This is a genomic window from Saccharothrix tamanrassetensis (assembly GCF_014203665.1).
Lineage (GTDB): Bacteria > Actinomycetota > Actinomycetes > Mycobacteriales > Pseudonocardiaceae > Actinosynnema > Actinosynnema tamanrassetense.
In genome coordinates, this window is sequence record NZ_JACHJN010000016.1 from 56,298 (window position 1) to 113,968 (window position 57,671).

Below are 57,671 nucleotides of genomic sequence, written 5' to 3' on the forward strand. Positions count from 1 at the left end.
ACCAACTGCGCTACATCCGCATACCCCGCGGATTCCGGGAACTTTCGCCCTTTTGGAGCTGTCGTTCCGGTCTTCCCCGGTGCAGGAGGAACTTTATTACATCCCCCGCCGCGGGATCAAATCGGGGGTCTCCTCAACCCCTCGCAGGCCTGCTACCTGCACGTTCAGGTCAAATCGTTGGAGATCAGGTGGGTCAGGGCCTCGTCCACGTCGACCCACAGGTGCTCGTTGCCGGGCACCACCACGTCGTAGGTGCGGTCCAGGAAGTCGGCCAGTTCCTGTGCCGACGCCTCGAACATCGCGTGACCGGACGGCGAGCTCAGCTCGATCACCACCACCTCGGGGTCGTCCGCGGCCGGGCGGATCCGGACGTCGCCGTCGCCGGCGTCGGCGATCAGGCCGTCGGCGAGCAGATCGCGGGCGAACACCCATTCGACCCAACCGGCTCGGCCGGTGCGGAACGCAGCCACTACGGCGTACGGGTCTTTCGTGTCATAACGAAGCTCCACCTGAACCGGAACCGCAGGTGTCCTCGGTGCCAGCAAGTCGAAGACCGCTGTTGAGCGGAGCGTCACGTGATCATTGCGCATTGTCGTTAACCTCGTCTCCCTTCCCGGTCCAGGAAACGACCGAGTTCTCTACTTGTGACGTGTATGTGGCGAGGAACGCTCGACATCGGGGGGTTTATCACCCGTTCGGGCTCATCGGACTCCACTGGGCTACCACCTCGCTGCGTTCCGTGTCCACGCAACCCGCGCCGCTCCACATCTTGCTGGGTTTAACCTGAACCCGGTACCGGCTGTTGCGCGAATGTTGGACGTGAGGACATCTCTGGTGGCTGACGCACCTGCCCCGGCGCCCCGGCCCGGGCCCGACGGGCGTCCCTCCGACGTGTCGCTGGTCGAGCGGGTTTCCGCTGGTGACCGCGCGGCCTTCGGGGAGCTGTACGACCGCTACGCGCGGCCCGCCTACTCACTCGCGCGGCGCATCTGCGTCGACCCCGGCCTGGCGGAGGACGTCGTGCAGGAGGCCTTCCTGGCCCTCTGGCGCAACCCTCGCGGGTACGACCGGGCGCGGGGCGGTTTCGGCACGTGGCTGATGACCGTCGTGCACCACCGGGCGGTCGACGCGGTGCGCCGGGAGAACACCCAGCGGCGGCGCAACGTGCCGTTGACCGACGAGGTGTCCGAGCGCAACGTGACGCCCGCCGAGGGCGCGGAGCACGCCGCGTTGAGCGGTGTCGTCGGTGCGGAGGTCCGGGAGGCGCTCAAACGGCTGCCGGAAGACCAGCGGCAGGTCATCGCACTGGCGTACCTGGGCGGTTACACACAGATAGAGGTCGCGGCGTTGACCGGGATCCCGCTGGGAACGGTCAAGTCACGAACGTTCGCGGCGATCCGGAGACTGCGGACGTCGCTGCGGTCGGTATGGGCCGGCGAGACCGGCGGCGAGACGACGGGAGCACATCGGTGACCGGGGAGCAGAGGGACGACTGGTGCCCTCAGGAGGAGCTCGCGGTCGGGTGGGCGATGCACTCGCTCGAACCGGACGAGGAGGCGCAGCTGCGTGCCCACCTGCCCGGCTGCGCGCGGTGCAGTCAGGCGGTTCGGGCTACCGAAGAGGTGACCGCGGCGCTGGGCGGCTCGGTGCGGCAGTACGACCCGCCCGCGCGGCTCAAGTCCCGACTGATGGAAGCCATCGAACAGACCCCGCAGGAAGTCGCACCGGAGCACGCGGCGCAGGAGCAGGCGACGCCGCCGGCGATCCCGATTGAGCGCCACCGTGGGCACAAGAGCGGCAGTACGGGACGCCGACTCCTCGCGGCGGCGGCCATCGTCGTGGTGTTGGCCGGCGTCGGTGTGGCGGGTGTGCGGTTCAGCCGGCTCAGCGACCAGGTGGCGGCGCAGCAGCAGCGGAACGACGAACTGAGCAAGGCCTTGGTGCTCGCGGCGAGCCCGGACACCAACCGGGCCGTGCTGCGGTCACCGTCCGGTGACGAGCTGGCGATCGTGCTGTCCGCGGAGAAGGGGGCAGCCGTGATGGAGATGGACCTGAAGCCCAACCAATCGGACCACACGTACGTGGTGTGGGGGACCAGTACTCCGAAGGCCGTGCCGTTGGCGACGTTCAACGTGTCGAGCGAAGACGACGGGGTGCGGCTGCTGTCGCGGTGGTCGGCGGACGCGCACAAGCACACCGGCTTCGCGATCTCGCTGGAGCCCGGCCAGGAGGCGCCCCCCTCACCCACGGAGGCGAATATCCTGGCTGCCGGCCAGGTGAGGGCATCGTGAGCGATGATGGGCGAATGACGACCGAGCAGCGCGACGAGACCACCGAGTCGAGCGGCCACCGCCACCGGTTCCGCCGCAACCCGGCGCTGAACCTGACCTACCGCATCGGTGTGGGCGTGGTGGGTGGCCTCGTGCTGCTCGGTGGGATCCTGATGATCCCGTACCCAGGTCCCGGCTGGCTGGTCGTGTTCGCGGGTCTGGCGATCCTGGCGACGGAGTTCGAGTGGGCCGGACGCGTGCTGCGGTTCGCCAAGCGGTACTACGACGCGTGGGTCGCGTGGCTCAAGCGGCAGAACCTGTTGGTCAAGGCCCTAGTCCTCACCGCCACCGGCTTGGTGGTGGCCGTGACCTGTTGGCTGCTCGGGGCGTTTGCACTGGTCGGCGGGTGGTTCGGACTGGACTGGCCGTGGTTGGAGAGCCCGATTTTTGGTTCGAAGGGATGATGTTGTAAGCTATCCCCACACCGCGAGAGCGGGGTGGCAAACCGAATACGGGCGTTTAGCTCAGCGGGAGAGCGCTTCGTTCACACCGAAGAGGTCACTGGTTCGATCCCAGTATCGCCCACAGTGTGTATTACCTGGTCAACGGCTCGTAGACGGTCTTCGTCTGCGGGCCGTTGATCGTTCGTGGGAGCAAATGGGAGCAAAAGATCTTGACCACATTCGCTGCTCCGAAGAGGTCACAGGAGTTTGCTCCCATACTGCTCCCACCGGGCCTGGAGTCCGATGAGCATGGCGTCGATCATCGGGCGGGTGACGTGGGAGTAGACGCCCATGACGCCGCGGAACTTGTGCCCGATCCTCTTGTGCTGCAGGACCTCCGGCACGCCGTCTTCGATCATCCAGGTCTTGTGGGTGTGGCGCAGGTCGTGGAAGTGCATGTGCGGCTTGATCGGGGATCGTCCCAGGGTCGAGTCGCCCCGCACGGCCGGTAGCCAGACCCGGCGGCGGAAGTTGGACCGCCGGTGCAGCCCGCCGTCCTGCCCGGTGAACACGAACCGTGCTGTCGGCTTCTCGCAGCGCAGCTCCGCCAGCAGCTCGGTGAGGAACTTCGGCAGGTGCACGGTGCGGACGCTGGCCGGTGTCTTGGGCGGGCCGAGGTGGAGCTTGCCGTGCAGTTCGTGCAGCGCACCGTCGCGGGCGTCGACGTGGATCTCCTGCTTGTCCAGGTCGACCCGTGACCACTGCAGCCCGGCCAGTTCACCCCAGCGCATGCCGGTGTACGCCGCTGTGACGATCAGGGTGGCGTTACCGGCCGATGCGCGTTCGGCCAGCGCGGTCACTTCGTCGGGGTCGGCGTGCGGTCGTTCGGGTTGGTCGCCGGATTTGAGCCGCAGCCTGCGGCACGGGTTCGATCCGATTAGACCCTCGTCGACGGCCTCGCCGAGGATCATCGACAGCAACCCGACCACGTCGGCGACGCTGCGCTCGCTCAACGACCGCCGCAACGTCTTCGCCCACGCCTTGATCACCAACCGGGACAGCTCACCCAGCTCCGTCGTGGCGAACCGGGGCAGGATGTGGTTGCGCAGATGCGAGTCGTACGTGGCGGCGGTGACACCGCTGACGTCGTGTGCCTCGACCCAACGCGCCACCCACTCCCCGATCGGGAGCTGAGCCAATCGCGGGTCCACGACCCGGCCCCGCCGGTGGTCGGACTCCACGTCCGCCGCCCGGTCGTCGGCCTCACGCTTGGTCGCGAACCCCTTCTCGGAGACCAAAGCGCCGTCGGGCAGCCGGTAGCGCACCCGGAACCCCTCACCGTGCTTCTCCACCCATGCCATCGAAACCCTGCCTTTCACCACATCCGTGCGCCCGCCCGGGATCGGACGGACGCACAGTGACGCTCCATACCGGCCAGAGAGCAACACATCTGTGTTCAGCGCCGCCGAACACCATCCGACCACGACGCCGACCTGCCCGCGGCGCCCGCGTCACCGCGCGCGGCACGGGCGCCGCCCCGGACGATCGCCAACAGGTCGGCGTCGGAGAACCGCAGATGCTTGCCCAGGAAGGTGCACGGGATCTCTTGTCGCCCGGCCATACGACGCAACCACGACTCGCGCACCGACAACGCCCGCGCCGCCTGCGCCGGGGTGTGCAACAGCCGCAGACCATCCCCTGCTCCACGACATCCGGAGCGATCCCGTTAAGGTCGACCACCGCTTGCCCGCCGGCATGGTCGTCGGCGGATCCGTCCGCACGGCCGTGAAATTCGTTCACCATGAGAGCCTCCGGTAGAACCGTGATGCCGCGGCGCGACACCTTCAGCACCCCTGAACTCCGCGAAAAGGCACCCAAAGGGACATGCCCGGCCCGAATTTCTTCGACTTGACCGATCTGGAGATGCTCGCGGAGGGTCTCGACGGCGACCCCTCTACTGGGGGTCAAGGGGTCGCAGGTTCAAATCCTGTCGTCCCGACGGTCTGAAGAAGCCCGCTCGATCTGGATGAAAGCCCAGGTCGACGGGCTTTTCCGTGCGGTCGTACCGATCTTGGAAGTGGTCACGGGACGGTAGCGAAACGATCTTCGAGGGCGCTGTGAAGGAGTGGATCAGGAGCGATTCGCTCCTGATTTTTTGACAAGACCAAGTGGGGTCGCCAACGGAACGGGTAATTTCGTCGAACCTGCCCTGACGTGGCCCGATGTGCGCGGACCGACGTCAACCGACCCGAGCCGGAAGGCCCGTGGAGGGGTGCTGGTCGTGGGGTGGTCGAGGGCGGTGGGGTGCGGCGTCGGTTCACGGTGACCGTCGAGGTACTGGTCGAGGTCGTCGGCGAGGCGGCGTTCGACGAGTTTCCCCGGATCACCTGGCGGCAGGACGCGGTGTGGCGGCGCCGGGCGGTCCGCTCGTTCGACGACCTGGTCGCCGACCTCGCGGCGGGGGAGTGCCCGCGACCCCGGTGCGCTGCCGAGGAGATGGCTCTGCGCCTGATCCTGCGGTGCGCGGAGTCGGTGGTGGGCGACGGCTGGTCCGGTGTGGACACCCGCTTCGCCGGGCTGCTCGAACACGACGACGACCACAACCGCCACCTGAACATGGGCGACTACCGTCCCCACGCGTGGTTCGCCACCTTCGGCCAAGCACAGCCACGCGATCCCATACGACCGTTCCGTCGCTGAAGCCCACTCGGCGATGCGGAGGCCAAGGCGGACACCGGCATCCCGCGAGGACTCCTGAGACGACCGGGGCATGAGGTGTGCGTTCGTGTCCCCGGTGCGGCACGCATTCATACGGATTCACGATCCGCTGACCTCGTGCTTCGTGTCCGCGCCCCGCTTCCACAGCCCAACAGGGGGCGACAAACCTGATCCGCGCAGGTTCGTCTCCTGGGCATGAGCACCAAAGGACGAGAACAGGGCTGACCAGCGGTTCCGCACAGGCAGCTTGGTCGTGGAGGCGCGCTTCGCGCTGGCGCGGCTGGATGTGTCAGGAGGCGGCGGAGGGTAGGTGCTGACCCGCTCGGCAGGACCAGTCGTTACGGACCGGCATTGGCTCCGCGTGCCGTGAACGTCCGCTTCTGCCGATGAGCGGGCATCGATCACAGCTGTGCCACCGCCCGAACCGCAGTGGCGTGCTTGATCTTCACGCGGCCGGACTGCGGTGAAGTCGTCCGGTGAGGCGAGTTTCGGCTTCCTGGGCTGGGGTCGGCGGCGGGTCGACCGCACCTGCGTCGGGGGATCATCGTTGCCCGGCAATGACGCCGCGGCCGGCGCGGGTCTCCATCTCGGCCCACGTGGAGACAGGGGGCGACGGTCGCGCCGGCCATGACGTTTTCGATGACACCGCGCATCTTGCGCTCATGCGCCGCCACGTCGGTGGCATCGAGGTCGCTCGGCAGCATGTCGCCGCCTCGCTCGCGGATACGGGTCAGAACGCCCGGTCCGGCCGGATGTGGTGCTGCACCTGGTCGAGGAACGCGTGGACGGCGCGGGGCGGCGGGCGCACTGCGGAGAGGACGATGCCCAGCGTCCAGGTCGGTGCCTCGTCGGCGATCGGGATCGCCGTGAGCGGAGTCGCGGCCGAGGTTGCGAGCTCGGCCGGTAGCACGGCCACTCCCAACCCCTGTGCGACGTAGGCGGGAATAGTCGTGAGGTCGGTGACTTCCACCAGGACGGTGCGGGTCTGGGCGTGGCGTGCGAAAGCTTCGTCCACGACTGCCCGTTGGCCGAATCCGGGGGGCATGTCTATGAAGGTCTCTTCGGCGATGTCCCGCATGGTCACCGCGTCGCGGTCGGCGAGGGGATGCTCGGGCGGCACGACCAAGTGCAGGGTGTAGGAGCGGAGGGGCACCACCCGCAGTCGGGCGTCCTCGATGCTCGTGCCGGCGAACGCCACGTCGATCCGACCGTGCCGGATGTCTTCGACCAGCCCCGCGGTGCCGCGTCGCGAGGTCTCCAGGTGCAGCCGGACCTGGGGGTGGCGCCGGTGGAAATCGCCGGCGAGGGCGGGGAGGTCGACCATGGTCAAGCCTTGCAGCATGCCCACCACGAGCTGGCCCCGCAGCTCGCCGCCGGGCTCCACAGCTGCTCTGGCAGCGTCGATCGCCTCGATCGCATCGCGTGCGCGCGGCAGGAACGCCCAGCCCGCCTCCGTGAGATTGACCGAACGGGTCGAGCGCGCGAACAGTTCCACGCCAAGCTCGGCCTCCAAGGCCTTCATCGCCGCCGAGAGCGTCGACTGGGTCATGTGCAGCCGCCGGGCGGCACGGGTGAAGTTGAGTTCCTGCGCCAGCACCACGAAGGAGGCGAGCCGACGTTCGTCCATTCGCCCAACATATCGCAATCATCGATAGGTCTACAAAAACCTTTCGTTGGACACGATCACTTACGTGGTTCACCTTGGAGTCGAGGCATCCGGATGATCCAAGGAGGAAGGATGCGCGTTCTGCTCACCGGGGCGACCGGCTACATCGGCTCGGCGACCCTTGACGCTCTGGTCGTCGCCGGCCACGAGGTGACGTGTCTGGTTCGCGACCCGAGCCGAGCGGAAGAGATCGAAGAGCGAGGCGGCCGTGCGGTCCCGGGCGACATCACCGATGCCGCGGCCGTGCGTGAGCTCGCCGCCGTCAGCGACGGAGTGGTCCACCTCGCCTCACCGGGTGGTGATACCAGCGCCTGGGCCGACGACGTGCTGACCACCGCGGTGCTCGGTGCACTGGCGGGCACGGGCAAGGCTTTCGTGACCACCGCTGGCGTGTGGGATCACGGCAGCGGCGGCGACATCACCGAGACCAGCCCGCTGCGCCCGCCCAGGCTGACGGCCTGGCGCCCGGCCATCACCGGCCGGGTGCGCGCTGCGACCGGCATCCGCACCGCGGTGGTCGCCCCGGCCCTGACCTATGGACGTGGAGACAACCTGCTGCACGTAGTCTCCGGTAGCCCGCGCACGGGCACCGGCGATTCGCGAGCGCTGGTGGTCGTGGGCGGCGGGAACAGCACTGGCCGACAGTGCACGTCGACGACCTCGCCGCGCTCTACGTCCGCACTCTCGAGCACGCCCCGGCCGGGGCCTGTCTCATCGGGGCCGCCGGGGTGAACCCGACCGCTCTGGAAATCACCCGAGCGGTCAGCCGGGCGCAGGGCCTCGACGGCAGGGGCGAGCCCGAAGGTCTCGCCGCGACCGTGGAACGGCTCGGTGCACTCGGCGAAGCTCTCCTACTCGACCAGCAGGCGTCCGGGGACGGCGCCCGCCGCATCGTGGGCCGGCGCCCCGAGCGCCCGACCCTGCTCGAACACCTCGCCAACACAGCTGCCGCCCTCTGAGCCACGCCGAGAAAGGGTAATTTTCGTGAGCAGTCCGACCGACGCACCGAACGAACGCGTGCTCATTCGCGGGGCACACGTCCTGACCGGCGACGACCGCCTCGGCGACTTCGCCGGCGACGTCCTCGTGTCCGACGGAAAGATCGTCGACGTCGGCACCGGCCTGGTGGACGAGCGGGCCCGCGTCATCGACGGTATCGGGCACGCCGTCCTACCCGGGTTCATCGACACCCACCGCCACGCCTGGCAGGGAGCGCTCCGCAGCCTAGGCCCGACGTGGACCTACCCCGAGTACCGCGAGCACGTCCAGATCAGGCTGGGCCCGCACCTCACGCCCGACGACGTCCGCATCGGCAACCTCGCGGCCGACGCCATGTCGCTCGATGCCGGAGTGACCACGGTGCGGGACGAGTCGCACATCATGAACTCGCCCGCGCACGCCGACGCGGCGATCCAGGCCCACTGGGACTCGGGCATCCGCGCCGTGTTCGCCCACGGCTGGCCCTCCACCGAAGCGGAGTCCTGGCAGTTCGGCAGCGATCGGCTGCACCCCGAGGACATCCGCAGGGTGCGCGAGGACCTGCTTGCCGACGATTCGGCCCGGGTCACCCTCAACGCCATGCTGCGCGGCCCCGAGCTGTCCACCGCCGACATCGCCGCGCGGGACATCGCGCTGGCCCGCGATCTCGGTCTACGCATCAGCATGCATGTCGGCCTCGGTGACTGGGGGGCCGAGCAGCACGCGATCGCCCAGCTCGCCGAGAGCGGCGCACTCGGGCCGGACATGACATTCATCCACTGCTGCACCTCCACCGACGAGGAGTTGCGCATGCTCGCCGGCAGCGGCGCGAGCGCTTCGGTCGCCGCAGCCCTCGAGGTCTTCATGCCCGGTCTCGGCCAGCCCGCCACCAACCGCCTGCTGGCGGCCGGAATCCGGCCGAGCTTGAGCGTCGATGTCGAGTCCGCGGTCAGCGGCGACATGTTCGGGGTGATGCGCGCCGCGCTGGCCTACCAGCAGCTGGTGCGAGCCGGCGCGGGCGGCGCCATGGACGTCGGCGACACCCCGACGTTCGACGCCCGGGATCTCATCGGCTTCGCGACCATCGAAGGAGCTCGCGCCTGCGGCATCGACGACCGGACCGGCAGCATCACACCGGGCAAGGACGCCGACCTGATGATGGTCCGGCTCCGCGATCCCAACCTGCTGCCGGCGAGCGATGTCCCGGCCGCCATCGTCACCGGTGGCCACGCCGGCAACGTAGTGCTCGTCATGGTGGCCGGCCGCACGGTCAAGGCCGGCGGTGTCCTGATCGGGCACGAATCCATCGCCGAGGAAGCCGCGCGCTCGCGCGACCGCATCTACCGCGCCGCGGGCCTGTCCGCGCCGTCCCGTCCAGCCGGCGTGAGCGCGGTCGGTTCCCCCGCGTCCCACGAGGAGACCTTCTGACATGACCAGCCAAGCCGCCCTGACTTCCCCGATCCCGGCCAGCGCCCCGCTGCGGACCGACCAGCCGCACCAAGAGGCGTCAGCCCGCACCCCCGTCCCGCCGGGAGTCAAGATCACGCGCCTCTTCGAGGAGAACATGGAGAAGCCGTTCGTCCTGCAGCGCCTGACCGAGCGCACATGGTGGGTCTCGGTGAAGAACTACACCACCGTGTTCGTAGTCGGCAGCGACTCGGTCCTGCTGTTCGACGCCCCCCTCGGACGCACCAGTGCTTTCCGCGAGGCGATCGCGAGCGTCACCGAAAAACACGTGAGCACCCTCGTCTACAGCCACTTCCACACCGATCACATCGACGATGTCCAGCACTGGATCGACGCCGCGTCCGAAGACGGGATCAACCTGCGTCTCATCGCCAGTGCGCGCACCGCCGCCAAACTGGAAGCGGCTCGCAGCATCCTGCCTCGCCCGACCGAGACGGTGGCCTGGCCCTCGAGCTCGTTCACCTTCGAGGGCATTGAAGTCCGCCTGCACGGCTTCGAATGGGCGGCGCACACCGAGGACCACGGGGCGTGGCTGTTGCCCACGGAACGGGTCGCGCACGTCCCGGACCTGATCAGTCCCGACCAGCCGCCCTTCTGGCGCTTCGCGGCCAACGAGCGCTTCCTGTTCACCGAGGACAACCTGCGCGCGGTGAACGAGCTGGAATGGGACTACCTCAGCGGTGGCCACGGCAACATCGGCGACCACGGCGACATCGAAGCCGAGCTCGAGTTCATCGCCGATCTGCGCGGTGTCGTTGCCGAGAAGCTGGCCCGACGACCGCTGGAGAGCTACGTCGACGCTACGTTGGGCTCGCACACCACTTGGTTCACGCAGTTCCTCGAAGAGACCGGTCGCGAGGTAGCTGATCGGCTGCGCACCAAGTACGGGCACATGTACGGCTACGAAGCCGCCGCGGCGGCGAACGGTGAGATGGTCGCGCTCCACATGGTTCAGTACCACTGAGTCCCTGCCGAGCCGGCTGGGCCGCGTCCGGCGGGCGAGTGCGCGGATGGCGTCGACGGAAGCCGCCGAGTCTCAGCCCGGCTGCGGATGAGCAGGCAAGGGCGTGCTCGCCGTCAACGCGGGCCAGCCGGCTCGGGTGAGTGCGTCCCGACCGGGACACCCGCACTCCGTTCGTTCTGCGCTGCGTCGCGGTGAGGTCGCGGGGTGCGGGGTTCGTGGCCGGTCACCAGATCTTCTCCGGTGGCCTGTTCGTTCCGGTACGGGACGCCTCGATCATGAAGCTCTTCCCCGAGTCAGCGCCAAGCCCTGCTCGGGGGTCTGCTGCACGGATTGGTGACATCTGAGTTGGCTTGCCGTGATGGTGAGCTGGGAGGATGTCACTGTGCCCAAGCCCTACCCTCGGGAGTTCCGCGACGATGTCGTGCGGGTCGCCCGTGATCGCGAGCCCGGCGTGACCGTCGAGCAGATCGCCAAGGACTTCGGTGTCCACCCGATGACCTTGTTCAAGTGGCTGCGCCAGGCCGACACCGACGAGGGCGTCAAACCCGGTGTGAGCAGGAACGACTCGGCCGAGCTGCGCGAGGCGCGCAAGCGGATCAAGCTGCTGGAGCAGGAGAACGAGGTCCTGCGGAGGGCGACCGCATATTTGTCGCAGGCGAACCTGCCGGGAAAAGGCTCTACCCGCTCGTGAACGAGCTCGCCGCCGACGGGATCCCCGTCTCGGTGACGTGTCGGGTACTCGACATCGCTCGACAGCCGTACTACCGGTGGCGTGCCCGGCCGGTGACCGGGACGGAACTCGATCAGGCGTATCGGGCGAACGCGTTGTTCGACGCGCACCGCGACGATCCGGAGTTCGGATACCGGTTCCTGGCCGACGAGGCCCGCGACGCCGGCCTGTCGATGGCGGATCGGACCGCGTGGCGGATCTGCTCGTCGATGGGCTGGTTGAGCGCGTTCGGCGGGAAACGCGGCCGCAACGGCAGGAAGGCCGGTCCGCCGGTTCACGACGACCTGGTCCGCCGCGATTTCACCGCCACCGCACCGAACCGGCTGTGGCCGGCCGACATCACCGAACACCCCACTACGGAAGGAAAACTGTATCTGTGCGCGGTCAAGGACGTCTGCTCCAACCGGATCGTGGGCTACTCCATCGACTCCCGGATGAAGTCGCGCCTCGCCGTCGCCGCGCTCACCAACGCCGTCGCCCGCCGCGATGAGGCCGTCGGCTGCGTGGTGCACACCGACCGCGGATCGCAATTTCGATCAAAAAAATTCGTCCGTGCGCTCGCACGCCACGGGCTGGCCGGCTCGATGGGCAGGGTCGGCGCCGCAGGAGACAACGCCGCCATGGAGAGCTTCTTCGCGTTGCTGCAGAACAACGTTCTCGACCGGCGTACCTGGCACACCCGCGACGAGCTCCGGATCGCGATCGTCACCTGGATTGAACGCACCTACCACCGCCGCAGACGCCAAGCCGCCCTCGGCAGGTTGACCCCCATCGAATACGAAGCAATCATGACCACGTCAGCCAGTCAGGCTGCGTGACTACCACTGTCACCTACTCGTGCAGCAGACCCGAACAACATCACGACTCCCACCTTCAAGCCGGAACCCATCACGAACTCGCGGTGGCATGGGAACAGCAAGGGAACGATCGCGCGGCCCTGAAACACGCCCGATTGGCTTTAGACCTCCGCCGCACCATCGATAATACGGCGGCGAAAGCCGAGGCGCTCAACCAGGTAGGCTGGTATACCGCGCGACTAGGCGACCTCGATATCGCCCGTGCACACTGCCAGGCCGCCCTCACCCTGCACCGCCGGCATCAGGATTCCGCCGGAGAAGCGAACACCCAGGACAGCCTGGAATACATCGCCCACCACACAGGTCAGCATCACAGAGCCATTAATTACTACGGGCGAGCCCTCGATCTCCGTCGGGTCCTAGGGCACACGTACAATGTCGCCGACACGCTCGACCGCCTTGGTCACCCGCACGCCGCCCTCGGAGAACACACCAACGCCCGCGCGGTCTGGCAGGAAGCGCTTGAGCTGTACCGCGAACAAGGCCGTTGCATTGAAGTCGGCCGCCTTCAACACCAACTTGACAACCTCGGTGGCCACACGGACACCAACCCGGCCAGAAGGTTTTAGGTCCTCAGAGTCGTTGTCTGCCGATCGTTTGTCAATGCCACCGAGCCTGACAGAGGTGGAGTGAAACTCAAGTGCGATCGACCCCTGGGTGGAGTCATGGCACCGGTGTCGCTCGGGAGTCATCGCTGCTGGTCAGGCGCGCGTCTAGTAGTCGTTGATGAGCCCGTCGAGGACTCGGGTGCGCAACAGCCCGGGAGTGTCGAGGTCATGTAGTGCTGCTGGGGCTGCTGGACTCGGCGCCGGACCCGTGCGGCGACGGGTCGTCCAGCGCCGCTCCAACGCATGAAGTATCCGTGCCTAACCCCCATTAAACAATCCTGGATTGGTGAACCCGCCTTTGTGCGGAGACGGTCCGTACGGGCGGGTGAAGGCTGATACACCCATGTCGACCGAGAGCGGGGGTGTGCCCCAGTGGTGGTAACCGGGCCGGAAGAGCCCGACGATTTCAACTCCGGGTCTCTCGGCGCGGACTTCCCCGGTGTTCGCAACACGACGTCCGGCGTCGTGAGCGGGGTGGCGCAGTTTGGTGTGGTGCAGGGTGACATACACCTGCACGCGGCACTGCGGCCTGTACCGGCGGTGCCGCTTCAGTTGCCTGCTGCACCAGGGCTTCTCGTGGGGCGGACGGCGGAGCTGGACATGATGGACCGTGCGCTTGCCGCCGCAGCGGGCGGGGAGGGACCGGTTTCCGTCGACCGGCCTGCCCGCCGGCCGTTCGGGGATGCGACGGTGATGGTGTCGGCGATGTGCGGGGCCGGAGGCGTCGGCAAGACCTGGCTGGCGCTGGCGTGGGCTCACCGCCATCTGGACAGGTTTCCCGACGGGCAGCTGTTCGTGGATTTGCGCGGGTTCAGTCCGGAGGGCGAGCCGATGGCGTCCGGGGTGGCAGTGCGCGGCTTTCTAGATGCCTTGGGCGTCAGACTGCACCGCACTCGTCTCCAGGCCACCACGCACCCCAGCCACGCTGACGTGCGCCTGGCGCCAGCGACCATTCGGGCGCAGGCACTGTGGCTGCGACCGACCCCAACCGGATGGTGGAACGTGGGATTGGCGGGGCACGCTACCGGAGCAGTTGGCGGTGGTGACGGCGTAGGCCATGCTCGGTCGGTCCACAGTGCACACGAACGACCCTGACCGCGATGGAGGTCGGACGGCTCCGTGCCGCGCTGCGGGACGTCCTGCTCACCTTCGACCGCGTGGCCGGCACAACCCCACCGACAACCCCGGCCGCACGACACCACACGCCGCCCGGTCGACGACAGCGGACCGCAGTCGCGCTCAGCAGCTCCGCAGGCCACGGGCACCGTCCTGCGATAGCCGCTCCACCGCCGGCGACCAGGGTGGCCCGACGTCGGCCCCCGAACCCACCGGCGCGATACCGGAATCAGCGCGGCGAAGGCGGGGTCGGTTGGATCGATTTGGTTAGCGATTTCTTTTGGCCGTCGTCGGCTCTCGGCGACGTCGTCGGCCAGATGATGGAGTGTTGCATAGAGATCGCCAAGGCGCCGTGGCTATCGGCGAATGCATCGCGGTGGGAGGACATCTCGACGAGTATGTCAACCCGGTCTTCGACAAGGCGTCCGGCTCTGCGAGCGATCTCCATTTGTCCGGAGGGCCCTCGTTTGCGGAACCGCACGACGGATCTTTTTCCGTTTCCAGATAAGTCGCGCTCAGGATTCCAGGCGCTCCGCGGTGTCGGCGAGCAGGGTGAGGAGCCAGCGCCAGGTGTCCGGGTCGGTGGTGGAAAGCGGCTTGGGGGAGAAGAAGTACAGGCGGTTCTCGACGACCTCGATGTGGACGGGGCGTTCGGCGTACCGGGCCAGGAGGTCGGAAGAGAAGAGGGTGCGGTCCAGCAGGGTCTGGATTTCCCGGGCCCTGCCGAATGGCCCGGAGACGCTGAAGGCTTTGGTGCCGGGGCCGCGCAGGTCGGGGTGCCCGAGGGTGACTTTGCCGGACTCGTGCACGGTGCCCATGCCCTTCGCCCGCGAGTTCAGCCGCAGGTGGGGGAGGTTGGCGTCGAGAGGGACGGTTGCGTAGCCCCAGTGGAACGTTTCCGCGTTGTGGTAGCCGGCCGTGTAGCTGTACTGGCCGATCTCCATCGGGCGTGGGGCTTCGATGCTGACGACGTCGACGGCGCAGCGGTTGACGCCGATGTCGAAGACCCCGGCGGGGTGTTCCGGGTCCTTGACCTTCATCCGGTAGCCCATGCCGTTGCGGGCGGCGAACTGCATGATGCGGTAGTGGTCGATCCGTTCCTGCCGGCCGCTCTTGCGGCTCAGGACGACGACCAGGACGACCAGCCCGAGACCGATCGCCAGCGGCAGCAGCCCGAGGAGCCGGACGCCCACGCCGCCGTCCGGATAGGTGCCGGCGAGGTACATGTTGAGCGGGACGCTCAAGAATCCGAAGAAGGCGGCGGAGATCAGGGCGAGGAGGAACGCGCAGCAGGCCAGGTCGCGGGTCGGGCGGTCGCCGTTCGCTTTCGCGTGCGCCAATGCAGCGGCCGGGTCGACCGGGGCGGTGAGCGGGGAGTAGTCCAGGTCGGCGGGCACGGCTTACGCTACCCCGTCGAATGGGCGGAACGTCCCTGGTTGGACGGTTTCGGGTACTGCCGAGGCGGCTGTCACACCCGGTGATCGTGCGCCGCGGACGGCGTAGGGACGTCCACTGGCCCAATGATCACCTGGGCTACCGCGGTCCGCCGGTGCGGCTGCGGGCGGCGTCGAGGCCGTTGCGGGTCTTGCGGGCGATGACGCGGCGGCGGTCCTCGGCCAGGGCGAGCGCGAGTCGAGGATGAAGTTGCGCTCGGTGTGCTCGCCGGCGGCGATGCCCTCGAGGACCTTGACCGCGATGCCCCGGCCGATCATGAGGTGCGCGAAGGGCTCGGGCTTCACCGCCACCGTCCGTTCCTCGCATCCTTGCGCTGGTCCCTCGCCTGCCACGAGCGGGCGAGGTCACGGCCCGGCGTGGATGTGCGCGGTCCACAACGACGGGGTGAGGGGCAACTTGTCGCGGGCTGTTCGCACGGCGTGGTGAAGCGCGAACGCCGACCGGGAAGGATTTGGGAGGCCGTCCGTTGACGGCACGGACACAACTTGGCGTAGGCCGACTCTATAGTTTCAGTGTCAACTGAACCAGTCTATCACCTGCGGCACTGTCGACCGCCACCCCTAACTCTTCCTATAGTGCGGTGGTCAGCCGAGGTCTTCGAGCCAGAGGACGCGTTCGACGACGATGCGTTTCTGTTGTTCGAGGATGAGGTAGACGATGAGGCCGTTGCCGTACCCGTAGACGAGTTGGCGCAGGGCGCCGGTGGGGTTGGCGCGGTGGTAGGGCTCGCCGTGCCAGGGTTCGTGGGTCAGCAGGGTCATGGCCTCGGACAGTGGTTCGTCGGCCTCCGCCGGCAGTGCGTGGATCTGGTCCCAGACCTCGTCGGGGAGTTGGATCTGGTAGGTCACCTATCGGCCGCCGCGCTCCGTCTGCAGTTCGTCCCAGGTGCGCAGCCGCCCTGGTGTCTGGCCGGCGCTCTGGGTCTGGTCGATGCGCCTGAGCATCCGCCGGTGGGCGGCGGGGTCGTGCCGGGTGACGGTGGCGATGCGCCACCACTGCTCGATCACGCTGTGGACCGGTTCCAGGCTGGACTCGGCTGCGGCCTTGCCCAGGGCGTGGCGGCAGTCGGCGTCGAAGGCGTCGCGTTCCTCGGGCAACAGTGCGGCGCGGATCGCCTCGGGGGTCTTCTCGACCTCCGGCGATGGCGGGTGCGCGGCTGCTGCGGTCACACCGACACGATAGCGGGTCGGCGTCGACGGTGGCCCGGCGACAACGACACGATGGTGCGTGTCGTTGTCGCCGGATCGGCGGGCATGACCCTCGTGCTCCGCGGCGACCGACGCATCCGCTGCCGGGCCGGAATGAGGGTCGGATTCGCGACCATCACGGTCGGCGGTCCGCAGATCGCCTGGGAGCGGGGGAGTGCGTGGGAGCGGACGCTGGTAGCAGAATGGGAGCCGTCGGACGCATTCAACAGCGTCAAACCGCGTTTAACGGCTTCCAGCGGCCACATTTTTCCTGCGGTGATTCTGTTTGTGCTAATAGAAGCGTTGTTCTGGCTTCATTCACACCGAAGAGGTCACTGGTTCGATCCCAGTATCGCCCACAGTGTGTTTTACCTGGTCAATGGCCTGCAGACGATCCATGTCTGTGGGTCATTGGTCGTTGGTGGGAGCAGAATGGGAACAACTGATCTTGACCACAGTTGGTGCTCCGAAGTGGTCGCCGCAGTTCGCTCCATAGTGCTCCCATCGGGCCTGCAGTCCGGCCAGCATCGCGTCGATCATCGGCCGGGTGACGTGTGAGTAGACGCCCATGACGCCGCGGAACTTGTGTCCCATCCTTTTGTGCTGCAGGACTTCGGGGACGCCGTCCTCGATCATCCAGGTCTTGTGGGTGTGGCGCAGGTCGTGGAGGTGCATGTGCGGCTTGATCGGCGACCATCCCAGGGTCGTGCCGCCGCGCAACGCGGGCAGCCAGACCCTCCGGCGGAAGTTGGACCGGCGGTGCAGTCCGCCGTCCTGGCCGGTGAACACGAACCGTGCGGTGGGCTTCTCGCGGCGCAGTTGCGTCAGCAGTTCGGCGAGGAACTCCGGCAGGTGCACGGTGCGGACGCTGGCCGGTGTCTTGGGCGGGCCGAGCTCGAGCTTGCCGTGCAGTTCGTGCAGTGCGCCGTCGCGGGCGTCGACGTGGATCTCCTGCTTGTCCGGGTCGACCCGTGACCACTGCAGCCCGGCCAGTTCACCCCAGCGCATGCCGGTGTAGGCCGCTGTGACGATCAGGGTGGCGTTGTCGACCGACGACACCCGGCCGGCCAGCGTGGTCACCTCGTCGGGGTCGGCGTGCGGCCGCTCGGGCTGGTCTCCGGAGTTGAGTCGCAGCCTGCGGCACGGGTTCGATCCGATCAGTCCCTCGTCGACCGCCTCGCCCAGGATCATCGACAACAACCCGACGATGTCGGCGACGCTGCGTTCGCTCAACGACCGCCGCAACTCTTGGCCCACGCCTTGATCACCATCCGCGACAACTCGCCCAACTCCGTGCCGGCGAAGCGGGGCAGGATGTGGTTGCGCAGGTGCGAGTCGTAGGTCGCCTGGGTGACACCGCTGACGTCGTGCGCCTGGACCCACCGGGCGACCCAGTCGCCCACGGACGTCTTCGCCAGCCGCGGATGCAGAACTCCAGCCCCCAACGGCCGACGACTTCTGTTGCGTGTCCGACGAAGCCTTGGTCTGGATGCGCAAGCACACGGCATGTTCGCCGCCATCACGAGTTGATCAGCAGGCGAATCCTGACCGGGGATCTCGTCAGGCGGGTGGTCTTGGGGTGTGGGCGGTTCGGCCGATCACCTGGTTGCGGCCGGTGTCTTTCGCTCCGAGGAGTGCGATGCTGGCTTCCTCGATCACGTCGGTGACGGTGGCGCCGGGTTCGGCCTCGACCACGCCCACGGAGACCGTCAGCACTCCTCCGGGATTTCCCCGGTGTTCGATCCCGGATTGTTCGACGGCCAGCCGGACTCGTTCGCCGACCGCCGTCGCCTCGGGCAGGCGGGCGTCGGGCAGCAGCACGGTGAACTCCTCGCCGCCGTAGCGGTAGGTCCGGTCGGTCGTGCGCACCGCGCGTCTGATCGCCTGGCCCACCTTGCGAAGTGCTTCGTGGCCGGCGAGGTAGCGGTAGAGGGTGTTGTAGTCGTGGAAGTGGTCGATGTCGACCAGCAGCAGGCTGTAGGGCCGCCCGCGACGGTTCTGGAGGTCGTGGTCGGCGTCGAAGGCGGCCGGGTTGGGCAGTCCGGTCCGCTGGTCGATGGTCGCCGCTTCCACGAGCGCCTCCTTCTCCAGGCGCATGTGCTCCAGCCGCTCGGCGAGCCGGTCGACTTCCAGTTTTCGCGCCAGCACCCAGTCCTGGAGGTCGTCGCGGTAGACCACGGCATGGGCACGGCCTGTCGCCTTGGCCCGGTACATGGCCAGGTCCGCGCGGTGCAGCAGGGATTCCGCCCGGTATCCCCGGCGCACGACCATGATCCCGGCCGACGCGGTCACCCGGACCACGTCCCCGGCCACGGTGAACTCCAGGTTCACGGCCTCCTGGGCGAACGCGACCGCCTCCTGCTCGTCGGACCGGTCGAGGAGCACCACGAACTCGTCACCCCCGACCCGCGCCACCGTTCCCCGTCCGGTCACGACCGCGTCGAGGTGTGCCGCGACCCCACGCAGCACCCGGTCGCCGGCGGCGTGCCCGTAGCGGTCGTTGACCGTCTTGAATCCGTCGAGGTCCAGGAACATCAGCACGGGGCCTGGCCCGGAGTCCGGCGCGCCGCGGGCCGCCTGCTCCAGCCGCGGCAGCAGACCCGCCCGGTTCGCCACGCCGGTCAGGCCGTCGGTGCCGAGCCGTCTGCCCAGTTCCTCCGACCGCTCCGCCCAGCCGGTCACGTCCAAGGCGACGACCACGAGGCCGCCCACCACCGGGTCTGCGCTCAGGTCGCGTGCGACCAGGTCGACCCGCCGCGCGGTCGAGCCCTCGACCGGGACCGCGCACGTGCCGCGCGAGGCGCTGTCCCGACCGATCGCGGCCTGGAGGAACGAGGCCACCGCGGCCGCGTCCGCAGGGTCCACAAGATCGGGAAACACCCCCGACGCGGTGCCGAACAGACGTAGCGCCGCCGGCGAAGCCCATCGGACGGCCAGCTCGTCGGCGTCGACGACCAACACGGCGGAGTCACCGCGCTCCATCACTGCCTGGTGGAATTGGATCTCCTCGCTCACCGCAACCCCCTGAGAACCTCGGCGTGGCCCGCTCCCGACGGCCACAGCCCCCTGCCGACGCTAGCGAAACGATCACGTTCGTGAGGTGCCGACGCGAGAACATCGGTGGAAGCGGACCTTCGTCGGGACGCGACCAGCGGCATGAACACGCCTTCTCGCAGCGTCAGATCAGTGGCATGGCAGCGTGTTGCGAACCTGTTCGCCAGTGACGTGCGGCTCTGTTTCACCCGAAGGCAGAGTCGACCGAGCATGCGCCGAAGGGGCGCCTAGCTCTCAGCGGACAGCGTCCTGTTTGGCATGTATCTCGCCACAAAGGCTCTGCAGAGCGAACGACCGGTGAACCGGTTGCTCCGCTCCACCATCGCCGTATTCTGACCTGTTCCACACCGGGCGGACCCGCGATCGCGGCGATCCGACTGGAGTATGGAAGTGAACCCACGATCCCGAGACATCCTGCACGGCCTCGAGGAGAACCCGGCTTTGCCCGACCGCCTGCGCACATGCCTTCGCCCGGTCGACGGTCCCACGCGATCCGCCACGTCCGGCAGCGTTTGAGGGTGGGCGCTGGGGGAGGGAGCGTCGAGTTCCAAGCGCGGGCGGTTGGGCCAGATGAGGTTGAAGGCCGCATAGGCGGTGTGGGCGTAGAAGTCGACCACCCGCCGAAGCGCACTCTCTCGAGCGGGTTCGTCCAACTCGTGGGCGGCGGTGGTGGCGTAGGCGCCGATCAGGTCGTGCATCCGCCAGCGGCCGTGTCCGTCGTGATCGAGCAGCGATGCCTCATCCAGCGCATCCAACACCCGCTTGGTCCGCGCCGGGGGGCAGTCCGGCGAGATTTGCGGCGGCAGGGAGGCCGATGTCGGGACCGGGCGCGAGGCTGAGCAGCCGAACACCTCCTGCTGTTCCGAGGTGAGCAACTGCTGGGACCACGACAGGACGGCAGGCAGGCTGGCGGCTGGATCATCGCTGTCCAGGACGTCCAGGCGGATGGCCGCGTCGCGCAGCTCGGCCGCCAGAACAGCAAGCGGAAGGCAGGGAGCCGCACGGGCGCGTCCGGCCACGATTACCGGGCGAGGGGGAAGCCTCCGCAGGAGACGAGGAGATCGGCCACAGCGGCGGGTTCGGTCTCGATCCGGCGCCGGCCGAGGCGGGTGGTGAGAAGCTGGCAGGCCTCGGTGTCGGTTAAGGTGTCGAGGCGGACCGGGTGGGCGCCGTACGCCGTGAGCAGCCTGTCGAGGCGTCGTCGGCTGGTCACCAACACCGTGCAGGATGGTTCGCCTGGTAACAACGGGGTGATTCGGTCGGCGGTGGCGGCGTTGTCCAGCACGACCAGCATCCGCTTGCCCGCGACGAGGCTGCGGTAGAGCGCGGACTGAGCGTGCAGGGCCGTCGGGATGCGAGCGGGATCGACGTCGAGGGCATCAAGAAAGCCGCGGTCCGCCAGGGTCGGCTCCATCGGCTTTCCCTCCGGGGAGAAACCGCACAAGTCGACGAACAGCTGCCCGTCGGGAACCGGTCACGATGCCGGTGAGCCCAGTGCAGAGCCAGCCAGGTCTTGCCGATGCCTCCGGTGCCGGCCAGCGCCGAGATCACCACCGTCCCGCCCGCGACCGAGCCTTGGTTCACAGCAGCGGTGAGTGTGGCCAACTCGTCGGCGCGGCCGACGAAGGCGGGCGGAGCGGCGGGCAACTGCTCCGGCACCGGTCGCCCAGGCGAAGCCGTGTGGTGGTGAACGCCACCGCTGATCGTGTGGGCCTGCACCACCCCACCCGCTACCACCCCGGTCACCGCGTTCTGTGTCGCCGGGGCCCACACCTCGACACCGGGCGAAGGCTCGCCCGGTGGGACGATCTGAGCGTCCGCATCATCGTCCCGCTGGTCTCGGGCCATCATCACTGCTTCCTGCCTCAGTCCGTGGCAGCCGTTGCATCTTGCCGTCGAGCACATGACCGAACTCGACGGCCCTCCGAGGCCACGCAAGCACGTTACGCATCAGGTCGGCCGGACTGTCCGTTCTCAGTCATCGTGTCGCAACGGCGAAGCGCTGGCCTGCGGGGTGAAAGATCCGCTGAGATGCGTTGGTGTGGTGGTCGTTGGTCGGTTCATGTGGTGAAGCCTTGCGGTGTCGCGGTCCGATTGATCATGGCGGGGTCGTCTGTCGCTCGTCTGGCGATATCGCAAAGATGCGAGGAATCTCCGATTCCTTCCCACCAATGCGACCGTAGCGTCTGCCATGGGTTTATTCTGCAGAAGAGAACCGCGATGGCCGGGAGAACCTCGTCATCGGTCCATCGTGGCGGTGGACATCGCGGATTCCACGGCGAGAGCGGACGCGACCAAGATCCGCCTTCGCCGCGTGCTGTACGAGGCGTTCGAGAACTCCCTGTACGCGGCCGGTGCCGAAGAGCGTCTCCGCGATCCGCTGGTAGACCGAGGGGACGGGATACTGGCGGTCATCCACCCGATCGTGCCGAAGACGCTGCTGCTGAATGCCTTCGTGCCCGCGCTTTGCGAAGAGCTGTCCAGGCAACAGGAGTTGCGGCTTCGTGTGGTCGTGCACGCGGGCGAGGTGCTCTACGACCGCAGGGGGTGTTGCGGCGAGGCCCTGGATCTCAGCTTCCGGTTGCTGGACGCACCCGCGCTCAAGGGCGCGCTCGCGAAGTCGGCGGCACCGCTCGTTCTCGTCGTGTCCGAGGAGATGTACCGAACCATCGTGCGACACGGTTACCGGGGCATTGACGACGACGCCTTCGCACCCCTTGTCCAGACTCATATTGCGGGCCGAACACACTGGGGATGGGTGCGGGTGTCAGGTGGTGTCACGCACGTGGCGGACAAGCTCGGTGCGTGAGCGCACCCCGAGCTTGGCGTAGACATGGGTGAGATGGGCCGCGACGGTCTTGACGCTGAGGAACAACAAGCCGGCGACCTCAGCGTTGGTGTGACCTTGCGAGACGAGTGCGGCAACGCGCCGTTCGGTCGCGGTCAAATCGCCGGTATTCGGGGTCCGGCCACCGGTCCGGGCAAGTTCGCTCTCCGCCTTGGCCGCCCAGAGCCGGGCGCCGAGCCGGGAGAACACAGCCATGGCGTCGCCAAGAGCATCTCGGGCGGCACGTTTTCGCTTGGCCCGGCGTCGTACGGCACCGACAGCCAGGAGCGTTCGAGCGCGCTCGAACGGCCAGTCGAACCTCTCGTGCTGGGCCATCGCGGCGTCGAAATCGGCCGTCGCGGTGTCGAAGTCACCGCGGGCGGCGGCGATCCTTCCCCGGCACCTGGCTGCGGTGGCCAGGGCGAACGGGCGGTCCATGCGGATCCCGAATCGGTGCAAATCCTCAGTCACAACCGCCGCCTGGGTCAGCTCGCCGACCTCGACGAGTGCGTCGAGTTCGCACCAGGCCAGCGGGCACCACATGGGTTCGCGAAACCCGAGCTGGCTCATCCGGTCCAGGAGCGGGCCCAACTCGGCGTGTACCGCCGCCGCGTCGCCGTGGGACAGCGCGACGAATCCGATGAGGGATCGCACCGCGAACTCGGCCGGCACCAGGCCCAGTTTTCGCACAGCGACGGCAAGTTCAGCCAGGGCCGGATCGTCGGCCTGGAGTTCACCCAGGTACGCCTTGACCTGGCAGGCCGACCACAACGCCGGATTTATCGCACCCCGCCAGGCCAACCGGCAAGCACCACGCAACGCGTCGTCGGCCAGCCGCTCCGCCCGGGGCCAGTCACCGGCGATCACATGGTTCCGGCGCATCGGCCACGTGTCGACCGTGCGGGTCACGTGCAGCAGGACGACAGCGGTCGCAACTGCTTCAGCGTTTCCTCGCTGGTCGTCGGGGTCGGATTCGCGTCCGCATGGTGTTGTTGATCCTTGCCGGCTGCCGCGTCGCGATTACGCTCGGGGTGACTGTTGGCACGGTGAGCGGAGGAACGATGGTGGACGAATCGGTCCCGGGCCGGCGGGTGCGGCTTTCGGTGCGTGCAGTTGGGGAGGCGATGTCCGCCGTACCGCCGCTTGAAGGTCTGGCCGACGCGAAGGAGTTCGGCGGGGCGTTGACGGCGCTTGCCTTCACCGGACGCGAGGTCGTGCGACATGTTCGCGCCGGGATGGCGGAGGTCGAGAACGATCACCAGGATGCGGTACGACTTCTGGCCGAGTTCGAGGACCTAATTACCCGTGCCGGCGCCTTGGCGCAGGAGTTCAGCGTAACGATGACCCGGACGGAGCAGTTGTAATCGCTACCCGACCGGCGGTATGACCGCAGAGGACCCCTGAATAGCGTCGTGATGTATCGAAACAGCCGCGTAGCGCTGTTGGACAGCAGGGGGAATTTTGTCCAAGAAAACAGTCTCGGTCACAGCTGCCGTCTTGTTGGCGCTGTCAACTTTGTTGGTGTTCGGCCCGTCGGCAGTCGCAGACGGGCGGTACGCGCAGGCTTTGTTCCCACCGCCACCGGACTGCGGTGACAGGATCCAGGTGTACGCCCGTACGCAACAGCCGGTCAATGCCTGGGTGTTGCGGGTCACCGGAGCCGGTCTCACCGACATCCTTCCGGGTCGGGCCGGGCGGGTCTTCTTAACGTTCGACGACGACGATGCCAGCGAGAACCGCGACGTCTTCATCGATGCGAGCCACCCGCTCAACGTGTCCGCGACGGTCAACGGGGCGGTGGTCCACATTTACGTCAGCGTGACAGACGTGGACAACAGGGTTACGATCTGCGCCACGACCAAACGGGTCGACCATCCTTGACCGCTCAGGCTTGATGAGTGAGAAGAATCCCGAGTGCGGCACCACAAGGTGTGGTGAGACCGGAATCTATGGGGTGTTCGGATCGACATTCGCGGTCGATCCGAACACCCCTCTGGCTGTCAGGACTCGGAGACGGCGGATATAGAAGCAGTGCGGGACTCCGGCCGTTCGAACGGTGCGGGTTCGCCCTTGGGATCGGTGAGGAAGAAGATCGGCGTGTTGCCTGCCGACTACCTTGATATCTCGACCACCCGCCACATCCTTTGTCACACCGACCCTCCGCTGACCCTCGCCAGCGCCAGTCGGCGGAAGAGCGTGCTCATGTCGCCCGCATCGCGGCATGAGCGGACGCGCGGATGATCTCGAATTGGTGGTGTTTGCAGTTGTGCGTTGTGGCGGGTGGTGCGGGTGGAGGCGGGCCGTGACCTCACGGTGCAGCCTCCTCCGGGTGGTGCACGTTGCCAATCTTGCGCGGGCTGGCGGAGGACGAGTTCACGGACGTGCGGCGGAGCGTGGCCCACAACCCGCCCGTCCCGCTGCACGTACTGAACGCCTGGCCCGATCGGTCCGGATCGGACCGGTCCGGCTGCCTCGCGTCATGGCGGCGACCGACGAGGAACTGCGCCAACTCGCCGCGTCACCGTCCCCGCGGGTCCGCATGCTGGTCGCCCAGCGCACCGCGCTCCCCGCCGACGTCTTCGGACTGCTCGTTTCGGACGACGACATCCACGTCGTCAAAGGAATCGCCCCGCACCCCGGGCTGGCCGCGGATCGGCTACGAACGCTCGCCGCCCGGCACGGGCCGAGCCTGTTCCGCCAGTTGGCGAGCAACCCCACTGAGACCGCGACCTGCTGGACCACATGGCACGCCACGCCACTGCACGCCGGACCTTCCGCGCGGTCGCCGAACACTCGAACACCCGCGCGCAGACCCGCCTTGTCTGCCTCCAAGACCACACCGCGCGACGCTGGGCCGCCAGGCGCCCGAACCTGCCGGTCGACATTCTGATCGACTTCCTGCAAGACCCGGACCTGGCCGGAGACGGGGCCGCCAACCCGTCACTGCCCGTCGAGGTCATGGAACGGATGATCGCCTCTTGCCACTGAGGTCACCCGGATGACCGACTACGTTGCATGACCAGCGGTGCCTCACGCCTACGCGACAGCACCCTCCGCTGCGGCGAGGGCGGTCAGGGCACCCGTCTAGCTCCCCGCAGCCGGTTCTCCCGCCGGGAACCGGCTCCGGGCCGTCTCGGCGGCCCGCGTGCCCGCTGCCCGCTCGTGCCAACCCCGTTGGTCTTGGCGGAAGGCCGGCACGACGAGCGTGCCCAGGAAGACCACCGCCACGACCAGGAGGTCCAGCCACAGGCCCCACGGCTCGCCGGAGTCGGGTGACAGCAGTGCCGCGTAGGCGAGCAACCCCGTCACGCCAAGCAGCTCGCGCAGCGCCAGGCGTCCCACGTGGGCGGGCGTGCCGTCCTCGCGCACGTGCCGGTAGCGCAGCAGCCAGCCGCCCAGGGTTCGGCCGCCGGTCACGGCGGGCAGCACCACGCGGAGCAGGACGGCCGCGCCGAGCACCCAGGGCACGCCGTCCACCAGGCGGCCGACCACCAGCAACGCCATGAGGTCCACGACCGTGCCCGCCACGCGCCGGGGCACCGTCACGGTGTGGGGCGGGGCGCTCGACTCGTCCGCGCCCGGCACCACCGGTACCACGAACGCCATCGGCGCGAGCAGCCAACCCAGCAGCGCCCCGGAGGTGTTGGAGATCAGGTCGTCCACGTCGGCGATCCGGTACGGGCACGGGTAGATGCCGAGGTTGCCGGTGTACTGCGCCACTTCGACCGCCAGCGACAGCCCCAGCCCGATCGCCACCGCCGCCAGCGGGCCGCGGCCGTACGACCGGCGCAGCACCACACCCAGCGGCAGGAACAGCGCCACGTTGAACGCCTGCTGGAGGAACGCCGTGGAAGTGACCATCGCGACGAGGCCGGACCGCCCGTACGCCGCCATGTTGTTGCGCATGTCGCTGACCCACTGGAACGGCGTGGTCGACAGCATCCGCTCGCCCCGGCACACCTCGCCCGGGTCGGGGAACGGCAGGAAGATCAGCGCCAGCGCCACCAGCCCGTAGGCCAGCAGCCCGTAGAGCACGAACGCCCGGCGCGGCTCCACCCGCCCGAAGCGGTGGTAGTGCAGCGCGACCAGGGGCAGCAGCACCAGCGCTCCGACACCCACGAACGCCAGGAAGCCCGCTCGGATCGACTCGACGTACGAAGCCAGCATGTCCACCCGATCACCGACGACTGTTTAGCGGCTCTTTATCACCGGACGGGAAAGCTCAAACCCGATGCGGGAACGCGACCCTCGGGACGGGCGGACCCCGGCTCGTACGGCCCGGACCGTGGCGTCACTCGATCGGGTGAGGTTGGTAACCCCGGAGTGGTCGGGTTCGACGTAGCGGTCACAGCCTCCGGCCGAAGGGGTGGCTGATGGACGGCCCCTGCGTCGCGAGCTGCACCATCGGCGAGTCTCACCCGGAGGGCGCCTGCGGTGCCCTGGGCGGACACTCCGAGCAACGCCGATCCGAGTCCCGGCTGCCTCCGAGAGGAAGGCGACATGGCAAACAACGAGGTCCCGTTCCAGAACAACATGAAATTCGGCAAGGGGTTCAACCGCCTGACCGGTGAGGTGTTGGCGTCGCCGGCCGTCAAGGGTTCGGTCTCCGTGCTGGGGCAAGCCGGCGGCCAGGTGGTCAAGTCCGACTGCGTCACGATCCAGGACGTGACCACCCTGCACGAGCAGCTCGGTATCGACATCGCGGCATCCGGCTCCCACGGCCCGCTGTCGGGAAACGCGAAGGTGCAGTTCGCGAACGAATGCGACTTCTCCACCTTCTCGACCTATGTCGTCGTGCGGGTGAGCGTCGAAAACGCGTTCGAGAGCTTCGACGACCCCGTCTTCACGGCGGACGCGGAGGAGTTGCTGATCAACAACAATTCCACCCGGTTCCGCGCACGGTTCGGCGACTGTTACATCCACGGCCTGAAGAAGGGTGGTGAGTTCTTCGCCATCTACCAGATGACCAGTACCTCGAAAAGTGAACGGCAAAGCCTCGCGGTCGAGGTGAACGCCGCGTTCGACGGGGTCGTGACCTCTGCCGAGCTCGCCGCGAAGGTGCGTACCGCCAAGTCGCAGAGCGCCAGTCACCTGGAGGTGGGCGTCCACGTCTTCCGGCAGGGGGCCATCTCCGGGGCCGACCTCGATCGCGACGACATCATGAAGACGGCCAAGGGTTTCCCCCTCGCGGTGGCGGGGGCGAACGCATTCCCCTTCTCGGTGACGGTCCAGAACTACACGGCTCTGCGGAGCCCGAACGACCAGTTCAACTTCATCGAGATCGCCAACCAGCAGGACGTCCTGGCGGACCTGATGCGGAAGCGGTTCGAGTTCCTCGAGCTGCGCGACGACTACTCCTACGTCCTGAAACACCCTGCCGACTTCGAGAACCCCGACGGGACCGCGGTGGACCCGGACGTCGTGGACAGGATGCGCCTCGAGATCGTCTCCGCGATCAACACGATGCAGCGAGAGGCGGTGACTTGTTCGAGGCAGCCGGGGCAGTGCGCGTTCACGGAATTCGACGCCGGCCGGTTCGAGTCGGCGAAGCCGAGGCTGAAGCAGGGCGCCGGGACACCACCGCCGCCGCCGGCCAACGCGATGCCGAACCTGACGGGTCAGTTGGCGCAGCCGATCATCAGCCTGCTGGCGTGCGTCAACCTGGAGGGTGTCGACCACTGTCTGAACTTCCTGCGAGGAGAGCTGAACGGGCTGGGCGTCGACCCCAGGGCATTGGCGAACTTCTTCTTCCAGGTCACGCGCAGCGGGGTCACGCCGGAGGTCAGGGGTGATGCCAGTCGGCCGGGCGCGAGGATCAAGTCCCAGTTCCCAGCTCCCGGCGTTCCGGTGGAACCTTTGTCGACCATGAGGTTCGAGGTGACGCAGTAGGACGTGCCGTAGTGGAACGTGCGGTAGCAGAAGACGCTGACCATCGGCACGCTCTGCGGCCGCTACAAGTGGCACAACGCGGCGGGGCGGCCGATCTACTACTCGGGCAAAGGCACGGCGTGGCAGATGACCCGGCACGGCTACGGTTGTCGGTGCTGGGAGGATGACCGTGGAGAGTGCTCGGGAGAAGCTCGCATGGCTGCGGTCGGAGGACCGCGGTCAACTCGAAACGGTCGCCGCAAGGTGGTCGCGACGGCTCGGTGTCGGTCTGGACATCCGGGACGACGCGAGGTCCGTGCCGCGTGGCGGGCTTCGACCCCGAGCGGCCGGCCGAGTTCGAGGTCCCTCGAGGACACCCCGTGGCGTCGAGCGAAGTCCAGGAGCGGCTCCGTTCGACGCTGGCCGTCGTGGTGCACGTGTGGTGGCCGTTGCTGCCCAGCGCCGGGGTGGTCAGGGTCTGTCCCCGCGCGAGGCGCTCGTGGAGCACCGGGAGCAGGTGCTGGAGGACGGCGAAGGACCGTGGCTGCTGCTGGAGGAAAGCCTGGCCGGCGGGTTGTACATCGACCCCGTGGTGGACGAACACGGCAGGCGGGAGGTCCTGCTCCGCGCAGTCCCCGACTGACCCACGCTCACCGGGCACGCACCGCCGCTACCCGAGGCGATCACGGTCGACATCGAGGAACCGCACCTGTGGCAGGCCGAGCGCGGGGGTCTTCCTCCGGGCCGACCGTGCCTTGCGGAGGCCGCGTCCATAGCGGCGTTGGCACGCCTGGAGTTGGCCGACGCGGTACGACTTCGACCGTCTCGTCACTAGCTCCGCCCCAGGTGACCCCGCCGTTCCTGCACTTCGGGTACGGCGACCACACCCTGGACGCAGATGGACCTGTCCTGCACCCACGGCCGAGCACTCTCGACGGGATCAGACCCCTCAGAGGTGCGATGACCCGCAGCAAGCCGGAGCGTCACAGGAGAGCACCACACGACCAGCGGCATGACGGCGCGTGGGGCCCAGGAACCGATCGGATCGGTTCGCTGTGATCGGGCGCGGTCGGGGTGCCTTCGGTCAAGGTTGACGAAGGAAGGAGGGCCTCATGATCTCGGCACTCAACCGGCTGGTCGATCACGTCGAGGAGCGCTTGGGGGAGGAGTTCGACGTCGACGGGTTGGCCGGGACGCTCGGCACGACCGGGTATCACCTGCGCCGGATGTTCTCGTCGTTGGCGGGCATGCCGCTGTCGGAGTACGTGCGCCGGCGCCGCATGACCGTCGCCGCGGCCGACGTCATCCGGGGCGACGACCTGCTGGGCATCGCCGTCCGGCACGGGTACGGCTCGACCGAGGCGTTCGGACGCGCGTTCCGGGCGGTCCACGGCGCCGGCCCCGGTGACGTCCGCCGCGACGGAGGCCCCCTTCGCGCACAACCACAGCTCAGGTTCCGCCTGACCGTCGAAGGGACCAATCCCATGGACACCCGAATCACCGACCGCCCCGCGTTCCGGCTCGTCGGACACGCCGCCCGCGTCCCGCTGATCCACCACGGGGTCAACCCGCACATCCAGCGGCACATCGCCGCGTTGCCGCAGGAGGAGCACCTACGGCTCAAAGCCCTCGGCGACACCGAGCCGGCGGGCTTGCTGCAGGTCAGCGACGACCTCGACCCCGAAGCCACCGAGGGCAGCGAACTGACCTACCTGCACGGGGTCGCCGTCTCCCGGGACACGCCGGTCCCCGACGACCTCGACGGCATCGAGGTGCCGGCCGGCAGGTGGGCGGTCTTCCACGCCGAGGGCCCGTACCCGCAGGCCCTGCAGACGACCTGGGCCGCGACCGCGACCGAGTGGTTCCCCTCCAACCCGTGGCGCCTGCGGCCGGGCCCGTCGATCGTCACGGTCCTCGACCGCGCGGACGACTTCAGCACCGCGACCTGCGAGCTGTGGCTGCCCGTCGAACCGGCCTAACCGACCCTCCCCGGGATCTATCCGCACAGCGTCAAGGACCCGCCCCCGGCCGCCTCCCCGTCACCCGACGGGCAGGCGGCCAGGGTCGAGGCACGAACGCACATCGGCATGAGAGTGCGTTGGGTTGCCTGCCGACCTGTGGCAAGGCCCGCGATGCAGGCGTCGGCACCGGGTGTTCCCGTGCCGACGCCAACTGCTCCGTCGAAGGTGCGGACGACGTCGGCCGAACTTGAGCGAATGCCCGTCCAGTGCTCAAGTACACGTAGAAATGCTTACCTTGCTGTGGACGTTACACAGCTGTACTTTCCGTTCGAACATGACCAATGTGGAGCTCGTGAACTGCGGTTCCGCGTGATGTGATCGCGCGGCGGGCGGCTGGTTTCCGCGCTACTTGAGGTCATGTCCTGTGGGTTTGTGCGTGGCGGAGGAAGGCGGCGGCGGGAGGGCTGAGGTCGTCGGTGCGCCAGACCAGGGCGTAGTCGAAGGTGGGACCGCCTTCGATGGGCAGGCAGGTCAGGTTCGGGCGTGGGTAGAGCTGTTCGACCTGGGCGCCCACGAGGGTGACGCCGTGTCCGGAGGCGGCGTAGGCCAGCATCTCCTGGAACCCGGGCAGGGTGGTGATGCCGGCCGCCGAGCGGGTTGTGGGCAGGTGGTGCTCGACCCAGTATTCGGGCAGGTCTTGGGCGAACAGGAAAGTCTGTTCGGCGAGGTCGTCGGTTGTCACCAGCGCACGCCGGGCCAGGGGGTGGGTGGTGGAGACGGCGAGCAGCGCGGTCTCGGACAGCAGGACGGGCCCGACGGTGAGATCGGGTTCGGCGACGGGCAGGGGGAGTACGGACAGGTCGACCTCGGCTCGGCGCAGTGGTCCGTACAGGTCGGCCAGGGCGGTCTCGAGGATGTTCACCCGGATGCCGGGTGCGTGACCGCGGACGGCGTCGATGAGCGTCAGCACCCGGCGTGCCACTGCGGCGGACATGTAGCCCAGGCGCAGCTCGCCCGTTTCGCCGCGCCCCGCGGTGACCGCCCGCTCGATCGCGGCTCGGACCTGGGCGTAGGCCGGGCTCAGGTCGTCCAGCAGTTGCCGGCCCAGCGGGGTCAGGTCCACTCGCCGCGTGGTCCTGGTGAACAGCGGTGCGCCGAACCGGCGTTCCAGTTTCTTGATCGTCTGGCTGATCGAGGCGGGGGCCAGCCGCAGGCGTTCCGCGGTGCGGGCGAAGTGCAGTTCCTCGGCCAGCGTGAGGAATACCTCGATGTCCTGCCGTTCCATACCCGGATTATTCAGCATGGCTGAACAATCGTGGTGGATCTTCTCGTTGATCACCGCGTTGCCCGGAGCCAGGATCGGTCACGACCGGCAAAGAGATCCAGGAGGCGACCCATGTACGACACCGAGCCGCAGACCGCGGGCGGGAAGGTGCTCTGGCACTTCACGATGTCACTGGACGGGTTCGTGGCGGGGCCCGGCCACGCGATGGACTGGATGGCCGGGCTCTCGAACCGCCCGGGGCTGATCGACGAGTACGTCAAGACCACCGGCGCCGTGCTGGGCGGCAGGGACGGCTGGGACCTGGCCGTCGCGTCCGGCGGCCGTACCTACGGTGGCGCCTGGGACGGACCGGTCTTCGTGCTCACCCATCACCCCGAGGACGCCACGCCCGCCGACGGGGTCACGTTCCTGAACTGCGGGCCGGCCGAGGCGGTGCGGATCGGACTGGAGGCGGCCGGCGGCAAGAACCTCGAGGTGCTCTCGCCGACCATCGGCCGTCAGCTTCTCGACCTGGGACTGGTCGACGAGATCGACCTGCACATCGCTCCCGTCCTGCTCGGTGCGGGCATCCGGCTGTACGACAACCCCGGCGCAGCGCCGATCCGCCTGCATCGGGTCGGCGAAGGCGACCCCGCGTCGGAAATCAACGTGCGGTACCGGCCTCACCCGCTTGCACCGGTGAAAGCCTGATGTGGGCCACCGTTCCACGACTGCTTGCCCTGCATCGCTACCTCGTGCTCGGGACCGTCGACCCTGCGGGCAACCCGTGGGTCACCCCCGTGTTCTACGCGGCCGATGGCGAGCACCGAGTCCTCTGGGTGTCCTCACCAGACAGTCGCCACTCACGCAACATCGCGGCCTGTCCCACCGTCGCCGTCACGGTCTTCGACACGCACGCGCCCATCGGCCAAGCGGAGGCCCTCTACCTCGAAGCGACCGGCAGCATGGTCAACGATCAGGGTTGCACTGTCGCCGTCGAACTCCTCAACGCACGCCTGCCGACCGGTCGGCAACTCGCAACCCGCGATCTCGCACCAGAGGGGCCACTGCGGGTTTATCAGGCGAACGTCACACGGCATTACGTGCTTATCCGGGGCGGTGACTCGCGCTTCGACAACGTCACCGACACCAGACTTCCCGTCGAATCTCCGTGACACAGCAAGCGGCCCTTCCTCGGGACCAAGCTCAACTGCAACACTTGCCGCTGGGCGGCGACGTCCTGGGGTTGCCCGTGGAGGTCCGGCCCGGCGCCGGGCTCAACCTGCGGGGGATCGGCGCGACCCTCGTGCTGCCTGGTCAGCACCCCGGCCCCAGCCGCATGTCGGTGTCCTTCCAGGTCGCCGACGGCGGCCGGCTGGAGTATCTGACCGAGCCGACCATCGTCGCCGCCGGAGCCGACCACCACGCCGAGCTGCGCGCGGACCTCGCCTCCGACGCCCTGCTGCGGTGCCGCGAGGTCGTCGTCCTCGGTCGCAGCGACGAACCACCCGGCCGGTTCCGTGGCGACACCCACGTACACCGCGACGGCACCACCCTGCTGCGTGAACATCTCGACCTCGGCACTCCCGGTCTGGACGCTTGCTCCACCCACCTGGCAGGCCACCGCGTCATCGCCGCGGAACTGCGCATCGGCGACCCCGACCCCGGTGAACCGGTAGCTGGCGACTGGTGGTCCCTCGTGCCCCTGGCATACGGCGGCTCACCGGCGACCGCCCTGGCCGGGGACACCATCACCGCCTACCACCTCCTCGACACCGCCACCTCCGACCGCCCCGGACTACCCGCGCGCGACCGCGAACCGATCGTCGGCCCGGGGCGTCGCGACCGTGAACCGGCTTACGCCATCAGCCCTGGCTAACGCTCGCGCACTCGGACTGGGCGATCCCTAACGGTCGTATCGGCCGCAACACCCCGGCCGGGATCGACGCCTGGGGTCGCCCACCTGACCGGCATCGAGCATCACCTGCACCTGTTCGACACCCCGCCGGGCGATGATCGAATACCTGTTCCGTCGCACCGGCGGCATCGTCGGCCTGTCGGAACGGCTCATCGAGGAGGGCTGCTTGCACGCCAAGGACACCGGTGCCGAACCACCCACCGACCTGCTCGACGAGAGCACCGTACGAGCAGTTCGCCGTGGATTCGGCGGTAGTCCCAGATGGGATTCGCGCGCGCCAGGCGCAGCACCAGGAGTCGGATTGAGCGAATGGTCTGTGGTCGGGCGGGCCGCTTGGGGCGGCACTTGGCGGCGTGGCGGCGGGCGGGGAGGTCCCGGTGCCACCACAGCACCGTCTCCGGGCGTGTCAGTAGGCGGAGCTGATGAAGCGTGACGACCGGAGTCGGTGCAGGAGCGCCGCGTGGAACATCCGATCGACAGGGAGAACCGAGGGCGGGCGTTGCCAAGTTGGTGTTCCAGGACGGTGATCTGATGCCGTAGCGGCAGGATCTCCACGTCCTTGTCCAAGTCGTTCATGGGCAGCAGGCGCAGCAACGCGAACGCGTTGGTCACGCCGAGGTAGGCCAGTCGGAGCGGCACAGCCGATCACCATGCCGAGCTGGTCGATGCCGTGGCCGATGACAACCGTGCCCGTGAGCGCTTCGAGATATTGGCGTCGCGCGTCTTCTACCTGCATGGATGAGGTTACCGGCATGCACAGCCTCGACACCGTGTGGAATCAGGTGGATGCGCTCGGGTGGGACGCCTTCGGTGCGGGCACGGTTGTAGTAGAACGAGCTTGGTGCGATGACCGCGTCCGGAGCCAGCAGTGATGCGTGCGGCACGGTCAGCCCACCTCGAAGGCGGCACGCAGGGCGTCGCGGTGGGCTCGTACGTAACGAATGTCCGCCTCGTACAGGTCGGCGTGGCCATCGGCGATGTGCTGCCGGAACGCCTCATTGCCCTGCGCCGCTTGGTCACGCATGAAGTCGATGAGCGCCTGCAGCCGGTCGGGGACGACATCGACGACATCGACGCCCACCTCCGGTCCGTACGCCCGGCAGAAGGCGGCGACCCGGCGCCCCTGCTCCTGCGGAGTGCCGAAGCTTTCCGTGTTGTCCGGGCCCTGCAACGGCGCGAACCGGTAGACGGCGTAGGCGACGTCCCAGACCCTGGGCCCTGGGTGGGCGGCGTCGAAGTCGATGAATCCGACCGGCATGCCGTCCTTGACCACACAGTTGTACTGGGCGGCGTCGCCGTGGCACATGACCTCGGCCGGCTGCCGGGCCGGGAAGAGCCAGGGGTCGTCGAGGTACGGCTGGAGCGTGACGCTCGCGTCGTGTAGGCCCCGCAGCAGGGTGGCGACAGCGGCGAGCAGTTCTGGCGTGCGCAGGTCGGGTGTCAGTACCTCGGGCACCTCGCCGTCGAGAAAGGTGAGCATCTCGTCGCCCTCGCCGTCGAAGCCCCGTGGCTCCGGAGCGCCGTGGAACCCGTGATCGTGCAGGTGCCGCAGGAGTCGCTGGATCGCCGGGGACGCCGGTGACACCGGCCGGTGCACCACGTCACCGTTGCGGCGCACCAAGTTCACGCCGCCCTGGAATTCCTGCCATTCAGTCATGTGGTGCTCGCTTTCCAGTCCGTGCGTCGTGGTCTGGCACCGGCGCAGGAAGATCATTCGAACAGGCAATCCGGACGCTGATCCGACGAGTCAGGCCAACGAGTTGAGCAGGGCCGCCGTCCGCTGCTCAAGGTAGGGCCGCATGTCGTAGCCGGTGGAGATCCACGGCTTGCCGGCCTCCATCGCCGTCACAACCATCTCCCCCGCCTCGTCGATGCTGGTCCCGCTCTTGAGGAACGCCTCCACGGAGGGCACGAGGTCGTCCCGCATCGCCACCCCCGCATCCAACGAGCCGGTGTTCGCGATGATGTCCGTGGCGACGGGGCCAGGACAGATCACGCTGACGTCGATGCCGTGCTCGGCGACGGCCGCACTGAGCGACTCGGACAGGCCGACCACCGCGAACTTCGTGGTCGTGTACAGCACGTTCGGGCCGGCCACGAGCCCAGCGCCCGAGGCGGTGTTCACGATGTGCCCCGTCCGCCGTTCGAGCATCCGTGGCAGGAAGGTTTGGACCCCGTTCACCACGCCGGTCAGGTTGATGGCAAGCGTGAGATCCCACTTTTCGTAGCTCAGCTCGTCGATGGCGGAGTACGGCGCGATCCCGGCGTTGTTGAACAGCAGGCCGACCGGCCCCAGCGCCCGCTCGGCCTCGTCGGCGACCTCGGCGAACGCGGCACGGTCGCGCACGTCCAGCCGGTAGGTCCGCACCTCCGTCACCTGCTTCAACTCTTCACCGCTGCGTTGCAGCGCCGGCGCGTCGACGTCGGCCAGCGCGAGGCTCACTCCCCGCTTGGCGAGAGCACGCGCGATGCCCAGCCCGAGCCCCCTCGCGCCGCCGGTGATGAAGGCGACCGAATCCGTCCAGTTCTGCATGGAAGCATCTCTCTATGTTGGTATAACTAGTCTATGTTGACTGACACAGTAGCGTGTTCGGCATGGAGATGACGACTGGCAAGGTGCTCACCACCGGAGGCCACGCCACGCTCGGCGTGCTCGTCGGGCTGCAGGTGCTCGACAGCGTGGACGGTGTGATGCTCGTGGTGTTCGCGCCGGAGATCAGCAGGTCGCTCGGCATCGACACGGACGCCATGGGCGTCCTGGGCGCGATGGCCGTGGTGATGGTCGCCCTCGCCGCCGTGCCGCTCGGTCTGCTGGGAGACCGGCACCGCCGTACGACGATCGCGGGGCTCGCGACCCTGGCCTGGGCGGCCGCGGCCGGGATGCTCGGCGTGGTCCAGAACTTCTGGCAGGCGGTGGTGGTGCGCATCGTGGCGGGCGTGGGCAAGGCCAACGAGGGGCCGATCCAGTCCTCGCTGCTGGTCGACGCCTACCCGTCCGCAGGGCGTGGTCGCGTGCTCGGCCTGCACCGCGGCGGCCAACCCCTGGGAATCATCATCGGACCGTTGCTGGCGGCGGCGTTCGCGGTACTGATCCCCGAGGAGAACGAGCCGTGGCGCTGGGCGTTCGCATTCCTCGCCGTGCCCGCGCTGCTGCTCGGCCTCAGCGCGTTGCGACTGCCGGAACCGCAGCGCGGACACGTCACGACCACCCCGCGAGGCGCGTTCGCGCAGCTGCGTGACATTCGCACGTTCGTCCTGGCAGCTCTCGCGCTCGGCGCGTTCGGCATGGCCGTGACCACGGTGCCGATCTACCTCAACGTCCTGCTCGAGGAGCAACTCGGGCAGGACGCCGCGGACCGCGGCCTGATCATGTCGGTCTGCGCGCTCGGTGGACTCGCCGGCGCGGCGCTCAGCGGCTGGCTCAGCGACCGGCTGTTCAAACTCAGCCCCAAGGGATGCCTGTACCTCGCGGCGGCCGCGCTCACCCTGCTGGGCATCGGGTTCGCCGTGCAGGCGCACGCACCGGACGTCGCCACCTACGTCGTCGTCGGGGTGATCACCCAGGGCATGACCTTCGCGGGCGTCGTCCCGCTGAGCCTGGTCGTCGCCGCGGTGACGCCACGGGAGATCCGTGCCACGGCGTTCGCGCTGATGGGTGTCTGCACGGCGGCCATCGGCGGGCTGGGCGGGGCGCTGCTCACCGGCCTGGCCAAGGTGCTTTGGGGTGAGCAGACCGCGGTCACCGTGGTGGCACCAGCAGGCTCGGTGCTCGCGGGGCTGGTGCTGGTCGCGAGCGCGCGTCACGTGCTGGGCGACATCGCGCGGCTCGTACGATGACCGGCGTGACCTCCCCAGGGCAGCGCCGGATCGACGAGATCGGCGACGAGAGCCGGCGCCGCATCCTGGACGCCGCCGAGGAACTGTTCGCCGAACGCGGGTTCGACCGCACGTCCTTCGTGGACATCGCCAAGCGCTCGGGCATCAGCCGCGGCTCGATCCCCTGGCACTTCAAGAACAAGAACGGTCTCGTGATGGCCGTCGTCGAACGCGCGGTGGAACGGATCTGGCCCGCCTCGCGCTACCAGTCCGTCCCGTCGCTCACCGAGGTGTTCTCCGAGACCACCCGGCTGCTGAACGCCGGAAACTCCGCGCTGGTGTTCATGATCCTCGTCGAGGCCCTCAACGACCGGGGCGTCGTCCGCGAGCAGTACAAGGAATTCCTCGGACGCCGCCGCGAAGGCATGGAAATCCTGCTGCGCCTGCGCCGACCGGCGGACGCCGACCCCGCGAAGGCCGTCGACCAAGAGCGCGCCGCCGCCGTCGCGCTCAACGGCGCGCTCCTGGGCATCCACCTCCAAGCCCTCGTCGATCCGGACTCGGTGGACATGCCCAGCGCACTGATCACCCTCGCGAGCATGTTCGACAAGAACATCGCGGACGTCTGGCGCTCCTGACGACGCGGACCGCCTGAGCCGGTGCTGATCCGCAAAGGTGGGACTTTCTCGCCGTCACGGCCCGCGGAGGATCGTGACGGAGTGGCCGACGACGTCGATCGGTACGCTGGTGTCGATCAACGCACTGAGCCGATCGTCGGCATCGCCACTGAGCGCGGACACGGAGTCGCCGGAAGCCTGTGAGCCAGTTGGCGCGAGCGGTCTGGATGACGAGCAGGTGCAGAAGTGGCGCCGGACCACACCGAGGCGAAGGTGTTCAGACACAGCGATCCAGACCCCGTAACGGCGGCGGAGCCTTCCTCGACGTGACCTCGGACGGGTCACGTCGACCCGGTCGGGCAAGGGGACAGACAGGATGGACTCGGGGACGTGCCCGTGCAGGCGTCGAGGCGACCGCCACCCCGTCCACCGTCGCGATGCGGTCCGCGCCCGTTCCGGTGGAGGTCACCACGAGCTGTGCCTTCACCGAGCGCTCGGCCTCCGCGCCTTCCGCCGCGGCCAGCGAGGCGAAGGTGCCCGCCAATCCGAGCAGCAGCGAGGTCAGCACGATCAGCGGTGCCGCGGTGGCCGCGCTGCGCCGCACCCCGTCGCGCAGGTTGGCCCGCGCCAGCCCGGCGAGGGTGCTGCCGCGCAACAGCGCGCCCAGGAGCCGCGCCAGGACCGGCACCACCAGCGGGCTGAGCATGCTCATCGCCACCGCGCCGAACATGGCGATGCCCAGCGCCGCCAGCATGGCGCCGATCAGGTTGGCTCCCTGCGCCCACACCACCATGGCGACGGTGCACGCCGCGAAGGCCGACCCGACCAGCCAGCGGGAGCCGGTCATCACGGTGGCCGCCGCGCCGGTCTCCCGCAGTGCGTCGAGGGGTCGAATCTTCGCCGCCCGCAGCGAAGCGCCGAACACACCGGCCAGTGCCACGCCGACACCTGCCGTCCCGGCCACCACCACGGCCCCCGCCTGCCAGGCCGCGGTGAACCCGCCCGGCAGCAGCCCTATCTCGATCAGCAGCCAGGTCTGCCCGAACGTGGCGACCACGCCGAGCGGCACGCCCACGGCCGTGCCGACCAGCCCGAGCAGCAGCGATTCGGACAACAGCAGCACGCGTAGCTGGTGGCGGCTACGACCGGTCAGTCGCAGGAGGGCGAGATCCTCGCGGCGCTGGGCAACGGTGTGGGCGAACGTGGAACCGAGATGAACACCGCGAGAAAGATCGCAAGGAAGACGGTCACGCCCATGACCGTCGCGGCACCCACCAATCCCTCGCGGAGCTCGTCCTCGTCTTGGCGGGAGAGGCCCGGTGGAATCCGCGGTTCACCCGTGGCGACCAGCACCAGCAGCGATGCCCGCACCGGCGCCCCACCGACGGCCACACTCAGGATGGCGCCGACGAACAACTCCCGGCGCTCGCGGAACGTGCTGAAGGACAGTCGCACCACGGTTCAGCTCTCCCACCGCGCGAGGTGCTCGGCGACCAGGGACGTGGTCGGCCTGTCCAGCCGGTCCACGAGGTGGCCGTCCGACAGGAAGACCACCGTGTCGGCGCCGGCCGCCACCGCCGGGTCGTGCGTCACCATGACGATGCTCTGCCCGGCCTCCCGCACCAGGCGGCGCAACAGCTCCAGGACGATCTTCGCCGAGGTGGAGTCCAGCGCACCGGTGGGCTCGTCGGCGAACAGCACCGAGGGTCGGGAGATCATCGCGCGGGCGATCGCCACCCGCTGCTGCTGACCACCGGACAGTTCTCGCGGTTTGTGCCTGGCCTCGGTCACCGAGCCCGACGTCGGCCAGTGCCTGGCGCACCTCCGCCCTGGACACGCGAACCCTGGCAATCTTCGACGGGAAGGCCACGTTCTGTTCGGCGGTGAGCGGACCGATCAGGTTGAAGCTCTGGAACACGAAGTCGATCACGCGTCGCCGCAGCTCGGTGAGCACGGCGTCCGACGCGTCGGTGATGTCCCGGTCTGCCGGCAGCGCCCGGCCGCTGGTGATCTTGTCCAGTCCGGCGGCGCAGTGCAGCAGTGTGGACTTACCGGAGCCGGACGGCCCCAGGACGGCGGTCCAGGTGTCTGCCGGGCAGGTGAGACTCACGTTGTCCAACGCCGCGACGCCACCGCGGAACCGTTCACGGCCGCAACCTCCCGGTGGCCAGCACCCAGGCGGCGAGTACCGCCAGGGGGACCGTGATGAGCACCGTGACGGCCAGGACGTCCACGTCCGGCAGCAAGAACCCGACCAGCAGGGCCAGCATCATGTTGTTGCCCGCGTGGGCGAGGCTCGCCGTCCACACACTGCCGCTGCGCACCCGCAGCCAGCTCAGCAGAACCTCCTGACACACGAACGACACCGTCCACGCCGTCAGGCCAACCGCGACGTTCTCGAACTCGATGTAGCCGACGAACGCGAGCGGGTAGTGCCACACCGCCCAGATCAGGCCGGTCGTCAGTGTCGCCGCCACCGGGCGGCCGGGGTGCACCCGCTGCCGCAGGTAGCTGGTCCAGCCGAACTCCTCGCCCCAGTAGATCGGCGTGAGCAGCGGGACGACAAGCAGCAGCACGGCGACCAGCGCCCAGCCGGGCAGCCCGGCCACCTGACCGTCCAATGAGGCCGGCCGGGCACCGGACAACGCGGCCACGGCGGCGGTGGCCGCGACGAGAGCGGCAGGCCCCAACCACGCCGCGAGGTACTGCGGCCACGCCGCGCGAAGCCGCAACCGCAACCCGGCGTCCGCGAACCCCTCACCGGTCACCCACCGCCGCACGACGAACGCGGCCACCGCCGGCGCGAACGCGAAAGGTAGTTGTACCAACGGGTTCACCAACGAGAAGCCGAGCGCCCACGCGCCGATCATGCCCAGCCAGGCGAGGCCGAACGCGAGGCCGAGAAACACCGGGAGCCCACTCAGGCGGGCCTTGACGACAACCATGCCGCCAACAAGACCAGCCCCACGCGGTCCGGTCACTGACAGTAAGAGGCCATTGAGAGGTAGTGGTAGGCATACCCCCGGACTACGGACAGAGGGCGGGCCGCGGCCCGTCGGCTCGGCTACCGTTGGCCGGGTGCTCAGGGGGAAACCACGAACGTTGCGTGAAGCGCTGACCACCAAGCGCTTTCTGGTCAGTGGATGGCCGTGGCGCGCCTACGGCCACCTGCTCGGCACGCCGGTCGTGGCGCTCCTGGTCCTGGTACCACTGGCGGTACCGGCCGCGCCGTGGTTGCTGACGGCGGCCGGTCTGCAGCGCCCGGCGCCCATGTCGTGGACGTGGGTGCTGGTGCTCGCGCTCGTCGGCGGACTGCTGCTCGCCGCGACGCTCCCATGGTTGGCCGCGCCGGTGGCTCGGGTGGAACGACGTCGCCTGCGGCTGGTGGACGACCGGCCGCTCGACCCGCCGCGCGGGCCCATCCAGTACACCGACCCCGCGACATGGCGCGCGGTCGCGTACCTGGTCCTGCTGGTCACGGTGGGCGCCCTGCTGACCGCTGCGACCGGTGGCCTGCTGCTGTTCCTCGTGCTGCTCGTCGGGTCACCGTTCCTGGTGGACGGCACCTCGCAGGTGTCGCTCGGGTTCACCACCGTCGCCACCCCGGAGGCAGCGCTCCCCTACGCGGTGGCCGCAGGCGTCGCCCTCCTGCTGTCGCCGTACCCGGTGGCGCTGCTGGCGTCGGCGCACGGCGCGGTAGCCCGTGCCCTGCTCCGTGACAACGGTGAACTGCGCGCCGAACTGGTCGAGGTCGCGCGGTCGCGGGCCCGGTTGGTGGACCTGTTCGAAGCTGAGCGCCGCCGCGTCGAGCGCGACCTGCACGACGGCGCGCAACAGCGGCTCGTCGGGCTCACCCTCCGGCTCGGAATGGCCAAAATGGACCTCGAGCCCGACTCACCCGCGCACGCGGAGGTCACGGCCGCACACGACGAAGCCAAGAACCTGATGACCGTGCTGCGCGAGCTGGTCCGCGGCATTCACCCGAGGGTGCTCACCGACCGCGGTCTCCCCGCGGCGCTGGGAGAACTGGCCGACCGCGCGCCCATTCCGGTGAGCGTGCGCGCCGACATTCCCGACCGGTTGCCCGCCGCCATCGAGGCGATCGGGTATTTCGTAGTGGCGGAGGCGTTGGCCAACGTGGCCAAGCACAGTCGCGCGGACACGGCCACCGTCTCCGCCTTCCGGCAGGCCGGGACGCTCGTGCTGGAGATCGGCGACGACGGCGTTGGCGGCGCGGATCCGTTGCGCGGCACCGGGTTGACCGGGCTGGCGGACCGGGCCGCCGTCGTGGGTGGACGGATGTTGCTGTCCAGCCCGCCGGGTGGTCCGACCGTGGTGCGTGTGGAATTGCCGTGTCACTGATTCGAGTCGTCCTCGCGGAGGACGGTGTGTTGCTGAGAGCCGGGCTTGCCGGGCTGTTGGAGCGGTTCGGGTTCGAGGTGATCGCGCAGGTCGGTGACGCGGACGCGCTGACGACGGCGGTCGCGCGGACCCGGCCGGACCTTGTGGTCACGGACATCCGCATGCCGCCGGGCTTCACCGACGAGGGACTGCGGGCCGCCGTGGCGCTGCGTCGGGCGGACCCGGGGCTGGCGGTCGTCGCGTTGAGCCAATACGTGGAACGCAGCTACGCCGCCGAGTTGTTGGACTCCGGCGACGGCGTGCGGGTCGGGTACCTGCTCAAGGACCGGATCGTCGATGTGGAGGACTTCGTCGCGACGCTGCGCCAGGTGGTGGCGGGCGGCACCGTGGTCGACCCGCAGGTGGTCCGCCAGCTTCTGGTCCGCAGGCGTGACCCGCTGGCCCGCCTGTCCGCCCGCGAGCACGAGGTGCTGGCCCTGGTCGCCGAGGGCCACTCGAACGCCGCGATCGCGGCCAGGCTGGTCGTCACCGAAGCGGCTGTCGGCAAGCACGTGGGCAACATCCTGGCCAAGCTCGCCCTGCCGCCGACCGAGGACGGCAACAGGCGGGTGCTCGCCGTCCTGACCTACCTGCGCGCCACGACCTTCTGATCGCCGGTCCCACCAGACTACCGCAAGTGGCCATTCAGGTTCATTTACCAGTGGCGCTGTCATGGTGCCACTTCGCCCACGACCATGTTTCATGTTGCATCATGTGGGCTGAGTTGACCGACGACCTGGTCGAGCAGGCCTGTGAGCTTCCGCGACGCCGCACAGATCCTGTCCCGGACACTCGAGACCGACATCGAACCACCCCCGGCCCGAAACACGCTCGTGTGGAGGGCCTCCCCACGGCACTTCTCCAACCACAGGTTCGAATCCTGTCGTCCCGACGGCCAAGGGGTCCTCGCATAGTCAGGAGACCACCAGCTGCAGCTACCTCCTGGCGGCGGCCCAACCGACCCGCTACCTGTCCGAGCACTCCCCGGACCCGGAATCCGACGAGGCGGCCGAGGACCCGTGCGAGGTCACCCGCGCCCACGTCGAGCACTTCCAGGCGTGCGTGATCGACACCCGCTCGGCGACCGCCCTCGACAAGCTCAAAGGGTTGCCGCTGAGGACACGTGCTCTCGAAGGTCCGCGAGCTGTCACGATGGCCCACGAGCGGACGGGTGCCGGTTGAGGGTTGGAATGGCAGGTTTGGCGTGAACAAAAGTTGACTGGTCGGTCGCTTTCTGTCCCTCTTGCGAGCTACACGTGGATGTCCACCGCACGGTGATGTTCCCGGGTCGCCGAATCCATAGGTTTGCCGTAGTCGCGACGTTGGGGGAGCGGACAGTGCGAAGAAGCCGTGGTGTGGTTGGTGGAGCGGTTTTAGGCCGTTGCCGTTCATTCGGCGTCGGTGACGATCCGGGCGTGCTCGACGTCCTGGGAGTCGGCTTCCGGGCGAGTGGTCGGGTGGTCGGGTGGTGCGGTCCGGCCGGCGGTGCTGACCGTGTCGTGTGACGAGGAGACGGACCGGGCGGTGTGCGGTGCGTTGGAGGCCCAGCTCGCCGGGGTGGCCGGGCAGTTGTTGCTGCGGAGCGAGGAATTGGTGGCGGCGCAGTTGCGAGTTGTCGGTGCGATCGGCTCGTACCGCGCTGTTCCGCCGTCGGAGGTCCGGCCGTCCGCGCACCGCAACGTCGTCCGGGTTGTGGCGGCGCTCCGCGGTGCGGAGCACCCGGCGGCTGGTGCGGTCGAGGAGGACGAGCAGGAGACCGGGCGGCGTCGGGCGTTGCAGGGCATACCCAGCGCGGACGTCCTGGTCGCCTACCAGAGGGGCATCGCGTTGCTACGCGACGAGTTCCTTCGGGCAGCGCGGGCCGAGGGGCTCCCGGCCGACGCTGCGCTGCTCGGCGTCCAGCGGATCTGGCAGGTAGGCGACCGCTACAGCAACGACATCCTCGCCGGTCACCGCAAAACCGGGTTCGACCTCGTCCACCGCGAGGGGCAGCACCGCAGGATGCTGCTCACCCGCCTGCTGGAGGGCACGATGACGACGGAACAGGTGGTCACGGCCGGGGTGGGCCTCGGGCTCGCCGCCGACCGGGACTACTGGGTCCTGCGGGCGCGGTCCGCCGGCAGCGATCCGGTGACGCTGACCAGGGTGCTGGAACGCGCGGTCGGCGCGCAGGACACGGTGCTGATAGGCGATTACCGCGGTGACGCGGCGGCCGTGCTGTCCCGGCCTGTCGCCGACGAGCCGGCGGGCGACATCACGGTGGGATTGGCGGGCCCAGCCGTGCTGTCCCGGTTGGGCGTCGCGTTCGCCGAGGCCACACGACTGCTGGAGGCGGCGATCAGGTTCGGCCGTGGCGGGGTCGTGGACCGCGGGCGGATGGCGCTGCGGCTGGCAGTGGCGGACGAGCGGGAGTTGGGGGAGTACCTGCACGCACGCTACGTCGAACTGGTGTCCGCGGAGAGCGCCACCGGTGAAGCACTGCTCGCCAGCGTCGAGACCTACTTGTCCCGGCGGCGGTCGATCCCCGAGGCCGCCGCCGCCCTGTCCGTCCACGTCAACACCCTGCGCTACCGGTTGGCACGCTTCGCCGCGCTGACCGGGGCGGACCTCCAGGACACGGAAACCGCGTTCGAGGTCTGGTGGGCCCTCCAGTACCGCAATTTGTGCGAATCTCCAATGTGAAGTCGGCTGATATCGTACCGCCGCACGTTGCCCGCCCGTCGTGCCGGTTGTTATGGTTTTTTTATCGCCGGCGCACGACGCCGGAATTTGTTCTTCGAGAAGTGATACCTGTGCTGTGAAGGGGTTCAGTTGTCTCGAAAGGTCAGAAAGGCTGCGGTGACCGCGCTGGCGGCCGTCGCGATGACGGCTGCGGTTCCTGCCGGCTCGGCGTGGGCAGTCGGAGAAGTTCCGTGCAACAACAACGAGTTCGCGCGGGTCACCGTCCACTCCACCAACATGTCCAGTTACAACATGTGCTTCGCGAACGCCGGGAGCATCCGCATCTACGACCGCAACGGGCACAGAGTCTGGGTCACCGAGATCCGGTCGGGGAACAACCGCGTCCAGTGGTTCGGGGACGGGCAGTGGCAGCCGGCGTCGCCGATCGGGAAGTGGACTACGTTCACCTGGCCGAACCACCCCGGCGGGGTGAGGCTGGAAGAGTTCCGGATCCTCTGAGCCGGCTCTGGCACGCTGCCCCGTCGTGCTCGACCCCGCACCGCGGTCGAGCACGACGGGGCCACGTGTCGGCGGCCAGTTCGGTCAGCGCATCGTCTGCTCACGGGCGAGGGCGTCGACCGTGAGCACGTGGATGGCGGGATGCGCGGTGGAAGCCGCAGACCAACGGCCGTCCCGTCGGCGCAGAGGGGCGCAGTCTCCGGCACAGCAGCGCCGCCACCTCGCGCCGCCGGTCGTCGCCCACCGGGCGCCGGGGTGGGCGCGTCGCCTTCGCCCGGCTGCGCGGCCTCGCGCCGATCTCCGCGATCATCGTGCTCCCGGTAGTCGGTGGCCTGGTCAGCGCGGTGTCTCTCCAGGTCGACAACCTGGTCAACGCGCTTCAGATGATGTCGAGGGCGCTCTGCTGGTCTAGGTCCAGACCTTGGTGCTGGTCGTCAGGGAGATGAACTTGTCCCTGGGGTCCAGGGTCGGCCTCGTGCCTGGCACCGCGGAGTGGCCGACCGTGCCGGTCGGCGCGGGCCACGGGCTCGGCTTCACCACGTCGGCCGCGCCCTGTCCGCGATCCGCGGCAACATCGACGCGGCCAGGGCAGCGGGTACACCTTCACCGTGACCTTGTGCCGTAGCGCCGTTGATCCCACGACCTCGAGTACCGCCGCTGCGAACCGGTCCTTCCCGGACGATGCTGGAGTGGTGGAGGACCGTTACGTGGTGATCAACGGCCGGCGGTGGCGAGGCACCGATCCGGCGATCCCGGAGGAGACGGCCGCGCGGCTGCGCAAGGCCCTAATGTCGGCACGGCGCGATGTCGGCGCGGCACTGCGCGCCGGTGACGAGGTGGCGGAGGCCCAGGCCCGCCGCCGGGTCCACGCGGCGAAGGTGGCACTGGGCGAGCGCGGGACGCCGTGGTGGGAACAGACCGCCGAGGAACGCCGGCAACGCTGGGAGTCGGCAATGGACCTTTGACGTTGCGGCTTGCGCACCGGTCATGACGCGGCTTGCGCACCGGTCATGAATTCGACTGAATCGCACCTCAGGGCAGCTTCAGCGGCGCGCGGGGTCCGGTCGCCAGGCGTCGGCATGGGAAGCTGTCACCCGGTTGAAGCAGCCGTTGGGGTAGTTGTCATGGGTATGACGCTGTCGTTCACAAGGGTCACGCCGGAGGAGCCGGACCGGGCGTTCGGATGGCCTTGACCTTCACAGTGGAGTGGTCGTAGTCGTGATCCAACTCGGCTGTAGCCTCCGGGCTTCTCGACCGTGTGGGGCTCGTTGCTGCCGTCGTGGTGCAGTCGGCTTCCGCGTTGCTCGGGTGGCCGGGGCCTCGATGACGGACTCGCGCTTGGCGCTCGCTCGTGCCGACGGGGAACCGCAGCGGATGCCGCTGGGTTTGAGCCGGCCGCTCCCGTGGTACCGACCAAGACCATTGTTGTCCCGTTTCGGAGGGTGTTCATGCAGATCCAGGTCAACACCGACCACAGCATCCACGGTGGGGAACGACTGGCCGCCTATGTGACCACCGACCTGGAGAGCGGCCTGTCCCGGTTCAGCGGGTGGTTGACCCGGGTGGAGGTGCACCTCAGCGAGGACGGGGGTGGCAAGCCGGAAGACAAGAAGTGTGTCATCGAGGCGCGGCCTGGGGGTAGGCAGCCGGTCGCGGTCACCCACCACGCGACCACCGTGGACGACGCGTACGCCGGGGCGGCGCACAAGTTGGCGAGGGTGTTGGATTCCCGGTACAGCCGCGCCCATGACCACAAGGGCAGTGACAGCATCCGTCACATGCCCGCTCCGGAAGACCCGGAACAGGTCGGCGCGATCGAGGCCGAGCCTCAGAGCTGATCAAGGCGGCCGGGAATCCCGAGCGACCTGACCGGCGACAACCTTCCTCGAGACCGGTATTGCCTCTGCGCGGCACTCTGTTCAGCCTCGACGCCCGCCACCACGTCCTCTGCACCCGCGGCAGCGTCCCCTTCTACGGCACCGGTCCCGGCATGTACATCCCCACACCACTGCCCTGCCGCATGATCGAGATCGGGCCCGGCGCCGGCGCGAGGGCGCCATGCCTTCTACATGTGAAGCGAAATGTCGGTTTACTCCCGGTTCGGGCGGGGGTACTTGCGGGTCATGATGGCCGAGCCTGATCTCTTCTCCGCGGCCGAGGTGTTCCCCGAGCTGTCCGGCGAGATCAAAGTCCGCTTCCCCGAGGGGGAGGAGCCGGTGCTGCTGCGCCCGGACGGGACCGAGGTCGACACGTGGCGCGAGAACTACCCGTTCGCCGAGCGGCTGGGCCGGGTGGAGTACGCGCGGGCGAAGCGGTTGTTGCAGATCGAGATGCTCAAGCTGCAGTACTGGGTCCAGGACACCGGTTCGCGGGTGGTCGTCGTGTTCGAGGGCCGGGACGCGGCGGGCAAGGGCGGGACGATCCGGCGCTTCACGGAGAACCTGGACCCGCGCGGTGCCCGGGTGGTCGCGCTGGGCACCCCGACCGAGCGCGAACGGGGGCAGTGGTACTTCCAGCGCTACGTGGAGCACCTGCCCACTGCGGGGGAGATGGTGCTGTTCGACCGGTCCTGGTACAACCGCGCGGGCGTGGAGCGGGTGATGGGCTACTGCGACGACGGGCAGTACGAGCGCTTCCTGCGGCAGGCGCCGGAGTTCGAGCGGATGCTGGTCGACGACGGCGTCGTCCTGGTGAAGCTGTGGTTCTCGGTGTCGCGGGCCGAGCAGCGCACCCGCTTCATCATCCGCCAGGTCGACCCGGTCCGGCGTTGGAAGCTCAGCGCCAACGACCTGGCCTCGCTGGACCGCTGGGACGACTACACCCAGGCCAAGGTGGCGATGTTCCGGGCCACCGACACCGCCGAGGCCCCGTGGACGGTGGTCAAGAGCAACGACAAGCGCCGCTCGCGCCTCGAGGCGATGCGCAGCGTGCTGGCCCGTCTTGACTACGCCGACCGCGACCTCGAGGTCGTCGGCGAACCGGACGGGCGCATCGTCGGCGCCGCGAACACCCTGCTCGAAGAGGGCGAGGACGAAACCTCGCTCAGCCCGACACCCATTGCCGCGGACATGACCCACGAACCCGGTCTGCACCCCGACGAACCCGCGTGAGCGCTACCGCGCCGAAGGAGTGATCAACAGCGTCAGGCTGGTGGCCGCGTTCTCCAGCCCGTAGCGGGCGACGAACCCCTGCCAACGGCCGGTCGTTTCCAAGTCGTAGGAGCGCGGTACCGCCCGGTCGAACCCGATGCCGCGCAAGGGCAAAGCCCGGCGGCCCGGTCGGATTACCACGTCGCTTGCGCGGACGGGTCCGAGGAGGGCTCGTCGTTTCGGTCGTCACGTCGCGAGACATCGGTCAGTCGGCGCATCTGTCCCTCCGGTAGCCCGGCTCGGTCCCGACGTACCTGCGCCATTCGTCAATGGTGAGGCCGCGTCCGGCACGTTCACATGCTCGGTCTACCGCGTGGTCGCGAAGGTCGTTGAATTTCGTCAGGTCCCACAGCACTACCGAGCGGTCCGCGCCTCCTGTGGCCAGCCTTGGCCTACCGTCGTGGAACGCGACGGTGTTCACCGCTTTGCGGTGGAATTTGAGGGCGGTGCCCAGGGTGTGGGGTCGCGTGGGATCGGAAGTGTTCCACAGGGTGATGGTCCCTTCCTCGCTGGCTGCGGCCAGAGTGCGGCCGGTGGCGTCAAAAGCCACCGACTCGACGGTGTTGGGCCACCAGGCAAGGTCGTCGGCGGAGTTGATGTGACCTGTCGGGGCACGGCCGAGTTCACGTGTCTGGTTGGGGTCGGACACGTCCCACAGGACGACTGCGCCGTTCCACCCTCCAGTGGCCAGCGTGTCGCCGAAAGCCAAGCTGGTCACGAGCCCTGAGTAGGACTTGAAAGGAGGACCGAGCTGACGGAACGCTGTCGGGTCGGTGACGTCCCACAGGAACAAGACCCCGCTGGCGTCCGCGGATGCCAAAGTGCGGCTGTCGGGCTTGAAGGCGATGGCGTTGATGAAGTTCGCGTGGCCGCGCAGCGGTGGACTGAGCTGACGTGGTGTTGCGGGTGTTGTCACGTCCCACACGACGATGGAGTGGTTTCCGGCGACGGACTCGGGGGCGTCCGCTCCGGCTGTGGCCAGCAGATCGCCATCCGGGCTGAACGCCAGGTTGCCCACTGACCATCGGTGACCGGCGAGTGGCGCGCCGAGCCGTTCGGGCCGGGCGGCCTCGGTCACGTCCCACAGTATGACGCTGTTGTCTCTACTGGCCGTGACGAGTGTGTTCCCGTCCGGGCTGAACGCGAGGGAGACCACTGCGCCGGTGAAGTCGGTCAGCCGGGCTGACCGCCGAGGTCGGGAGGGGATTGCCACGTCCCAGAGCACCACTGTTTTGTCGCTGCTCGCCGTGGCCAGGAGCGATCCGCTGCGGTTGAACGCGACCGTGTTCACCGCGCCCGCGTGGCCGTCAAGTGGCTCGACGGCATTGGCGATGTCCCACAAGATCACGCTGTCATCCCAACTGGACGTCGCCAGGGTGTGGCCATCGGACGCGAAGGCGATGTCGGACACGACGTTGGTGTGGCCCACCAACGGCTCGCCGAGCTGCCGGGGCAGGGATGGGTCCGTCACGTCCCACAGGACCACTGTCGTGTCCATGCTTCCCGTGGCGAGGGTGCGGGCGTCAGGGCTGAACGTGATGGCGTCGATCGCATGTTCGTGTGCCGTCACCGGTGGACTCCATTGCCGTGGTGCGCTGGGATCGGCGAGGTCCCACAAGATGACCGTCTGGTCGATGCCTCCCGTTGCCAGGGTGCGTCCGGTTGGCGCGAAGGTTGCCGAGGTCACGCGGGCGCCCTTGTGGGCGGTCAACGTCTTGATCGCTTCGGCTCGCGTGGGGTCGGTGGTGTCCCAGAGGATCACGGTGCCGTCCCGGCCACCGGTCGCGAGGAGCCGGCCATCGGCGCTGAATGACGCCGTCTCCACACCATTGGTGTGTCCGACAAGCGTTTTCAGCGGTTTCGGGTGGTCGGGCTCGTTCACGTCCCACAGGACGACGGTCTTGTCGTGGCTTGCGGTGGCGAGGACGCGACCGTCGGGGCGAAACGCCACCGCATTGACCGAGCCCTCGTGGACGTCGAGGGGGGCGGTGCGGGGGCGTGGTGTGGTTGGGTCTCCGGTGTCCCACAGCCTCACGGTGTGATCGGCACTCGCAGTGGCGAGAGTGTTGCCGTCCGGGCTGAACGCAGTTTGCCGGACCGGCTGCCGGTGACCATCCAGCGGCGGAGCCAGCGGGCGGACCTCAGGGACGCTGCCGACGTCCCACAGCGCAACGGTGTTCTCGTTTGCACTGACGCCCATTGCCAGAGTCGAAGTGTTGTGGCGGAACTCCACATCCACGACAGGACCCTTGAATCCGGTGATCCGTCTCGTGTAGCTCGTTCTCGCCAGCGTGTCGACAAGGCTTTCGTTGACCTCGTCGTCGGGATTCAGGCTATGAGCGGCTATGCCGAGTCGCAACGCCAACTCCGGCGAGGTGTTCCTCGCGACTTCGGCCTGGGCCACCAACCTGCGTGCCGTCGCGATGTCACGTTGCAGCTTCGCTTGCTGATCCCGCAACACCGCCGTCGTGACCGCGACCACGACGATGGTCGAAACCAACACCAGCGCTGTCCAACGACTTCTGCGCCTGCGTCGCTCGTGCCGCGTGCGCACTCTGACCCGGTCGAGGCAGGTGAGGAGGAAGTTCTGGGCATTCCAGGTGAGGCCGGCGACGTGTGGGCTGCCGCTGAGGTCACCGGCATCAAGGGACAGTCTGTCCAGCGTTGCGGTGAACCTCTTCCCCTCATCCCAGAGGAAGTGGTCGGCACGGCCTGCGTAGATCCACTCCTCGGCGGCGCGCTCGACCGACCGGATGGTGTGCAGCACAACGGTGTGTTCGGAGATCGCCTCGTCCAACGGCGGCCAAGCGGTGAGCAGAGCCTCGTGCGCGACGGCGATCCAGGTGCCGTTGCGGTCACGGGTCGTCGTCAGGAGCCGGTGGTCCACGAACGCGTCCATCGCGGTGCGCGTCGCGTCGGGAAGACCGGAGTAGTCGACCCGACGACGGGTACGCCGGCCTGTGTCGTCCAAAGCGGTCAGCCATACCAGTGCACTCAACACTTGACGCTCGTCCAAGCCGCTGTGCGCCACGGCGGCGCGGTGGGCGGCGTCCGCGCGCTGCGACAGGGCGCCGCGCACTCCGCCGAGGCCGGCGTACCGCTCGGCCGAGATGGTGTCACCGCGGGACAGCCCGTCGGCCAACTGCTGGAGGGTGAAAGCCAGTAGCGGCAGAGCCTCCCCGCTGCCGGTGTCGCCGACCAGATTCGCCACCAACTCCGCGTCGATCTTCAATCCGGCGATCCGTGCGGGTTCCTCGATGGCGAGACGCAGCATCTCTGCCGACAACGGGGCGAGGGCGTAGACATCGAGGGGCACCTCGACCAGGCCGGGAAGCATCCGGAGGTCGTCGAGGAAGATCGATCGCAACGTCAGGACGACCTGCGCCGCACCGGCGACAGCTTCCTTCAGCAGCAGCGCGAGCCTGCCCCGCAGCCCTTCGTCCATTGTCTGCGTGAACAACTCCTCTGCTTGGTCGACCGTGATCAGCACATGCCGTGCCTGTCCGTCGGCGCGGAGAAGGTCGTCCACCACCCGGCGCAACCCTGACGCCGTCTCCAGGCGTTCGAGCACCTGCGCATGTGACCATTCGAGGCCTATTGCCGCAGCACCGGATACAACCGCACTGGCCAGTGCGTAGAGCGGATCGTCGCCCGGCATCCACGGGGGTAGGACCACCCAGTCCAGGTCACTGCCCATGTGGGGCAGCAGCTTGGCCCGCACCAGCGACGACTTGCCGCATCCGGACGGGCCGATGACCGCCAGTATCCCGCCCGCGGCGACGGCGCGGACTCGTCCCGCCAACTCGCGACCTTCGTCGGAACGGCCGAAGAAAAGATCGCTGAGCTCGGCCGTGAATGCTTCGAGACCGGGAAACGGGTTCCTGCCTTCCCTCCACCGTGTCCGTCCTCGCCGGTCAAGGGCATACAGCGCTCGGAGCAACTCGTCAGGAGCAACATCGAGATCGGCCGTGCAGTCGATGTGATGCACGGATGAACCGACTAACGGAGGGTCGACCCTGGGCTCGAATAACAACGGCACCAGCGGGCACAGGAGCGCGTCAGCGATCCACACCTCGCCGCTGCACCACCTCGAAGCGACGAACGCTCGGGTGACCACGCACACCACGGCGTCCGCTTGCCGCAACTGCCGGTACAGACGCGGCTTCCACGGCTCACCGCCGACGATCCCGTCCTGCCGATCCCGGTCCATGAAAACGTCATGGCCTTCTTCGCGCAGCCACGCGACGACCTTCTGGGCGCGGTCCAGATCCTGGTGAGCGTAACTGACGAACACCCGTGCCATGACAATGCCTCCGGATCGAGCCCGATACGGCACCGGCACGATACACCGCGACCAACCTATGATCACCGCGTCGATGCGGACGATACAAATCCATGGCACGTCGATGAATCCCGTGCGCGACCCGTCGAAGCGCCCTGAAGCGCGGCGTGTCCTGGTATCGACCGAAACCAGCTGCCCATCGCGTGTCCGCTGCTCAGCGAGCAGAAGAGCGCGGCCACGGCCTCCAAGCAGGCCCGGGATGGCGTCGGACGCGACACCCAGCGCGTGAAGCAGGAAGCTCAAAGCTCGCCGGGCGACAGCGGAGCACCGGCGGTGGCGTAGCCGTGCACGTCGACGTTGTAGAAGCGGTCGATATAGCCGGAGATCGAGTTCTCCGCCTCGTCACGGGTGCGTCCCTTGTTCCGGTAGCCAAGGCGATCATCACCGCGTCCGCCCTCATGCGCACACAGGAGGGAGGTCGTGCCTGGACGATGCTTGGCGGAAGTTCTCCCGACCGCATTGCGTGTCGCGGACGGAACAGTGGGGCTCGTTGCACGGACCGAGGAAGCTGGTTGCAAACCCTGCCAGCCGATGTTCCGCTCCCCGTGCACTCCGCTTAGCCCCTCCACACATGCGGCGAATGCGCCGTCACCGGGAACCACAGGACCATCGCACTCCAGCGCGGCCCGGAAGTCCCCGGTGACGATCACATCGGCCCCGACGTAGTCCAACACCATCACGCGTGCCGCCGGCCCCGACTACGCGACCACCGAATGGGTGCGGCGGACACTATCCCGCAGGATTTGTCCAGCCACTGGCGACGAGGACCCACTCCCGTCCATTCCATTGCTCAATGAAAGCCGAGGCGCGGAATCGGGTGCTCGGACTGGTATCGCGAATCCCGTGGCTACGACACCAGATTTCTCCCGGCACCACATGGCCGTTGCCGCCAGGGCCATCACAGGACGATTTTCACTGAAGCCGTTGGGGTAGTCCTCGTAGCGCCAGATCCAAGCGTTGGCGATGAAGTTGGCGGGCATAGGGGCCTGGCGTCCATTCGCATCCACGTGGATGAACTGGGCGAAGTTGTTCAGTCCGTCCCAGCAATAGCGAACATAGCCCCACGGCAAACTACTGGTCGGCCGTGTTACAGCGACCGGGCCCGCCAGCACGGAGTGACCCAGGCAAGCGGTGGTAAAATTTCCGTCTCCCGCCGACGCCGTGCCGGGAGCTGCCAACATGCCCACAATCGTCGCTAGTGCAGCCAGGAGCAGCGTGGCTCGCCTCGCACGCGGAGAGTGCCGCGTGTTCGCTCCGGCGAATACGGTTGAGGACGAAGTCGCGGAAGCGCCCGCAGTCGTTCCAATCGACATTATTCCTATCCGTGCACCTATATTTCTCATTAAACGAGTCACCGTGAATTTCTCCTCGCTGCAGCCAGGTTGCTGCAAGTCGCAGGTTGTGCTGTCAGTCCAAACGTCCGGCACTTCTGATTCCTAATACCAAGTTGGCGAGTCACATATGGGGGGTCCTTTCGGTGCTGCCCGTAGCCGGGGAGGGGTCAATCAGAAGGAGTCTGGTGTCCGGTCGCGGGGCGGCGCCAGCGACAACATCTACAGTTCACCTATACAATTCCGTGTTGCGGGGGTATCGCAGGGCGCTAGTGGTGCGTCACAGAGGGTTGACCCGGTAATCGGTCGTGCGGGAGGCGGTTGTGGCTCGTCGACCGAGTGTGTTCGTGCGGCTGTTGTCGATGGACGAGGGTCGGAGCTTCAGCGGATCACCAGGACGTCGAAGGATCCGGTGCAGTTGCGGCGGGCGATCGTGGTGCTGATGTCCGCGCAGGGCAGGCGGTCCGGGCATCACTTCGTTGATGCGGGAGAACCGAGGCCGGGTGGTACCCAGTTGGCGTTGCAAGACGGTGATTTGGTGCCGTAGCGCCAGGATCTCCGCCTCCCTGTCCCGATTCCTCATTGGCAGCCGGCGCAGCAACGCGAAGGCGTTGATCGCGCCCAGGTAGGCCAGTCGGAACAGTACAGCCGGTCATCATGCCGAGTTGGTTGACGTCACGGCGGATGGCGGCGGTCCCCGTGAGCGCTCTACGCCTTGAGTTCGTACGTCCTCTACCCGCGTGGATGAAGTATTCGGCAGGCACAATCCTGCGGCTTCCGTCGCCGCTAGACGTGCGGCTGTTCTGCTTGCAGGTTCTCGAGGATCTTGGTGGCAATGGCGGCAAACTGGTCGAGTTCTTCACGCGTGAGGCGGTCGATGACAAGGCGGCGGACCTCCTGGGCGTGGCTGGGCGCGGCTTGCGTGAGCGCGGTGAGGCCTTTCGCTGTGATCACCGCCTCCATGCCGCGCGAGCCGCACCGTTCCCGCGTGACCAGGCCTCGGTTGCACATCCGGGTGAGCTGGTGGTGCATGCGGCTCTTCTCCCAGGTGGCCACTCGGCTGAGCTCGTAGGCGCGCATCCGCCCGTCGGGCGCCTCGGACAGCAGCGCGAGCACGGTGTAGTCGGCGTTGGACAGACCGCTGCTGGCCTGGAGCTGCTGCTCGATGCGTGTCCGCAGCAGCTCCAGCATCTGGAAGGACACCCGCCATGCGCGGAGCTCGTGTGCGGTCAATCCCTGCTGCTTCATGGCGCCATCCTATCCCGCGAGTTGACAAATCAACTCCTGCGCGTAGCCTTCAGTTGACACATCAACTCGCGGTGCTGATCAGGACGCGTCGCCGTCGGCGAGCCTTCGTGAACCCTCAGGCGGAGTGCGCAGGCGTCCGCGGTCCCCGCAGCCACCGCACGCAGGAAGGCACACCATGACCAGACGACGTGACGATGGCGAGCCGCCGGAGCGGCCCGCTCCGGGAACCGGGCGGCGCGACTTCCTGAAGACGGCCACGGTGGCCGCAGCGGGAACGAGCTTGTTCGCCGCCGGCCCGGCCGCCGCAGACGGTGATGCCGAGGGGCGTGCCGGTGACCGACCTCCGAAGGACAGCGGGCGGAGGGGGTGCCGCTACGTCATCCGCGGCGGCGCGGTGATGTCCATGGACCCGAATGTCGGCAACTTCGCGGCCGCCGACGTTCTGGTCGAGGGCAGCAAGATCGTCGACATCCGGCCCCGCATCCGCGCCGCCGGCGCCGGCGTGATCGACGCTCGGGGGCGCATCGTCCTGCCGGGCTTCGTCGACACGCACCACCACCTGTTCGAGACCGCGGAGCGTGCGTTTCTCGCCAATGGCCTGCTTCTCGACGATCACTCGGGCTCGCCGAGCGCGTCCCCGAACTACGGCGAGCACGTTCTGCGGGGATTCGCGCGAAACTACCGGCCGGCGGACGTCTACATCAACTCGCTGTTCGCAGGGCTATCGCAGCTCGACACCGGTGTCACGACGGTGCTGGACGTCTCGCAGATCCACCACTCCCCAGAGCACACCGATGCGGCGGTTCAGGCGCTGGTCGACACGGGGCGGCGTTCGGCGTTCGGGTTCTTCGAGGGTGACGGCCGCGCGGCAGCCCGGTACCCGCAGGACGCCTACCGCCTCAGGGATCGGTGGTTCTCCTCGGACGACCAGCTGGTGAGCATGGTCATGGGCGGTGAGCTGCACCTCGGCCGGCAGGTGTACACCCGCGCCTGGGCGATCGCCCGCGAGCTGGGTCTCAGGATCGCCGCGCACTCCGTCGGCTCGTGGGGAATGCGGCCCGTCTTCGACGACCTCGCTCAGGGCGCCGCCGGCGTCGAGGTGGGACCGGACAACCTGTTCATCCACATGACCGGCATGTCCGACCGGACGTGGCGGCGGTTGCGGGACGCCGGTGCGCAGGTCTCACTGGCCTTCCCGATCGAGATGACGATGCGGCACGGCACGCCGCCCATCCTCAAGATGCAGCAGCTCGGCATGGAGCCCTCGCTGAGCTCCGACGTCGAGACGACGATGGCCGCGGACCCGTTCACACAGATGCGCTCCGCGATGACCATGCAGCGCATGACCGTCAACCAGATGGTCCTCGACCAAGGCGACCTCGTGCCGCCGAACAACTGGCCGACGCCGGCCCCGGGCACACCCGAACTGCTTACCGTCCGCGACGTGCTGCGGTACGCGACCGTCAACGGCGCCAAGCACCTCGGACTCGACGGCAAGACCGGCACCCTCACGCCTGGCAAGGAGGCCGACATCGTCCTGCTCGACGCCACCGCACTCAACGTGGCCCCGCTCAACAGCGTTCCGGGAGCGGTCGTGTCGCTGATGGACCGCACCAACGTCGAGACGGTGATCGTTGCCGGCGAGGTGCGCAAGTGGAAAGGTCAACTGCTCGGCGCGGACCTGCCCCGGTTGCGCCGGGAACTCGAAACGTCCCGCGACTACCTCTTCGCAGCGACGGGCCTGACACAGGACCTCTTCGCCTGGAGCTGAGAACCCATCGCAGCGACAAGGCCACTTCACTCATCCGAATCAAGCGAGCCGGCCGGTCGCGTTCCCCGCACCCGCAGGGTTGGCGGACGACGTCACCACCTTCACGACCTCCTCATCCGGCCGTGGCCAAGCTCATCAACCCATCGATGACGTACCACAGGCAACCATGTCTCCGCGCTGCTCCCAGACCAGGGCTGACCTGCGGTATCGCGATGGCCGGCGGCGGGCCGTCCAAGAGCACTTGGCAGCCGCTCGGGTGCGAAAGCGCAGTCCGATGCCGCCACCTCCAGCTGGGCTGAGTGAAACATCAGACGGGACGCCGTCCGCTGCACTCCGAGGCGCGTTGGCCTGGTCCGCGACGGTTCTACCAGTGGTCGGCGGCGTAGCGGTCCCGTTCGCCCTTGCGGACGAAGATGCCGGTGACGATCTCGAGTGCGGGCTCGTAGTCGTCGGCGAGGTTGATCT

General features: G+C 68.2%; 55 protein-coding genes, 2 tRNA genes and 1 pseudogene (2 of these 58 cut by a window edge). 31 read left to right on the forward strand and 27 right to left on the reverse strand.

Features of this window, described 5'->3' with window-relative positions; all coding sequences use genetic code 11:
* A tRNA-Gly gene (locus FHS29_RS34710) sits at positions 1-20 on the reverse strand (it extends 53 nt beyond the left edge of the window).
* A gap of 144 nt (positions 21-164) precedes the next feature.
* Positions 165-590, reverse strand: coding sequence for an SsgA family sporulation/cell division regulator (locus tag FHS29_RS34715; RefSeq protein WP_073893954.1), 426 nt, complete (start codon positions 588-590; stop codon positions 165-167).
* A 244-nt stretch (positions 591-834) separates the two neighbouring features.
* Here FHS29_RS34715 and FHS29_RS34720 point away from each other — a divergent pair, with 244 nt between their 5' ends.
* The 4 genes from FHS29_RS34720 to FHS29_RS34735 all read left to right on the forward strand — a co-directional run bounded on the left by FHS29_RS34720 (position 835) and on the right by FHS29_RS34735 (position 2,855).
* Positions 835-1,473: a sigma-70 family RNA polymerase sigma factor gene (locus tag FHS29_RS34720; RefSeq protein WP_312865236.1), complete on the forward strand. Its 639-nt coding sequence runs from the start codon at positions 835-837 to the stop codon at positions 1,471-1,473.
* A complete protein-coding gene (locus FHS29_RS34725) occupies positions 1,470-2,291 on the forward strand; it encodes an anti-sigma factor (RefSeq protein ID WP_184698680.1) in 822 nt (273 codons plus the stop codon). Before FHS29_RS34720 ends, FHS29_RS34725 begins: the two co-directional genes overlap by 4 nt.
* A 14-nt stretch (positions 2,292-2,305) precedes the next feature.
* Positions 2,306-2,734 carry a TIGR02611 family protein gene (locus FHS29_RS34730; protein WP_221457226.1) on the forward strand — a complete coding sequence of 143 codons (429 nt, stop codon included), beginning with the start codon at positions 2,306-2,308 and terminating at the stop codon, positions 2,732-2,734.
* 49 nt (positions 2,735-2,783) lie between these two features.
* Positions 2,784-2,855 (forward strand) — tRNA-Val (locus FHS29_RS34735).
* Between the two features lie 115 nt (positions 2,856-2,970).
* On the opposite strand, the gene FHS29_RS34740 is transcribed toward FHS29_RS34735, so the two are convergent.
* Positions 2,971-4,065, reverse strand: a complete 1,095-nt coding sequence (locus FHS29_RS34740; protein ID WP_221457227.1) for a tyrosine-type recombinase/integrase — start codon at positions 4,063-4,065, stop codon at positions 2,971-2,973.
* Positions 4,066-4,169: 104 nt separating this feature from the next.
* Positions 4,170-4,394 carry a helix-turn-helix domain-containing protein gene (locus FHS29_RS34745; protein WP_376774507.1) on the reverse strand — a complete coding sequence of 75 codons (225 nt, stop codon included), beginning with the start codon at positions 4,392-4,394 and terminating at the stop codon, positions 4,170-4,172.
* 641 nt (positions 4,395-5,035) lie between these two features.
* On the opposite strand from FHS29_RS34745, the gene FHS29_RS34750 reads away from it, so the two are divergent.
* Positions 5,036-5,413 (forward strand): hypothetical protein, encoded by a 378-nt coding sequence (locus FHS29_RS34750; RefSeq protein ID WP_184698689.1) that lies wholly within the window; start codon positions 5,036-5,038, stop codon positions 5,411-5,413.
* A 748-nt stretch (positions 5,414-6,161) separates the two neighbouring features.
* Here FHS29_RS34750 and FHS29_RS34755 read toward each other — a convergent pair.
* Positions 6,162-7,058, reverse strand: a complete 897-nt coding sequence (locus FHS29_RS34755; RefSeq protein ID WP_184698691.1) for a LysR family transcriptional regulator — start codon at positions 7,056-7,058, stop codon at positions 6,162-6,164.
* 111 nt (positions 7,059-7,169) lie between these two features.
* On the opposite strand from FHS29_RS34755, the gene FHS29_RS34760 reads away from it, so the two are divergent.
* From FHS29_RS34760 to FHS29_RS38575, 6 genes are all read left to right on the forward strand, one after another.
* Positions 7,170-7,829 (forward strand): NAD-dependent epimerase/dehydratase family protein, encoded by a 660-nt coding sequence (locus FHS29_RS34760; RefSeq protein ID WP_246441174.1) that lies wholly within the window; start codon positions 7,170-7,172, stop codon positions 7,827-7,829.
* Between the two features lie 99 nt (positions 7,830-7,928).
* Positions 7,929-9,503, forward strand: a complete 1,575-nt coding sequence (locus tag FHS29_RS34765) for an amidohydrolase family protein (protein WP_312865237.1) — start codon at positions 7,929-7,931, stop codon at positions 9,501-9,503.
* 1 nt (position 9,504) lies between these two features.
* A complete protein-coding gene (locus FHS29_RS34770; RefSeq protein ID WP_184698693.1) occupies positions 9,505-10,506 on the forward strand; it encodes an MBL fold metallo-hydrolase in 1,002 nt (333 codons plus the stop codon).
* A 382-nt stretch (positions 10,507-10,888) separates the two neighbouring features.
* A protein-coding gene (locus FHS29_RS34775; protein WP_312865242.1) for an IS3 family transposase occupies positions 10,889-12,054 on the forward strand; the annotation gives its coding sequence in 2 pieces (ribosomal slippage) (positions 10,889-11,173 and positions 11,176-12,054; 1,164 coding nt in all).
* Positions 12,051-12,662, forward strand: coding sequence for a tetratricopeptide repeat protein (locus tag FHS29_RS34780; RefSeq protein ID WP_312865238.1), 612 nt, complete (start codon positions 12,051-12,053; stop codon positions 12,660-12,662). Before FHS29_RS34775 ends, FHS29_RS34780 begins: the two co-directional genes overlap by 4 nt.
* 411 nt (positions 12,663-13,073) lie before the next feature.
* Positions 13,074-13,796: a hypothetical protein gene (locus FHS29_RS38575; RefSeq protein WP_376774508.1), complete on the forward strand. Its 723-nt coding sequence runs from the start codon at positions 13,074-13,076 to the stop codon at positions 13,794-13,796.
* A 536-nt stretch (positions 13,797-14,332) separates the two neighbouring features.
* Here the strand turns inward: FHS29_RS38575 and FHS29_RS34790 are convergent.
* The 8 genes from FHS29_RS34790 to FHS29_RS37415 all read right to left on the reverse strand — a co-directional run bounded on the left by FHS29_RS34790 (position 14,333) and on the right by FHS29_RS37415 (position 20,927).
* The gene (locus FHS29_RS34790) at positions 14,333-15,214 is read right to left on the reverse strand and encodes a hypothetical protein (RefSeq protein ID WP_184698695.1); all 882 of its coding nucleotides are present in this window, start codon (positions 15,212-15,214) and stop codon (positions 14,333-14,335) included.
* 642 nt (positions 15,215-15,856) lie between these two features.
* Complete coding sequence (locus FHS29_RS34795) at positions 15,857-16,120, reverse strand: hypothetical protein (RefSeq protein WP_184698697.1); 264 nt, start codon at positions 16,118-16,120, stop codon at positions 15,857-15,859.
* Positions 16,121-16,441: a DUF6247 family protein gene (locus tag FHS29_RS38380; protein ID WP_184698699.1), complete on the reverse strand. Its 321-nt coding sequence runs from the start codon at positions 16,439-16,441 to the stop codon at positions 16,121-16,123.
* A 426-nt stretch (positions 16,442-16,867) separates the two neighbouring features.
* Positions 16,868-17,716, reverse strand: coding sequence for a tyrosine-type recombinase/integrase (locus tag FHS29_RS34805; RefSeq protein ID WP_184698701.1), 849 nt, complete (start codon positions 17,714-17,716; stop codon positions 16,868-16,870).
* Positions 17,689-17,862, reverse strand: a complete 174-nt coding sequence (locus tag FHS29_RS38385; protein WP_184698703.1) for a tyrosine-type recombinase/integrase — start codon at positions 17,860-17,862, stop codon at positions 17,689-17,691. The genes FHS29_RS34805 and FHS29_RS38385 overlap by 28 nt, the downstream gene beginning before the upstream one ends.
* Positions 17,863-18,019: 157 nt before the next feature.
* The gene (locus FHS29_RS37960) at positions 18,020-19,474 is read right to left on the reverse strand and encodes a diguanylate cyclase domain-containing protein (protein ID WP_184698705.1); all 1,455 of its coding nucleotides are present in this window, start codon (positions 19,472-19,474) and stop codon (positions 18,020-18,022) included.
* Positions 19,475-19,740: 266 nt separating this feature from the next.
* Entirely contained in the window at positions 19,741-20,532 is a 792-nt protein-coding gene (locus tag FHS29_RS37410) for a hypothetical protein (protein ID WP_246441177.1), read from the reverse strand.
* A 2-nt stretch (positions 20,533-20,534) separates the two neighbouring features.
* Complete coding sequence (locus FHS29_RS37415) at positions 20,535-20,927, reverse strand: NB-ARC domain-containing protein (protein ID WP_246441178.1); 393 nt, start codon at positions 20,925-20,927, stop codon at positions 20,535-20,537.
* 837 nt (positions 20,928-21,764) lie between these two features.
* Here FHS29_RS37415 and FHS29_RS34825 point away from each other — a divergent pair.
* Positions 21,765-22,322, forward strand: a complete 558-nt coding sequence (locus tag FHS29_RS34825) for a hypothetical protein (RefSeq protein WP_184698707.1) — start codon at positions 21,765-21,767, stop codon at positions 22,320-22,322.
* On the opposite strand, the gene FHS29_RS38390 is transcribed toward FHS29_RS34825, so the two are convergent.
* Positions 22,281-23,249: a helix-turn-helix transcriptional regulator gene (locus tag FHS29_RS38390; protein WP_184698709.1), complete on the reverse strand. Its 969-nt coding sequence runs from the start codon at positions 23,247-23,249 to the stop codon at positions 22,281-22,283. The two genes, FHS29_RS34825 and FHS29_RS38390, sit on opposite strands and share 42 nt — an antisense overlap.
* Positions 23,250-23,323: 74 nt before the next feature.
* On the opposite strand from FHS29_RS38390, the gene FHS29_RS34835 reads away from it, so the two are divergent.
* The 3 genes from FHS29_RS34835 to FHS29_RS34845 all read left to right on the forward strand — a co-directional run bounded on the left by FHS29_RS34835 (position 23,324) and on the right by FHS29_RS34845 (position 25,328).
* Positions 23,324-23,704: a hypothetical protein gene (locus tag FHS29_RS34835; protein WP_184698711.1), complete on the forward strand. Its 381-nt coding sequence runs from the start codon at positions 23,324-23,326 to the stop codon at positions 23,702-23,704.
* A 241-nt stretch (positions 23,705-23,945) separates the two neighbouring features.
* A complete protein-coding gene (locus FHS29_RS34840; protein WP_184698713.1) occupies positions 23,946-24,221 on the forward strand; it encodes a hypothetical protein in 276 nt (91 codons plus the stop codon).
* Between the two features lie 861 nt (positions 24,222-25,082).
* Positions 25,083-25,328, forward strand: coding sequence for a hypothetical protein (locus tag FHS29_RS34845; RefSeq protein ID WP_184698715.1), 246 nt, complete (start codon positions 25,083-25,085; stop codon positions 25,326-25,328).
* Positions 25,329-25,424: 96 nt separating this feature from the next.
* Here FHS29_RS34845 and FHS29_RS34850 read toward each other — a convergent pair whose 3' ends face one another.
* Positions 25,425-26,507, reverse strand: coding sequence for a VanZ family protein (locus tag FHS29_RS34850; protein ID WP_184698717.1), 1,083 nt, complete (start codon positions 26,505-26,507; stop codon positions 25,425-25,427).
* 333 nt (positions 26,508-26,840) lie between these two features.
* Between FHS29_RS34850 and FHS29_RS34855 the strand changes: the two genes are divergently transcribed.
* The 3 genes from FHS29_RS34855 (at position 26,841) to FHS29_RS34865 (ending at position 30,187) form a co-directional block, all read left to right on the forward strand.
* Positions 26,841-28,229, forward strand: a complete 1,389-nt coding sequence (locus FHS29_RS34855; RefSeq protein ID WP_184698719.1) for a hypothetical protein — start codon at positions 26,841-26,843, stop codon at positions 28,227-28,229.
* 421 nt (positions 28,230-28,650) lie between these two features.
* Positions 28,651-28,851, forward strand: coding sequence for a hypothetical protein (locus tag FHS29_RS34860; RefSeq protein ID WP_184698721.1), 201 nt, complete (start codon positions 28,651-28,653; stop codon positions 28,849-28,851).
* 469 nt (positions 28,852-29,320) lie between these two features.
* The gene (locus tag FHS29_RS34865; protein WP_184698723.1) at positions 29,321-30,187 is read left to right on the forward strand and encodes an AraC family transcriptional regulator; all 867 of its coding nucleotides are present in this window, start codon (positions 29,321-29,323) and stop codon (positions 30,185-30,187) included.
* 397 nt (positions 30,188-30,584) lie between these two features.
* On the opposite strand, the gene FHS29_RS34870 is transcribed toward FHS29_RS34865, so the two are convergent.
* Positions 30,585-31,454: a LysR family transcriptional regulator gene (locus FHS29_RS34870; protein WP_184698725.1), complete on the reverse strand. Its 870-nt coding sequence runs from the start codon at positions 31,452-31,454 to the stop codon at positions 30,585-30,587.
* Positions 31,455-31,565: 111 nt separating this feature from the next.
* Here FHS29_RS34870 and FHS29_RS34875 point away from each other — a divergent pair, with 111 nt between their 5' ends.
* Genes FHS29_RS34875 through FHS29_RS34885 form a run of 3 tightly spaced genes read left to right on the forward strand, consistent with a single transcriptional unit; the run spans position 31,566 to position 33,312 of the window.
* The gene (locus FHS29_RS34875) at positions 31,566-32,144 is read left to right on the forward strand and encodes a dihydrofolate reductase family protein (protein WP_184698727.1); all 579 of its coding nucleotides are present in this window, start codon (positions 31,566-31,568) and stop codon (positions 32,142-32,144) included.
* A complete protein-coding gene (locus tag FHS29_RS34880) occupies positions 32,144-32,608 on the forward strand; it encodes a pyridoxamine 5'-phosphate oxidase family protein (protein ID WP_184698729.1) in 465 nt (154 codons plus the stop codon). Before FHS29_RS34875 ends, FHS29_RS34880 begins: the two co-directional genes overlap by 1 nt.
* A 44-nt stretch (positions 32,609-32,652) precedes the next feature.
* Entirely contained in the window at positions 32,653-33,312 is a 660-nt protein-coding gene (locus FHS29_RS34885) for an urease accessory protein UreD (RefSeq protein WP_184698731.1), read from the forward strand.
* 925 nt (positions 33,313-34,237) lie between these two features.
* Here the strand turns inward: FHS29_RS34885 and FHS29_RS34890 are convergent.
* Both FHS29_RS34890 and FHS29_RS34895 read right to left on the reverse strand, forming a co-directional pair.
* Positions 34,238-35,065, reverse strand: a complete 828-nt coding sequence (locus FHS29_RS34890) for a phosphotransferase (RefSeq protein WP_221457228.1) — start codon at positions 35,063-35,065, stop codon at positions 34,238-34,240.
* Positions 35,066-35,098: 33 nt separating this feature from the next.
* Positions 35,099-35,884: an SDR family NAD(P)-dependent oxidoreductase gene (locus FHS29_RS34895; RefSeq protein ID WP_184698733.1), complete on the reverse strand. Its 786-nt coding sequence runs from the start codon at positions 35,882-35,884 to the stop codon at positions 35,099-35,101.
* 62 nt (positions 35,885-35,946) lie between these two features.
* Between FHS29_RS34895 and FHS29_RS34900 the strand changes: the two genes are divergently transcribed.
* Both FHS29_RS34900 and FHS29_RS34905 read left to right on the forward strand, forming a co-directional pair.
* The gene (locus FHS29_RS34900; RefSeq protein ID WP_184698735.1) at positions 35,947-37,188 is read left to right on the forward strand and encodes an MFS transporter; all 1,242 of its coding nucleotides are present in this window, start codon (positions 35,947-35,949) and stop codon (positions 37,186-37,188) included.
* Between the two features lie 5 nt (positions 37,189-37,193).
* A complete protein-coding gene (locus tag FHS29_RS34905) occupies positions 37,194-37,805 on the forward strand; it encodes a TetR/AcrR family transcriptional regulator (protein WP_184698737.1) in 612 nt (203 codons plus the stop codon).
* A 256-nt stretch (positions 37,806-38,061) separates the two neighbouring features.
* On the opposite strand, the gene FHS29_RS34910 is transcribed toward FHS29_RS34905, so the two are convergent.
* The 4 genes and pseudogenes from FHS29_RS34910 to FHS29_RS34925 form a co-directional block, all read right to left on the reverse strand.
* Positions 38,062-38,943, reverse strand: coding sequence for an FtsX-like permease family protein (locus tag FHS29_RS34910; protein ID WP_376774511.1), 882 nt, complete (start codon positions 38,941-38,943; stop codon positions 38,062-38,064).
* Positions 38,934-39,242, reverse strand: coding sequence for a hypothetical protein (locus FHS29_RS34915; protein WP_184698741.1), 309 nt, complete (start codon positions 39,240-39,242; stop codon positions 38,934-38,936). The genes FHS29_RS34910 and FHS29_RS34915 overlap by 10 nt, the downstream gene beginning before the upstream one ends.
* 3 nt (positions 39,243-39,245) lie before the next feature.
* Positions 39,246-39,894: pseudogene (locus FHS29_RS34920) on the reverse strand (ABC transporter ATP-binding protein).
* Positions 39,895-39,928: 34 nt separating this feature from the next.
* Entirely contained in the window at positions 39,929-40,729 is an 801-nt protein-coding gene (locus FHS29_RS34925; RefSeq protein ID WP_184698743.1) for a CPBP family intramembrane glutamic endopeptidase, read from the reverse strand.
* 133 nt (positions 40,730-40,862) lie between these two features.
* On the opposite strand from FHS29_RS34925, the gene FHS29_RS34930 reads away from it, so the two are divergent.
* The 7 genes from FHS29_RS34930 (at position 40,863) to ppk2 (ending at position 48,475) form a co-directional block, all read left to right on the forward strand.
* On the forward strand, positions 40,863-42,146 hold the full coding sequence (locus FHS29_RS34930; protein WP_312865240.1) for a sensor histidine kinase: 1,284 nt from the start codon (positions 40,863-40,865) through the stop codon (positions 42,144-42,146).
* The gene (locus FHS29_RS34935) at positions 42,146-42,796 is read left to right on the forward strand and encodes a response regulator (protein ID WP_184698779.1); all 651 of its coding nucleotides are present in this window, start codon (positions 42,146-42,148) and stop codon (positions 42,794-42,796) included. The genes FHS29_RS34930 and FHS29_RS34935 overlap by 1 nt, the downstream gene beginning before the upstream one ends.
* Positions 42,797-43,586: 790 nt before the next feature.
* Complete coding sequence (locus FHS29_RS38395) at positions 43,587-44,867, forward strand: PucR family transcriptional regulator (RefSeq protein WP_184698745.1); 1,281 nt, start codon at positions 43,587-43,589, stop codon at positions 44,865-44,867.
* A gap of 156 nt (positions 44,868-45,023) precedes the next feature.
* Positions 45,024-45,365, forward strand: coding sequence for a beta/gamma crystallin domain-containing protein (locus tag FHS29_RS34945; protein WP_221457229.1), 342 nt, complete (start codon positions 45,024-45,026; stop codon positions 45,363-45,365).
* A 689-nt stretch (positions 45,366-46,054) separates the two neighbouring features.
* Positions 46,055-46,330 carry a hypothetical protein gene (locus FHS29_RS34950; protein WP_246441180.1) on the forward strand — a complete coding sequence of 92 codons (276 nt, stop codon included), beginning with the start codon at positions 46,055-46,057 and terminating at the stop codon, positions 46,328-46,330.
* Between the two features lie 483 nt (positions 46,331-46,813).
* Positions 46,814-47,203: an HPF/RaiA family ribosome-associated protein gene (locus tag FHS29_RS34955; protein WP_184698749.1), complete on the forward strand. Its 390-nt coding sequence runs from the start codon at positions 46,814-46,816 to the stop codon at positions 47,201-47,203.
* Positions 47,204-47,491: 288 nt separating this feature from the next.
* Complete coding sequence (gene ppk2, locus FHS29_RS34960) at positions 47,492-48,475, forward strand: polyphosphate kinase 2 (protein WP_184698786.1); 984 nt, start codon at positions 47,492-47,494, stop codon at positions 48,473-48,475.
* A gap of 3 nt (positions 48,476-48,478) precedes the next feature.
* On the opposite strand, the gene FHS29_RS34965 is transcribed toward ppk2, so the two are convergent.
* The 4 genes from FHS29_RS34965 to FHS29_RS34980 all read right to left on the reverse strand — a co-directional run bounded on the left by FHS29_RS34965 (position 48,479) and on the right by FHS29_RS34980 (position 55,435).
* Positions 48,479-48,622 carry a hypothetical protein gene (locus FHS29_RS34965; RefSeq protein WP_184698751.1) on the reverse strand — a complete coding sequence of 48 codons (144 nt, stop codon included), beginning with the start codon at positions 48,620-48,622 and terminating at the stop codon, positions 48,479-48,481.
* Positions 48,623-48,719: 97 nt separating this feature from the next.
* Positions 48,720-53,099, reverse strand: a complete 4,380-nt coding sequence (locus FHS29_RS34970; protein WP_184698753.1) for an nSTAND1 domain-containing NTPase — start codon at positions 53,097-53,099, stop codon at positions 48,720-48,722.
* Complete coding sequence (locus FHS29_RS38580; protein ID WP_376774510.1) at positions 53,096-53,533, reverse strand: hypothetical protein; 438 nt, start codon at positions 53,531-53,533, stop codon at positions 53,096-53,098. Before FHS29_RS38580 ends, FHS29_RS34970 begins: the two co-directional genes overlap by 4 nt.
* Positions 53,534-54,973: 1,440 nt before the next feature.
* Positions 54,974-55,435, reverse strand: coding sequence for a MarR family winged helix-turn-helix transcriptional regulator (locus tag FHS29_RS34980; RefSeq protein WP_221457230.1), 462 nt, complete (start codon positions 55,433-55,435; stop codon positions 54,974-54,976).
* A gap of 280 nt (positions 55,436-55,715) precedes the next feature.
* On the opposite strand from FHS29_RS34980, the gene FHS29_RS34985 reads away from it, so the two are divergent.
* Positions 55,716-57,206, forward strand: coding sequence for an amidohydrolase family protein (locus FHS29_RS34985; RefSeq protein WP_246441182.1), 1,491 nt, complete (start codon positions 55,716-55,718; stop codon positions 57,204-57,206).
* A 364-nt stretch (positions 57,207-57,570) separates the two neighbouring features.
* On the opposite strand, the gene FHS29_RS34990 is transcribed toward FHS29_RS34985, so the two are convergent.
* A protein-coding gene (locus FHS29_RS34990; RefSeq protein ID WP_184698755.1) for a hypothetical protein crosses the window boundary here: on the reverse strand, positions 57,571-57,671 show its 3' portion. The gene runs 67 nt beyond the window's last position; the window shows 101 of its 168 coding nt (coding positions 68-168); the start codon falls outside the window, past its right edge — the gene reads right to left on this strand; its stop codon occupies positions 57,571-57,573.

Coding starts and splice junctions, on each gene's coding strand:
- FHS29_RS34715 (WP_073893954.1), bottom strand. CDS start 590: ATGCGCAATGATCACGTGACGCTCCGCTCAACAGCGGTCTTCGACTTG.
- FHS29_RS34730 (WP_221457226.1), top strand. CDS start 2,306: ATGACGACCGAGCAGCGCGACGAGACCACCGAGTCGAGCGGCCACCGC.
- FHS29_RS34755 (WP_184698691.1), bottom strand. CDS start 7,058: ATGGACGAACGTCGGCTCGCCTCCTTCGTGGTGCTGGCGCAGGAACTC.
- FHS29_RS34760 (WP_246441174.1), top strand. CDS start 7,170: ATGCGCGTTCTGCTCACCGGGGCGACCGGCTACATCGGCTCGGCGACC.
- FHS29_RS34770 (WP_184698693.1), top strand. CDS start 9,505: ATGACCAGCCAAGCCGCCCTGACTTCCCCGATCCCGGCCAGCGCCCCG.
- FHS29_RS37415 (WP_246441178.1), bottom strand. CDS start 20,927: ATGGAGCCGACCCTGGCGGACCGCGGCTTTCTTGATGCCCTCGACGTC.
- FHS29_RS34835 (WP_184698711.1), top strand. CDS start 23,324: ATGGTGTTGTTGATCCTTGCCGGCTGCCGCGTCGCGATTACGCTCGGG.
- FHS29_RS34845 (WP_184698715.1), top strand. CDS start 25,083: ATGGCACGCCACGCCACTGCACGCCGGACCTTCCGCGCGGTCGCCGAA.
- FHS29_RS34850 (WP_184698717.1), bottom strand. CDS start 26,507: ATGCTGGCTTCGTACGTCGAGTCGATCCGAGCGGGCTTCCTGGCGTTC.
- FHS29_RS34855 (WP_184698719.1), top strand. CDS start 26,841: ATGGCAAACAACGAGGTCCCGTTCCAGAACAACATGAAATTCGGCAAG.
- FHS29_RS34865 (WP_184698723.1), top strand. CDS start 29,321: ATGATCTCGGCACTCAACCGGCTGGTCGATCACGTCGAGGAGCGCTTG.
- FHS29_RS34870 (WP_184698725.1), bottom strand. CDS start 31,454: ATGGAACGGCAGGACATCGAGGTATTCCTCACGCTGGCCGAGGAACTG.
- FHS29_RS34875 (WP_184698727.1), top strand. CDS start 31,566: ATGTACGACACCGAGCCGCAGACCGCGGGCGGGAAGGTGCTCTGGCAC.
- FHS29_RS34880 (WP_184698729.1), top strand. CDS start 32,144: ATGTGGGCCACCGTTCCACGACTGCTTGCCCTGCATCGCTACCTCGTG.
- FHS29_RS34890 (WP_221457228.1), bottom strand. CDS start 35,065: ATGATCTTCCTGCGCCGGTGCCAGACCACGACGCACGGACTGGAAAGC.
- FHS29_RS34895 (WP_184698733.1), bottom strand. CDS start 35,884: ATGCAGAACTGGACGGATTCGGTCGCCTTCATCACCGGCGGCGCGAGG.
- FHS29_RS34900 (WP_184698735.1), top strand. CDS start 35,947: ATGGAGATGACGACTGGCAAGGTGCTCACCACCGGAGGCCACGCCACG.
- FHS29_RS34925 (WP_184698743.1), bottom strand. CDS start 40,729: ATGGTTGTCGTCAAGGCCCGCCTGAGTGGGCTCCCGGTGTTTCTCGGC.
- FHS29_RS34955 (WP_184698749.1), top strand. CDS start 46,814: ATGCAGATCCAGGTCAACACCGACCACAGCATCCACGGTGGGGAACGA.
- ppk2 (WP_184698786.1), top strand. CDS start 47,492: ATGGCCGAGCCTGATCTCTTCTCCGCGGCCGAGGTGTTCCCCGAGCTG.
- FHS29_RS38580 (WP_376774510.1), bottom strand. CDS start 53,533: ATGGTGTTGGACTACGTCGGGGCCGATGTGATCGTCACCGGGGACTTC.
- FHS29_RS34980 (WP_221457230.1), bottom strand. CDS start 55,435: ATGAAGCAGCAGGGATTGACCGCACACGAGCTCCGCGCATGGCGGGTG.